We start from the raw sequence: 55304 nt of genomic DNA on the forward strand, positions 1-55304 counted from the left end.
AAAATCTCTGCAGGCCGAACGCCAAAAAAATGGCGCGGGGTGGAGCAGCCAGGTAGCTCGTCAGGCTCATAACCTGAAGGTCAGAGGTTCAAATCCTCTCCCCGCAACCAATATATCCTCGCAGAAACAAACGTTTAGCCTCGCATCACGCGGGGCTTTCGGCGTTCCGCCAACTCCCGTGGAAGTACTATGGAAGCAACAGGAGCGGTAAATGGGTGTGTGGCAATTCTGTGACAGGTAGCCCGTAGAACTTTCTTGGGGCTCTCCTGAACAAACGTGGTTTCAGCAAGAAAAGCGCCGAATAGTTTTCGTTGATCAGGTCAAGTCATTGGCAAGAGCCTTACGTGGACATGGACTGCCACGCTTTGATTCGGAAAATTCTTTGACACATATCATTTTGATATTTTTGCCAACGTGCAGAATTCTTTGCGTTTGCGCAAAACGGGGGAAGATTAGTGAATTTTTTTAGAAAAATGGTTTTGGCAAGTTTGGTTGTTCCGATATCGCAAACAGCATGGGCTCAATCCGAGTGTAGCGTGGATACGCTGCCACCACTTCCCGATGTGAAATATCTAACGGTGCAGCAACTGCCGGAACCGGTTGCTCATTGCAAGGTTGCAGGGGTGATCGGGACCGAGACCAATTTCGAGCTTTTGTTGCCGGACATGTGGAATGGAAAATTTGTCATGGGAGGTGGTGGTGGTTTCGTCGGTTCGGTCGTCAACGTGGCTTTGGCCTATGGTGCGTTGCAGAAAGGCTATGCCACGGTGGGTACCGACACTGGCCATCAAGGTCACCCAATCGACGCAAGCTGGGCCCTGAACAACCTTGAGCGAGTCGTAAGCTTTGGCCACCAAGCCGTGCATCGAACGGCAGTCACGGCCAAGGCGCTGACAGCGGAATATTACGGAAAGCCCAGTGCCCGCGACCTTTTCATTGGATGTTCGCGCGGCGGCGGGCAGGGAATGATGGAGTCACAGCGCTATCCGGACGATTTCGACGGTATCGTTGCAGGCGCGCCGGCCTATAACTGGACCCACGCGCTGGGTGCCGGTGCGGTGCTGATCAGCCAAGCCATGTTCCCTGACCCCAACGATCTCGGGCGCGCCGTGATTGGGCCTGAGGATCAGCAACTGATTGGGGAGGCCGTTCTGACCTAATGCGATGCGTTGGATGGCATTGAGGATGGCATCCTCATGGACCCGCGCCAATGCGACTTCGATGTATCCACATTGGCTTGTACCGAGGGTCAGAACAGCGGTTGTCTGTCTGAAGAGCAGATCGCCGCTGCCAATGCCATTTACGATGGTCCGAAGGACCCGCAAGGGCAGCTCTTTCCGGGGTTCCCTGTGGGCGGTGAGCTTAGCCCGTCAGGCTGGGGGAACTGGATGACTGGCGGTCTGGACGTGGGCATGGACCTGAGCCATTTCCAGGAGGGCGTAGAAACGGCGGGCGGATTTGAATTGCCGCCAATGCCAAACGCTTTGTTCGGGTTCGGCAATGGGGTTTTGCAATACCTTGTCTATCACGACCCTGACTGGAGTTATGCCGAACAGGACTGGGATACTTTCCGCGAAGATGTGAAGACGGCCGCGCAGACCTTGAATGCAACTGACCCCGACCTTGCGGCATTTCGAGACCACGGCGGCAAGTTGTTGCTTTTCAACTCGTGGAACGACATGGCAGCAACTGCCTATGGCACGATCCAGTATTATGAAGAAGTATTGGCAAATGACCCCAGTGCCTTGGATGACGTGCGGTTGTTCATCATGCCGGGTGTGGATCACTGTTCCGGCGGTATAGGCCCGGATTGGGTCGATTATCTCGACGTGATCGATGAGTGGGTGGAAACCGGAGTTGCGCCCAACAGCGTGTTGGCGGTCTGGCGCGAGACATTGGGTCACGGTACCGGCGCGCGTCCCGTATGTGCCTATCCAAAAGTGGCGCAGTATGACGGTGCGGGCGATCCTCGCGATCCGGCAAGCTTTACCTGCGCAGAGCCTTGAACCCGGTGATTTTGGTGAGAACGCGAACATGAAGAAACGTCCTATCGTTCATATTTGGGTCTTCGTGTTGCTGGCTGTGCTGCCGATTTGGCCGGATTGCGCGGCGGCAAAAGACTTACATGTTCTGGCCTCTCTGCTGGCTGAGAACCGCTTCCAAGGTGTCGTTGAGGCCCACGATGAACTAACAATCAAACCAGACCACCACGAAGTGGGCACGCCAGAAAACCCGTTTTTTGTCGGAAAAACGGACTTTGGATGTCGAACGTCAGCAGAATTAGTTAAGTGGCGCCCACGGGAGGACTCGAACCCCCAACAGCCCGATTAGAAGTCGGATATTCTATCCAGTTGAATTACGTGGGCGCAGGTGAGCTTTTATTGACAATGTCAGTAGACAAGTCAACTTGGTAATTTTGTGGTGATATTACCAGTTTTTAGCCATTTAATATCAATCAGGTACGTGAATTGGGCGCTATTGTAGCTCTATCCAGTTGAGCTAAGGAACCGGTGAGTCTTTCAGGGCCGGGTTTCAAGGGGCAATCGCAGGAAGAATGAGCCGGACCTCGTAAGCGCAGCGGACCATCCCGCATTAGGTGTAAGCGCCTTACTTTCAGCGACGCATTTCCAGCAAAAAATGCCGACTGTCAGAGTTCGGAGTAGCGTAGATCTCGAAAGACAGGCATACCTGCGCGCGTACATCATCACCAAGATTGGTCAACGCATCTGCAGTGAGAAACAAAAATTATGCAAGTGGAGCGTGTGTTGATCGACCGCGCGTCGGTCCGTCGACGAAAGCGGGCATGCTCCACTTCGCTGTCATATCCTGCTGGATGAAGCACACCCATTGATATGCGCGGTCCGTGTGAAGACCGGTTGTGCAGAGTGCTGGAGCTGGAAACAGCCCAACCTCCGGCGGGCCAAGATTTACGGCGGCGAAAGATTCCGCGCCCTATGAATATCCTTCGGGGTGCCCCTGTCATTGACCGGCACGCCGCTTCAGGCACTTGGCTTTCCTGTTCAGACGAACCGTTTTGCTCAAGGGCCCGCCCATCGGCTCGCGGCCAACCTTGATGCTTCGTGGAAGCGGGATATGCTGCTATAACGCCCAAAAATAAAACCAACAGGGACAGAACCACATGAACAACCGTTTGAGCAAAATCACCATCGTTGGTGGTGGCACGGCAGGCTGGATGACCGCGCTTATCCTTGAGATGGTGTTCTCACGCACATCGGCGCCAAAGGACCGGCCGCGTATCTGCTTGATCGAAAGCCCCAATATCGCAACCGTCGGCGTTGGCGAGGCTACCGTGCCGCGGATGCCGGTCACGCTGCGTCAGGCCGGCATTTCCGAGCGGGATTTCTTCCGCGAGACCAATGCGTCCTTCAAGCTGGGCGTCAAGTTCTGCAACTGGAACAAGGATGCCAAGGGCAATCGCATCGACTATGTGAACCCCTTTGCCCACGGCCAGATGATCGAGGGGCTGGACGCCGCCGAATATTTCCTGCGTTTCGGGAATGGTGATCGGGATTTTACCCAGTCGATCGCACCGCATGATGATCTGGGTCGCCTGTGCAAGGGCGCGCGGCCGCTGGGGCAGCCGGAGTTCGAGCAGCGGTTCGGGTATGCCTATCACCTGGATGCCGTCAAATTTGCCGGGATGCTGACCAAGGTCTGCACCAAGCGCGGCGTCGAGCACATCCAGGACGAGGTGCAGTCGGTCGAACTGGACGAGCAGGGAAATGTCAGCCACCTGATGCTCGAACGCAAGGGCCGTCATGACATCGAAATGGTCATCGACTGTACCGGGTTCCGCGGCCTGATCATCAACCAGGCGCTTGGCGAACCTTTCATGGACTATTCGGATTACCTGCCCAACGACCGCGCGATGGCGTTGCAGATCGAACACCCCGACCCGGACAAGATCGAAAGCCTGACGCGCGCCACTGCCCTTGGTGCCGGGTGGACATGGCGGGTGCCGCTGTTCAACCGCGTGGGCACCGGCTATGTGTTTTCCTCGGCGCATCGGACCGACGATCAGGCGGCGGATGAGTACCTGGAATGGTTGGGGGACAGCGGCAAAGGCGCGACTCCGCGCGTGATCCCGATGCGGATCGGACGCGTGCGCAACGCCTGGGTCAAGAACTGCGTGGCGATCGGTCTGGCGGGCGGGTTCATCGAACCGCTCGAGAGCACCGCGATCCACATGATCGATCACGCGGTGCGCTGGTTTGCCGAACATCTGCCGACCAAGGCCATCGAGCCCTCTTTGAGGACACGGTACAACCGGCAGATGAACAAGCTCTATGACGAGGTTCTGGAGTTCATCTGCCTGCATTATCGTCTGGGCAATCGCACGGATGACCAGTACTGGATCGACGCGCGCACTCAGTTGAAAGTGCCGGATCGGTTGGCCGAAAATCTCGACCTGTGGCAGAATCGTCTGCCCCTAGAGCGCGACATCGAATTCGCCACCCTGTTCGACTATCGTGTCTATCAAACGGTTCTGCTGGGCAAGCAGGTCTATGACACCGGATACGGCCCCGGCATTCGCGAACGTCTGCGGCCGCTGAAAAAGCCGATCTGGTTCCAGTGGTGGAAAGGGGCCAAGATGGATCTTGCAAAGATCCTCAAGACGATGCCCGACCACAAGACCTTGCTGCTGGATATACGCGGAGAGCTGGAACGCCCGGCCTTCGGCAAGGCAGTCGCGGCGAAACCGACCGTGGCGATGCCTGGAACAGTTCCGGCGCCGGTGGTCGTTCAGAACATGCCGAACCTCGCCGAGATCCGCAGCGGAGCAAAGGATCTTCAGCTGTTCTAGGGCACAAGGGTACGTGCCTGGCTGACGGGCGGCGGCTGGCAAGTCGCCGTCGGTCACGTTCTCAGGCCGCTTGGCGTAGGCCACACCACACCGGTTCCGAACGCGCCGGTCACGTCAGAACGGGCGTCGACCTTGGTAACCGCGTCCAAAAGCCCAAATGGGCTCATCGACGGTCGGATAGCGGGTTTTGCGGAAAAATTTGGTGGAGCCTAGGGGAGTCGAACCCCTGACCTCTTGCATGCCATGCAAGCGCTCTCCCAACTGAGCTAAGGCCCCATTCCGGTACCGCCGTGGCGGTGGACGGACGTTTATGAAACGGCGTCGGTGAGTGCAAGAGCAAAAATCGAAAATCTGTCAAAAAAGTCGATGTTCGATCCGATGCGCCGATCCGGGCGGGGCGGCACCGGGTGCCGCCCACGCCAATTCAGGAATCTTCATCTTCCGACGCGACGTCGGTGATGTCGTCCAACGAGACGTTGTCATCGTCATCGTCTTCCAGGATGTCGTCGTCCAGATCGACATCGACGGCGTCGTCATCGTCCAGTACCAGGTCGTCATCCGACGCGGCCTCGCGGGCCTTGACGGATGCGGCATCTTCGGCATCCGCCGCGATCATCCGGCTCTTGCCGGTTTCCAATTCAACGATCTCGCCGGTGTAGGGGCTGATGATCGGGTCCTTGTTCAGGTCGTAAAACCGCTTTCCGGTGGTCGGGCAAACGCGCTTTACGCCCCATTCTTCCTTGGGCATGTCAATTCCCCTTGATATCAGGTGAGTCGTATCAACGATTCAGGTCACCTGCCACATGCGGCGGGCACTGTCAAAGCCTTTGCGCCAAGGAGAATGCACCATGGGGCGACATTCACTGCCCGGCCACCCGCCTGTCGCCCTGACGCTTCGGAAATCGGCGCGCGCGCGCCGCATCAGCCTGCGAATCTCGCAATTGGACGGCCGGGTTACGCTGACCTACCCGCAGAGCGTTCCCGAATCCGAGGCGATCGGCTTTGCTCGCACGAAAGAAGACTGGATCCGCCAGCATCTTCGCGCCCGTCCCGAGCCGGCGGTCATTCAATTCGGCCAGACACTGCCGGTCGAGGGGGTGCCCCGGCGAATCGTGCCTGCGGAGAGGCGGCGCGTCGTCCTGGAGGCGGACCGGATTGCCGTGCCCGAGGGGGCCGAGGCCCGGCGGCTGGCCCGGTTCCTGAAAGAGCTGGCGCGGGATCGCCTGACCGGGGCCTGCGATGACTATGCCGCGATGCTGGGCCGGGCTTATTCCAGCCTCACCCTGCGCGATACGCGCTCGCGTTGGGGGTCGTGCAGTTCGGCGGGTGGCTTGATGTTTTCCTGGCGGCTGATTCTGGCCCCGCCCGAGGTTCTGCACTATGTCGCCGCGCACGAGGTGGCCCATCTGGCCGAGATGAACCATTCGCCGGCGTTCTGGACGCAGGTCGAGCGTCTGTTCGGCCCATATCAAGCACCGCGGCGCTGGCTGCGCGACAACGGGGCCGAACTGCACCGGTACCGGTTCGAGGCAGGCTCCGGTTGACCCCGTCGGGATTTGTGATCACATGGAGCCATGCAGACCGCCCGAAACCCCGACTCGCAATCCGCCACCCATGACCAGGTCTATCGCGCCTTGCGGTCGCGCATCATGCACGGCGAAATCGCGCCGGGGCAGGCCCTGACCCTGCGCGGCATCGGCAAGGAATTCGATGTTTCGATGACCCCCGCGCGCGAGGCGGTGCGCCGGCTGGTGGCCGAGGGAGCGTTGTTTCTGTCCAGTTCGGGGCGGGTGTCGACGCCCGAGCTCAGCAACGACCGGATCGAGGAGCTGGCCGCCCTGCGGGCGCTGCTCGAGGTCGAACTGGCCAGCCGCGCCCTGCCGCGGGCCCACATGGCCCTGATCGACCGGCTGCAGAGCATCAACATGTCGGTCGCGGAAATGGTGACCAAGCGTGATGCGGTGGGCTATATCCGCGCCAATCTCGAATTCCACCGCACGCTGTACTTGCGCGCACAAGCGCCGGCGATGCTGGCCATGGCGGAAACCGTCTGGCTGCAGCTGGGGCCGACCATGCGGGCGCTTTATGGCCGCTTGCGCCGGACCGAACCGCCGCATTATCACAAGCTGATCATCGCCGCGCTCAAGGCCGGGGACGAGCCTGGCCTGCGGCTGGCGGTACGCTCGGACGTCACTCAGGGTCTGCGTCTGCTGGTCAGCTGAGCAAAGACCTGCGCAGAGGCGCAAATCTGGCTGGCCGCACGGCGCCAAGCTGGCGTCGGAAGGGCGGTTGCGCTAGGCTGGCGGCAACAACGAACAAGAGCAGATGCCAGCCATGATCGATCGACGGATGTTTGCACTGGGGCTGGGCTTCGGCCTGCTGACGGCCTGCGCGGGCGGGACGACGCAGACCCACGCCACGGTCACGCGGATGCAGCCGGTGCCCAACGCCGGCTGGGACGCCTGGGTTGCCGGTTTCAAGGCCCGCGCGGCCGGTCAGGGGATCTCGCAGGCGACCATCGACCGGGCATTCCGAGGCGCGGGGTATCTGCCCGACGTGATCGAGCGCGACCGCAATCAGGTCGAGTTCAAGCGCTCGCTCGAGGACTATCTGGCCATCGCCGCTTCGGACGAGCGAATCAGCAAGGGCCGCCAGATGCTGCAGCGTCACAATGGCACGCTGACCCAGATCGAATCGCGCTATGGCGTGGACAAGGAAATCGTCGTGGCCATCTGGGGGTTGGAAAGCCGGTATGGCGAGCGGCGCGGTGACGTGCCGGTGATCTCGGCCCTGTCGACGCTGGCCTATGATGGCCGGCGGGGCGCGTTCTTTGAAAAGCAGCTGATCGCGGCGCTGAAGATCCTGCAGAACGGTGACACGACGCCCGACACGATGGCCGGCAGCTGGGCGGGCGCCATGGGGCATACGCAGTTCATCCCAACCTCGTACCTGGCCTATGCGGTCGATTTCACAGGTGACGGGCGGCGAGACATCTGGTCCGACGACCCGACGGATTCGCTGGCCTCGACGGCGGCCTACCTGTCGCGCGCGGGCTGGGTGCGGGGCCAGCCTTGGGGTGGCGAGGTCGGATCACCGCCCGCCAGTTCTGGTACGCCTGTCGCTATCCTGCAGCCGCAGAAACCCGGACCCCGCATTGCCGTGTTCCGCAATTTCCAGGTGATCAAGCGCTACAACAACTCCGACAGCTATGCGATCGGCGTCGGGCATCTGGCCGACCGGATAGCGGGCGGAGGGCCGTTCCAGGCGTCATTCGGACCGGATGAAAATGGTCTGACGCTCGAGGACCGCAAGACGCTGCAGCGCCGTTTGACGGCCGCGGGCTATGATACGCAGGGCGCGGACGGGGTGATCGGGAACAACACCAAGGCCGCCATCAGCGCCTATCAGCGCGCCAGCGGCCTGCCGGTGACGGGTGTACCCTCGGTCAGCCTTTTGCGGGCGCTGGGCGGCTGATGGCTCAGGCCGCCAGCCCCTTGGAGCCCAGATCCAGGAATTTCTGACGCCGGTCCTTGATCAGCACGGCGGCATCCTTGCCGTCCAGCTCTTTCAGCATGTCGGCAATTGCCTTGCCCACAGCCTTGATCGTGGCCGGACGATCGCGATGCGCACCGCCCTTGGGTTCGGGGATGATCCGGTCGCAGACGCCCAACTTGTGTAGGTCCTGCGCGGTCAGGCGCAGCGCCTCGGCGGCTTCACGCATCTTCTCGGCGTCTTTCCACAGGATCGACGCGCAGCCCTCGGGCGAGATCACCGAATAGATCGAGTGTTCCAGCATCGCGACCCGGTTGGCCGTGGCAAAGGCCACCGCACCGCCCGAGCCCCCTTCGCCGATGATTACCGACACCAGCGGTACTCCGATCTTCAGGCACATCTCGGTTGACCGGGCAATCGCCTCGGACTGGCCGCGCTCTTCTGCGCCCTTGCCGGGATAGGCGCCGGCCGTATCCACCAGCGTGATCACCGGCAGGCCGAACCGGTTGGCCAGGTCCATCAGGCGCACCGCCTTGCGATAGCCTTCGGGGCGGGCCATGCCGAAATTGCGCTCGATCCGCGATTTGGTGTCCGAGCCCTTCTCGTGTCCGATCACCATCACCGGCCGGTCGTTGAACCGCGCCAGCCCGCCGATCACCGCCAGGTCGTCGGCAAAGTTGCGGTCGCCGGCCAAGGGCGTGAACTCGGTGAACAGGGCCTCGACATAGTCCTTGCAATGGGGGCGTTCGGGGTGACGGGCCACCTGGCATTTCCGCCAGGGGGTCAGGTCCCGGTACAGCTCGTCCAGCAGCTTGGCCGCCTTGGCGTCCAGCGCAGCGGCTTCCTCGGTCACGTCCATCTCTTCGTTGGCGCGGGCCAGGGCGCGCAGCTCTTCGGCCTTGCCTTCGATCTCGGCCAGCGGTTTTTCGAAATCCAGATACTGGGTCATGACGCCTCTCAACGCGAAAGTTCCACGCTATATGACCCGAGGTCGCCCCGGATGCAACTCGGCTTGTCCCGCGCGGGCGGCAAATTCACGCAACCATCGCCAGGTGGATGGGCGCAGCGCCTTGCAGCAAAGTCCGGCCCGCCGTAGTCTGGGCGCAAAGCAGATCGCCGCAATCAACCTGGGCCTGGTTCAAGCGGCGCAGATCAGGGAGATGACGATGAACGTTTTTTGCAAGGGGGTGGCTGCCGCGGTCGTTGCACTTGTGGCAGGCGCGTCCTACGCCGCGCCGCTGAAGCTGCAGCCCGCCAATCCGCAACCTTCGGGACTGAAGTCCGGGTTGAACGTGAAATATGCGTGGGAGGGCAATCCGCCGCGCAAGATTCAAACAGTCACCAAGGCCAAGCAGATGATGAAGAAGGCCCAGCCGGGCGCGCCGCTGCGGGGACTTGATTATCGCGATACCGAGGAGGGCGACCCGGTTCTGACCTACAATCAAGCCTACAACGTGGCGGCAGAGATCACGGGCTACATCCGCTTTGACTCGCCGGGCATCTATGAATTGGAAACCTGGTCGAATGACGGGATCGATGCCTATGTCGGCGGCCAGCAGATCGGCTACTTCAACGGGCGCCAAGGGTGCGAGGCCAACCAACGCACCGAGGTCGAGGTGCCGCAAGCCGGGTGGTATCCGCTCAAGATCAATTATTTCCAGAAATACGGGACCTCTTGCCTGATGATGAAATGGGGCAAGCAGGGCGAGCGATTCACTTGGACGCCAAACGACGTTTTTGGCCGCTGAGGGTCTTTGAACCTTGCAAAAAAAGGCACCCGATCGGGTGCCTTTTTTCGTTTGGGCGCGATGGGTCGGTCAACCGTTCGCGGCGATCAGCTCGGCCTGTGCCACGATCACCTCGGCCTGCTTGATCGAGGCGATATCGACCAACCGCCCCTTGTAGACGGTGGCGCCTTCGCCATTGGCCTTGGCTTGCTCCATCGCGGCCAGGATTTCGCGCGCTTCGGCCACCGCCTCGTCCGACGGGGTGAAGACCTGATTGGCCAGCGCGATCTGCTTGGGGTGGATCGCCCATTTGCCGACCATGCCCAGCGTCGCCGAACGGCGCGCCTGCGCGATATAGCCTTCGTCGTCCGAGAAGTCGCCGAACGGCCCGTCGACCGGCAGCACCCCATGGGTGCGGCAGGCGGCCACAATGGCAGCCTGTGCCCAATGCCACGGGTCCGACCAGTATTTCTGGCCCTCGCGCAGCATGTAGTAGTTTTCCTGCGTGCCGCCGATTCCCGTGGTCTGCATCCCCATCGAGGCGGCGAAATCGGCCGCGCCCAGGCTCATGGCCTGCAGGCGTGGTGAGGAGGCCGCGATTTCCTCGACATGGGCGATACCGGCGGCGGATTCGATGATGACTTCAAAGCTGATCGGCTTGGTGCGGCCCTTTGCGCGTTCAATCGCAGTGACCAAGGCGTCAACCGCATAGACATCCTCTGCGCAGCCGACTTTGGGGATCATGATCTGATCCAGCCGGTCGCTGGCCTGTTCCAGCAGGTCCACCACGTCGCGGTACCAATAGGGCGTGTCCAGCCCGTTGATGCGCACCGACATGTACTTGTTGCCCCAATCCACGGTGTTCAGCGCCTCGATCACGTTGGCGCGGGCGGTGTCCTTGTCGGACGGGGCCACCGAATCTTCTAGGTCGAGGTTGATCACGTCCGCAGCCGAGGCGGCCATCTTGGGGAACAGCTTGGTGTTGGATCCGGGGCCGAACAGCTGACAGCGGTTTGGTCGCGCCGGGGCGGCGGGTTGGATACGAAAGCTCATCGGCACCTCGCTGGGTAATGAAATTACGATTTCAGTTGGCAATTGGGTATTAAATTGCGCGACCCTGCGCAAGCCTGATTGTGCAGTTGCGGCAATGCTGTTGCAGAAAGCTGTGCGTAGCCCCCGGAACGCGGCGGTCAAAGTTTCATCATTTTGAAAATTTCGAAGCTTTTTGCGCTATTCGGGGGAATCTTGCAAAATTCTCCGTTCGATGTGCGGCAGGTCGGAGGAAAATGAGAAACGCTCGTTGACGGCCTTCAATAGGTTGGGGCGGAAGAAAAGGAGAGCGCGCGATGATCGAGACACCGTACCTGCTGTTTTTGGGCGATGCCCCCGACCAATTGGCCGCCAAGGTCGCGATCGGCATTCGGGACTGGCGCCCGGAAAACGCCGTGGGTCAGCTGCGGATGGAGGGCTGCAAGGCCGATCTGGGCCTGACCGACATGACCCTGGCCGAAGGTAAGGCCGCCGGCGCCAAGACGTTGGTGATCGGTGTCGCGAACCGCGGTGGCGTCATCAGCCAGGCCTGGAAAGAGGTCCTGATCGCCGCGCTGGAAATGGGCTATGACCTGGCTTCGGGCCTGCACAACCTGCTGCGCGACGAAGGCGATCTGGTGGCCGCGGCCCAGACTCATGGCTGCACCCTGCATGACGTTCGCGTCCCTACCGTGGGCTATCCGATTGCCAACGGGCGCAAACGCAACGGCAAGCGCTGTCTGGCGGTGGGCACTGATTGTTCGGTGGGCAAGATGTACACGGCCATGTCGATGGATGCCGAGATGCGCAAGCGCGGCATGAAATCGACCTTCCGCGCCACCGGCCAGACCGGCATTCTGATCACCGGGCAGGGCGTTCCGCTTGACGCCGTGGTGGCCGATTTCATGGCCGGTTCCGTCGAATACCTGACACCCGAGAACGATCCCGATCACTGGGATCACATCGAGGGGCAGGGGTCGCTGTTCCATGTCTCGTATTCCGGCGTGACCATGGCGCTGATCCATGGCGGTCAGCCGGATGCTCTGGTCCTGTGCCACGAGCCGACCCGCACCCACATGCGCGGTCTGCCGGAATATTCCCTGCCGACGCTGGAGCAGCTGCGCGATACGGCCCTGCCTTTGGCGCGCGTCGCCAACCCTGCCTGCCAGGTCGCGGGTGTGTCGATCAACACACAGCACCTAAGCGAGGAGGACGCGAAAGCCTACATCGCCAAGGTCGAGGCCGAGATGGGCCTGCCGGCTACGGATCCGTACCGGTTCGGCGCGGGCAAGCTGGTGGACGCGCTGGCCGCGATGTGATCCAACCGGGGCGCCGATGGCGGGCGTACCCGCCTCCGGCGCTGGAAACTGCAATGACAAAGGAGTGGGCGCGTGCAGATCGACGTCTCTCGTGATGTGTTCCAGTTGGCGCAGGTGTTCACCATCTCGCGCGGGTCGCGGACCGAGGCAAAGGTATTGACGGTGCGCCTGACGGATGGGGCGCATCAAGGCTGGGGCGAATGTGTGCCTTATGCCCGGTATGACGAAACGCTGGAGTCGGTCCAGGCCGAGATCCGCGGTTTGCCCGACACGTTCACGCGCCAGTCGCTGATGGACCTGCTGCCCGCCGGTGCCGCGCGCAATGCGGTCGATTGCGCTCTGTGGGACCTTGAGGCCAAGCAGGCGGGAAAGCGCGCTTGGGAACTGGCCGGCCTGCCCGAACCCAAGCCCGAGATTACCGCCTATACCCTTTCGCTGGATACGCCCGACGCGATGCGGGCGCAGGCGGCGAAGAATGCGCATCGTCCGCTGTTGAAGATCAAGCTGGGCACGCCCGACGACATGCCGCGGCTTGAGGCCGTGCGAGCCGGGGCGCCCGATGCCCGGATCATCGTGGATGCCAACGAGGGCTGGTCGGCCGAGGTCTATGCAGATCTGGCGCCGCATCTGGTGCGTTTGGGCGTCGCGCTGGTCGAACAGCCGCTGCCCGCCGGCGATGACGAGGCGCTGATCGGGCTGGAGCGCCCGGTGCCGGTCTGCGCCGACGAGAGCTGCCACGATCGCGCCAGCCTGCCCGGCTTGAAGGGCAAATATGACGTGATCAACATCAAGCTGGACAAGACCGGCGGTCTGACCGAGGCGCTGGAATTGCGCCGCGCGGCGCAGGCCGAGGGTTATGGCATCATGGTGGGCTGCATGGTCGGCAGCTCTCTGGCGATGGCGCCTGCGACACTGGTGGCGCAGGGGGCGCTGGTGACGGACCTTGACGGCCCGCTTCTGTTGGCCGAAGACCGCGATACACCGCTGGTTTTCGACGAGGCCGGCGTACACCCGCCGCAGGCGGCGCTCTGGGGGTGACGCGCTGTGGCGAGGAATGGGCGCAGCCCAAGGACGAGAAGGATATGACATGACCCGCACCGTTTACGTGAACGGCGAATACCTGCCCGAGACCGAAGCCAAGGTCTCGATCTTCGACCGAGGCTTTCTGATGGCGGATGCCGTCTATGAGGTGACCAGCGTGCTGGATGGCAAGCTGATCGATTTCGAGGGTCACGCGGTGCGCCTGAAGCGGTCGCTGGACGAATTGCAGATGGCCGAACCCTGCAGCAAGGACGAACTGCTCGAAATCCATCGCAAGCTGGTCGAGCTGAACGGCATCAACGAGGGGCTGGTCTATCTGCAGGTCACCCGAGGCAGCGACGGCGACCGCGATTTCGTCTTCCCCTCGGCCGACACCAAGCCGACGCTGGTGCTGTTCACTCAGAACAAGCCCGGTCTGGCTGACAACCCCGCGGCCAGGAAAGGGGCCAAGATCATCTCGATCGAGGATATCCGCTGGGGCCGCCGCGACATTAAAACGGTGCAACTGTTGTACCCGTCTATGGGCAAGATGATGGCCAAGGCCGCTGGGTGTGACGATGCCTGGATGATCGAAGACGGGTATGTCACCGAAGGCACCAGCAACAACGCCTATATCGTCAAGAACGGCAAGATCGTCACCCGCCCGCTGTCGAACGACATCCTGCACGGGATTACCCGCAAGGCGGTGTTGCGCATGGCGGCCGAGGCGCAGATGGAAGTCGAGGAGCGCCTGTTCACCATCGACGAAGCAAAAGAGGCCGACGAGGCTTTTACCACTTCGGCCAGCGCTTTCGTAATGCCTGTGGTCGAGATCGACGGCGTAGCGCTGGGCGACGGTACACCCGGCCCGATCGCCACGCGGCTGCGCGAGATTTATCTGGACGAAAGCCGCAAAGCAGCGATCTGAACACCAAGGCCCGCCGATCTGGCGGGCCTTTTTTGTTTTGGCGTCAGTCTTTTTTGCCGACGTTTTCCTCGAACGCGACCTTGAAGGCGGCCTGTTTTTCGGGGCTGGCCTCGGTCTGGTATTTGGATTTCCACTCATCCATGGTCATGCCATAGAAAATCTTGCGGGCTTCGTCCTTGCCCATTTCGATGCCTTTTTCATTGGCGGCCTCCTGATACCACCGCGCCAGGCAGTTTCGGCAGAACCCGGCCAGGTTCATCATGTCGATGTTCTGAACGTCGGTGCGGTCCTGCATCAGGTGTTTTTGCAGGCGGCGGAAAGCGGCGGCCTGCAGTTCGATCTCGGTCTTGGGGTCCATGGTCGGGCTCCGGTTTGAGGGATTTGATCCAGACCTAGCAAGCCCGTGACCATTGCACAACGCGCCGGTTCAGACCAGCTTGAGGGCAATCCAGGGCATCAGGCAGAAGATCAGGGTCAGGATCTTGTAGTTCGCAAGATACTTGAAATAGGCCTTTCTGACCTCGGCCTTGTCCATCTGGAACATGCGGCTGTGAATGGCGGCAATGCGGTCCTGCAGGGCCACCACCATCAGGGTCGACAGCAGCAGGACCGCAAAGTTCAGAACGGTCATCCAGCCGAAAAAGGCTGTCAGGGTTTCAGGTGTCATGACGGCCTCCTTTCACCCCAAAAAATGGGGATTGCCCGCGCGCCGCGCAAGAGAGCGGGCGTCGTTTGGTCGCGGATTTTACGAGCGTTACAGACCGCTTGCGGCCAGCGCGTCCTGCAGGATCGGTGCCAGCCGCTCAGCCCAGGCGCGTTGCCCGGCATGATCGGCGATCAGGTCGTTGCGCAGCTCGATCAGTGCGTTGGGGCGGCCAAAGGCGGTGGCGTGCCGGTCGATCGCATCCCCCGGCAGCACGCCGGTATAGGGTTCGTTGACGCCGACGCACAGATCCCCCTCGGCCCGCAGCCGGTCGATCAGCGGGGCCGAGAACCGCTCGTCCGCGGTGTGCAGGATGCCGACATGCCACGGGCGCGGCGGGCGGCCCCGCAACTGGCGCGTGAAGGAATGCATCGAGACGATCACGTCGTGGGGCAGGGCGGCCATCTTGGCCAGCGCCTCGTGATAAGGACGATAGCACAGGTTCAGGCGCCGTTCGCGCTCGGCGGCGTCGGCATGACGGTTGGCCGGAATGATCGACCCGTCATACAGCTTCATCAACAGGGTCGGGTCGTCCTCGCCCCGGTTCGGGTCGATCACCAGCCGCGAGAAATTGGCCGCGATCACCGGCGCGTTCAGGATCTCGCCCAGATGTTTCGACACCTCGTAGGCGCCCACGTCATAGGCGATGTGGCGCTCCATGTCCTCACGCGGAAGGCCGAGGTCGCCGCCGTTGATCTGCGGTGGTACGGTGTTGGTGGCGTGGTCGCACGTGATCAGCCAGCGGGACGGGCGATCCGCCCCGTGCACGTAAAACGGAGTGTATGTCATGAGCCTGTCATCTTGTTTGTCGCAGGTGTAGGGCAGTTGCCTCGGAAAGGGAATTGCGCAATAAGCGACCCGAACACTGTTTGCGGTAACATTTGGCCATCAAGGAGAGCAAGCGCGATGCGACGCCTGAGAAATGTGAAAATCGTGGCGACGCTGGGCCCGGCGTCCAACGACTATGATACGATCCGCGCGCTGCACGAGGCCGGCGCCGACGTGTTCCGCCTGAACATGAGCCATGGCAGTCATGACGAGATTCGCGAACGCCACCGGATCATCCGGCAGGTGGAAAAGGACGTGGACCGCCCGATCGCCATTCTGGCCGACCTGCAGGGACCCAAGCTGCGCGTGGGCGTCTTTGCCAATAGCGCCGAGGAATTGGTCGAAGGTGCGCCGTTCCGCCTTGATCTGGATGATGCGCCGGGGGACGCCACCCGCGTCTGCCTACCGCATCCCGAGATCTTCCAGGCGCTCGAGCCCGGCGCGCATCTGCTGGTCAATGACGGCAAGATCCGCCTGATCGTCGAGAAATGCGGCGCCGATTTTGCCGACTGCAAGGTCGAGATCGGCGGCACGATCTCGAACCGCAAAGGCGTGAACGTGCCCGACGTGGTGCTGCCGCTGGCGGCCCTGTCGGAAAAGGACCGGGATGATCTGGAATTCGTCTGCCAACTGGGCGTCGACTGGCTGGCGCTCAGCTTCGTGCAGCGTGCCAAGGACGTGTTCGAGGCCCGCACCCTTGCCGATGGACGCGCCGCCATCCTGTCCAAGATTGAAAAGCCCGCCGCGGTCGAGGCCTTTGAGGAAATCCTGGATGCCTCGGACGGGATCATGGTGGCGCGCGGCGATCTGGGGGTCGAACTGCCGGTTTCGGCCGTGCCGCCGATCCAGAAGCGCCTGGTGCGCCGCTGCCGTGCGGCGGCCAAGCCGGTGATCGTGGCGACGCAGATGCTGGAAAGCATGATCGAAAGCCCGATGCCCACGCGCGCCGAAGTCTCCGACGTGGCGACCGCGATCTATGAGGGCGCCGACGCCATCATGCTCAGCGCCGAATCCGCCGCGGGCGCCTATCCGATCGAGGCGGTCAAGACCATGAACCAGGTCGCCATCGAGGTCGAAGCCGACCCGACCTATGCCGAGATCATCGCCGCCTCGCGCGCCACCAAGGGCACGACCGTGGCCGACGGCATCGTCGCCGCAGCGCGTGAGATCGCCGAGAAGACCGACATCAAGGCGATCTGCTGCTTTACCCAAAGCGGCACCACCGCCCTGCTGACCGCCCGCGAACGACCGCATGTGCCGATCATCGCCATGACCTCGCTGCGGGGCACGGCGCGGCGGCTGTGCCTGTCCTGGGGGTGCCACTGCGTGATGACGCCGGAACTGGAACGCTTCAAGGGGGCGGTGGTCAATGCCGCCCGCGCGGCGCGCGCCAGCGGCTTTGCCAGCCAGTCCGACCAGATCGTCGTGACCGCCGGCGTGCCGTTCAACGTACCCGGCTCGACCAACATCCTGCGCGTCGCGCCCTGTGACGAACGCCTGATCTACGCCACCGACCCGGAATGATGCGCCTTTAGGCGGTACGTGTCTTTGACCCGACGGGTTCCTTCACGGTCTCCATGACCGTGAAGGAACTTGTCTGGTGAATTCCCGGCAACTTGTTGATCTTGTCGCCCAGCACCATGCGGAAGTGGGCGATGTCGCGTGTACGCACCGTCAGAAGATAGTCGAATGAGCCCGCCACCATCAGGCAGGTCTCGATCTCGGGCACCCGGCGTACAGCGTCGTTGAACCGGTCCAGAGAGTGATCGGCCGTGGCGGCCAGTGACACCTGAACCACAGTCAGGTGCGCCAGCCCCAGCCTCTCTTTGTCGATCACCGCGCTGTAGCCAGTGATATAGCCGTTTTTCTCAAGCCGTTTCACCCGTTCAGAACAGGGCGTGTTGGTCAGGTTTACACGCGCTGCCAGTTCGACTATGGGCAGGCGGCCATTGGCCTCCAGCTCGGCCAATATGCGTTGGTCGATCTTGTCCAAATCCCTATCCATCAGTCAAATTCCCTGCAATTTTTAGGTGGAGCGGCATTTTTTCCTGAGATTAGACCAAAATCATCCCCTTTCCCTAGTGATTATTCCTGATACTTGACCACAGGGCAGTCTCGACGATGAGTTCCAGGATCCGGCTGCCCTGCCGGGGGCACGGGCCTCGGCCAAATCAACAAAAAACGGAGGAACGAGATGACAACGAAAATTGTCATAGGACTGGACGGGACAGAGACCGGCGAACGTGCTCTCGAATTTGCCAAGACCCTGGCAAAGCGGATCGGCGAGTGCGAGTTGATTGTCGCCTATGTCATCGAATGGTCGCCCTACACATTCCAGACGCCCGAGGAAAACGCCCTGCGGCACAAGCGGCGCGAGGAAGAGATCGCCCTTGCCAACAGCCGCGTGGTCGAACCCGCAGTGGCAGCGCTGAAGGCCGAAGGCTTCAACGCACACGGCGTCGTCCGGCATGGTGACGTGGCCGAAACGCTGAACGCGATCACCGTCAAGAACGGCGCATCGCAGATCGTTGTCGGCCGGTCATCCGCCGACGGGTTCAAGAAACGCATCTTCGGCAGCTCGACCCAGAATCTGGTCATGCATGCCGACGTCCCGGTCACGGTCGTAAACTGAGGGGAGGAGCAGACATGAAATCGATCAAAACTCTGGGCCTGTCCGGTGCGGCCGCGGCCCTGCTGGCCAACCCCGCACTTGCGCAGGAGGCCCCCGGTCTGGACGAAAAGATCAACCAGACCTTCTCAAATCTGACGGGCCCCTTCGTCAGCTTCATCTTCGCGCCGCTTCCGGGCACGAGCTTCCCGTGGATCGTGCTGTGGCTGGTCGTGGCCGCAACGGTGTTCACGCTGTACTTCGCCTTTGTGCAGATGCGGTTCTTCGGCCATGCGATCAGCCTTGTCAAAGGTGACTATTCCGACCCCAACGATGCGGGCGAGGTCAGTCACTTCCAGGCGCTGGCAACGGCGCTGTCGGGTACGGTCGGCTTGGGCAACATCGCGGGCGTCGCGGTGGCGATCGGCATCGGCGGACCCGGAGCGACCTTCTGGATGATCCTCGCCGGCCTTCTGGGCATGGCGTCGAAATTCACCGAATGTACGCTGGGCGTGAAGTACCGCAACGAGTACGAGGACGGCACCGTTTCGGGCGGCCCGATGTACTACATGTCCAAGGGCTTTGCCGAGCTGGGGCTGCCCGGGGGCAAGATCCTGGCGGTCCTGTTCTCGATCTTCTGTATCCTTGGCGCGCTGGGCGGGGGCAACATGTTCCAGGCCAACCAGGCGCACCAGCAGATCGCGGGTATCGTCGGCGATTATCCCGGCTGGATCACCGGCCTGGTCTTTGCGACCGTTGTCTTCATGGTCATCGTGGGCGGCCTGAAGTCGATCGCTCGCGTGACCGAGAAGGTCGTGCCGTTCATGGGCATTCTGTATGTTGTGACCGCGCTGGTCATCATCGGCATGAATGCCGACAAGATCGGCTGGGCCTTCGGTCAGATCTTCGCCGGTGCCTTCACTGGTCTGGGCGTGGCCGGCGGCATGGTCGGCGCCCTGATCCAAGGCTTCAAACGCGCCGCCTTCTCGAACGAGGCAGGAGTGGGTTCGGCGGCCATCGCGCACTCGGCCGTCCGCACCAAGGAGCCGATCACCGAAGGCTTCGTCTCGCTGCTCGAGCCGTTCATCGACACGGTGGTGATCTGTACCATGACCGCGTTGGTGATCATCATCACCCAGCAGCTGGTGATCGATCCGGCAACCGGCCTGTACATGCTGAACGAAGAGGGCACGGCGATCGCAACCGTGGATGGAAACGCGGGCGTCAGCCTGACCTCGGCCGCCTTCGGCAGCGCCTTCAGCTGGTTCCCCTACATCCTGGCCGTCGCGGTGATCCTGTTCGCCTTCTCGACCATGATCAGCTGGTCCTACTATGGCCTCAAGGCCTGGACCTATCTGTTCGGCGAAGGCCACACCAAGGAACTGGTGTTCAAGATCATCTTCTGCATCTTCGTAGTGATCGGGGCGGCGGCCAACCTGACGCCGGTCATCGACTTCTCGGATGCGGCGATCTTTGCAATGGCCGTGGTTAACGTCTTTGCACTCTACTTCCTGATGAAAGTGGTGCGCCAGGAACTGGCCTCGTACAGTGCGCGGCTGAAAAGCGGCGAAATCCGCAAGTTCGCCGACTGATGATACCAACCGGGGCGGCCCTGCCGCCCCGGTTCCCGACACCGGTGCGAAAAGAGAAAAACCGGGTCAAAAACCCCTTGCCAGCATGACCGAACTTGCGTAAACGGCGCATCTGATCGCGCGACCGGCCGATGTGGCATGCCGAGTCGCGTTTCGGACCGAACCCTGAAAGGAGACGGAAATGCCCAAGATGAAGACCAAATCGAGCGCCAAGAAGCGCTTCAAGGTGACCGCGACCGGTAAGGTCATGTCGGCTCAGGCCGGCAAGCGGCACGGCATGATCAAGCGGACCAAGAAGTTCATCCGCGACGCCCGTGGCACCACCACCCTGTCCGCCCCCGACGCCAAGATCGTCAAGGGCTACATGCCCTACGACCGCTAAGAGGAGATACCGATATGTCCCGCGTTAAAGGTGGAACCGTAACTCACGCCCGTCACAAGAAGGTCATCAAGGCCGCCAAAGGTTACTATGGCCGCCGCAAGAACACCTTCAAGGTTGCCCGTCAGGCCGTCGACAAGGCCAACCAGTACGCAACCCGCGACCGCAAGAACCGCAAGCGCAACTTCCGCGCTCTGTGGATCCAGCGCATCAACGCCGCTGTTCGTTCGCATGACGAAGCTCTGACCTATTCCCGCTTCATCAACGGCCTGAACCTGGCCGGCATCGAAGTGGACCGCAAAGTCCTGGCCGATCTGGCCGTGCACGAACCGGAAGCGTTCGGCGCGATCGTTGCCAAGGCACAGGCCGCTCTGGCTGCCTGATCTTCTTTCGAGAGACAGTGAAAGAAAGGCCGTCCCGCATGGGGCGGCCTTTTTTGGTTTGCGCAACTGGCCAGACTGCCGGCGTCAAAAACGGCCGGGCATGATTTCGAAAAAGTCGGAACAGGTATTAGATAAAGTCGCACATGTGACCGCATCAGATCGTGGCGCTTGAAAGGGTTCGGGCCCGCGTGCTTCATTTTTCATGCAGCGGTCCTTTGAATGGCCGTGCGCGAAAACAACCGAGATGCTGGCATGCGCGCGGCGGTCCCAACCGGGCTGGGGGCGTGATGCAAGACCAGCACCGTAGATGACCAACACGGAGAAATGCCATGAAGAAATTGACCATGCTGCTTGGGGGCGCATCGATGGCGATTGCCATGCCTGCGGTTGCCGCGGATATCGTGATCGGCGTACCGAACTGGGCGTCGGTGAATGCCACCGCGCACATTCTTGAAGTTGTCATCGAAGACAACCTCGGCCTCGATGTCGAATTGCAGAACGGCACCAACCCCATCGTGTTCGAAGCGATGGATTCGGGTGCGATGCACGTCCACCCCGAAGTCTGGATGCCAAACCAGCAGAACCTGCACGACACCTATGTCAAAGAAAAAGGCACCGTCGTGATGAACGAGAACCCGGTCCAGGCCGAGCAGGGTATGTGCGTTCCGACCTACATTGCCGAGGAATATGACATCAAATCCATCGACGACCTGAGCGATCCGGACAAGATGGCGATCTTTGACACTGACGGAAACGGCACTCCCGAGGTTTGGATCGGCGCGCCCGGCTGGGCGTCGACCGTGGTCGAGAAGATCCGCGCCAAATCCTACGGCTATGACCAGATCTTTGAGCTGACCGAGTACGAGGAAACCATCGCCTATGCCAACCTGGCAAACGCGACCAAGGTCGGTGATCCGTGGATCGGGTTCTGCTACAGCCCGCACTACATCTTTGTGACGCAGGAACTGACCGTGCTAGAAGAGCCACCGCATGATCCGGCCACCTGGACGATCGTTCAGCCCACCGATGACCCGGATTGGCTGGACAAGTCCGAGGCCTCGACCGCGTGGAACGGGGCAACTCTGCACCTGCACTACGCCAAAGAGCTTGAGGAAAGCCACCCCGAGGTCGCGGCCCTGTTCCGCAACTACCAGATGCAGGGTGACGATCTGAGCGCGATGGGAAAGGCGCTGGCCGTGGACAACGTGGAAGCAGCCGATTTCGCCCGCCAGTGGGTGGCTGAAAACGAAGACACCGTTATCGGCTGGCTGACGAACTAAATCAGAAACGCAGGGGGCCGTCGCGACTGATCGCGGCGGCCCTTTGCCTGTTTGCCGGGATGCAACCCCGTAGATGAGGGGCAAATGGACGAACCTGTCGTAAAACTAGAAAATGTCTGGAAAATTTTCGGCGCACGGGCCGAAGAAGCCATGGCCGCAGTCCGAAATGAAGGTATTGGAAAACCTGAAGTTCTTGAAAGATTCAATTGCGTGGTCGGCGTTCAAGGCGCCACGTTCGAAGTGCCACGTGGCGAGATTTTTTGCATCATGGGCCTGTCGGGTTCGGGCAAATCGACCCTTGTGCGCCATGTCAATCGCCTGATCGAGCCCACGGCCGGAAAGATCGAGATCATGGGGCAGGACGTGTCCAAGATCTCCGAGTCCGAACTGCGCCGCATCCGCGCCCAGCAGATCGGGATGGTGTTCCAGCACATGGCGCTGATGCCGCACCGCTCGGTGCGCGACAACGTGGCCTATCCGCTGGAGATCCGCAAAGTCTCGAAATCCAAGCGTTGGGCAGTGTCCGATCACGCGCTGGGCCTGGTGGATCTGACCGGCTATGAGGACCGGCTGCCCAAGGAACTGTCGGGCGGGATGCAGCAGCGCGTGGGCATCGCGCGCGCGCTGGCCTCGGACCCGGAAATCCTGCTGATGGACGAACCGTTCTCGGCACTGGACCCGCTGATCCGGCTGCAGTTGCAGGACCAGTTCAAGGCTCTGGTTGCGCAGCTGAAAAAGACCACGCTGTTCATCACCCATGACCTGGACGAGGCGATCCGTATCGGTCATCGCATCGCCATCATGAAGGACGGTGTGATCGTCCAGATCGGCACGCCCGAGGACATCGTGATGAACCCGGCCGATGACTATGTGCGCGAGTTCGTGCAGGGCATATCCAAGCTCAAACTGGTCAAGGCGCATTCGATCATGGAGTCGTTGGACAGTTACTCCGGCCCGCTGGATGGCGCGCCGCGCGCGGATGAGGGCGCAGACCTCGACCAACTGATCGATCTGGCCGTGAACACCGAGCTTCCGGTGGTGATCACCGACGGCGGTCAGGATGTGGGCGTCGTGACCAAACCACGCCTGCTGCGCGGAATTCAGGGGGGCAAAAATGACTGATGCAACCACGGAATTGAAAGTCACGGCCGCCTCCGACATCGAGGTGGACCGCGAGGCGCTGGATCGGTCGATCCACGAATTCGCAGGCCCTAATGGTGACTACTACGTCAAAGCCTTTCACAAGATCCATGATGCGACCAGTCCGATCCCGAACACGTTCAACTTGTGGGCGGCGGTGCTGGGGCCGTTCTGGTCCGCCTCGCGGGCGATCTGGGGGATGTTCTGGACCTTCCTGATCCTTGAGATCATCGCTTGGGTGCAGATCGGTCGCGGCGCTTGGGGCAACCCGGGGGCAGATCTGGCCGAACGCGCGGCCCGTCAGCAGGAACGCGCAAACGAGTTGATGGCTCGCGCGGCGGATGCAACCGAGAAGGCAGACATCGATCGGTTCAACAAACTGGCCGCAAATATCCAGAAAGCGGCGGACAGCAGCCTTGAGAAAGCGCAGCTGGCGCAGTCCGAAGCCTTGGGGATCATGGTCACCGGTCTTCTGATGCTGCTGGTTTTCAAGCTGGTTCAGGGGTTCTACGCTGACCGGGTGTACGAAAAACAGTATTCGAACTGGCGGATCGACCCCGAAAGCACCGAAAGCGGCCGCTCGACCCGGAACACGGTTCTAGGCGCGGTTTTGGTGGCAGCGATCGGTCCGCTGATCGTGTACAAATTCACTGTGAACGCATCGCTGCCTCTGTTGGACGCTTTCCCTGAAAAGGCAGTGTCGGAAATGATCCTCGGGCCTGATCAGGGCACGCTGTTCTCGGCCCTGGCCAGTTGGATGGAGGCCCGGATCGACGCTGCAGCTGCCGCAGGCGGAGACATTTTCGACGGGATCGTTGCCGGTGTACGCTCGGTTCTGGACGGGTTGACGGTGGCCCTGATCGGGTCGCCCTGGCCGGTGGTCATGCTGGTGATCTGCGTGACCGCGTGGCGCGCGGCGGGACCGCGCGTGGCGATCTTCACTGCCGCGTCGTTGGCCTATATCGCGCTGCTGGGCTATTGGGACGTGGCGATGGAGACGGTGGCTTTGGTGGGCGCGGCCGTGCTGCTGTGCGTCACCTTCGGTATTCCGCTGGGCATCTGGTTCGGCAAATCAAAACGCGCCTATCGCGCGGCCGAGCCGGTGCTGGACCTGATGCAGACCCTGCCGGCCTTCGTCTACCTGATCCCGATCATCGCCTTCTTTGGCACCGGCAACCCGCCAGGCATCTTGGCTACGATCATCTTTGGTATGCCGCCGGTGATCCGCCTGACGGCGCTGGGCATGCGCGGGGTGCCTGAAAGCATCAAAGAGGCCGCCGTGGCCTTTGGTGCCTCGAAATGGCAGTTGCTGAAGGACGTGGAAATCCCGCTGGCGCTGCCGTCGATCATGACCGGCGTGAACCAGACCATCCTGATGTGTCTGTCGATGGTCGTGATCATCTCGCTGATCGGCGGCGGGGGTCTGGGCAAGGAAATCCTTGAGGCGCTGCAATACGCGGCCAAGGGCCCGGGCCTGCTGGGCGGTTTTGCGATCCTGTTCCTGGCCATGGTCATGGACCGCATCGTTCAGGGCGCCTTCCGACGCGAAGACGAAAAGATCTGACGCGACAGCCGCCTCCCGGGTCACCCGTGGGGGCGGTTTCATTTCAGGGCGGGGAGACACGATGGCGGACCGCTACGAACAATCCATGATGGACAACCTGTACTGGTGGGGCGTGCCCACCCTGTTCCGGTGCCCCCATGTGGGGCCGCAGGATCAGGATATCGCTCTTGTGGGCGTGCCGCATTCCGCCGGTAACGGCACCACCGAGCGCGACCAGCATCTGGGCCCGCGTGCGCTGCGTCATGTCTCGGCCGTGCAGCGCCGGGTGCATTCGTTGTTCCAGATCGATCCGTGGTCAAGCGCGCGCATTGCCGATGTGGGCGACGTGCCGTTCCCGCGCGCCAACGACAACGAGGACTGCATCGAGCGCATCACCGCCTTCTACCGTGACATCGACGCCGCCGGGGCGCGGCCCGTTTCGGTGGGCGGCGATCACTCGATTGCGGGTGGGATCGTACAGGCGCTGGGCCGAGGCAAACTGGCGGGCGGGCAACCAGTCAGCTTTCTGCATCTGGACGCGCATACGGATGTGTTCACCAAAGTCGATCATTTCCTGGGGGCCAAGAAGTCGGCTGCGCATTGGGGAGCTTACCTGGCCGATCAGGGGCAGGTGGACCCGACCCGGTCGATGCAGATCGGATTGCGGGGGCATCCGCGCAGCCTGGACTGGCTACAACCCTCGTATGACTATGGCTACAACATCGTCACCATGCGCGAGTTCCGCCAGCGTGGCTTGGCCGATGTGGTGGCCCAAACGCGCGAGGTTCTGGGCGACCGGCCGGTTTACATTACCTTCGATCTCGACTGCCTGGATCCGACCATCGCGCCGGGGGTGTCGAACCTGGAACCCGGCGAAAAGGGTTTTGACATCGACGAGGCCGTGGGCATCCTGCATGCCGCGCGGGGGCTCAACATCGTCGGCGGCGATGTGGTCTGCATGATGCCGACCAAGGATAGCCCCAACAACATCACCGCGCTGACGGCGGCTGCGGTGATGTTCGAGATGATCTCGATGATCGCCGAGAACGTCGCCCGGGCCTAGCGCCGCGCGTCGATCGCCTGGGCCAGCACGCACAGCAGTTCGAACATCAACGAAATGCCCAGCCATGCGGTGCCGCCCGATGGGTCGAAGGGCGGCGAGACCTCGACCAGATCCGCGCCCACAAGGTTCACCCCTTCCAGCTTGCGGATGACCTGCTGGGCTTGAAAGCTGTTGGGGCCGCCGATCTCGGGCGTGCCGGTGCCGGGGGCATGGGTGGGATCCACGAAATCGATGTCATATGTGCAATAGCAGGGCGCGTCGCCGACGATGGAGCGGACCTCGGTCATGACATCGTCGATGCCGCGGTCGAACAGCTCTTCGATGCGGATGATGCGGATGCCCTGCGCCTCGCCCCATTCGATATCCTCGGTGTTGTAGGCGGTGCCGCGAATGCCCACCTGCACGAAGCGTTCGGGATCGACCAGCCCTTCCTCGACTGCGCGGCGGAACGGGGTGCCGTGGGTATATTTATGCCCGCCGAAATAGCTGTCGAAGAGGTCGGTATGGCTGTCGAACTGGATCAGTCCCAGCGGGCCCTCGCTGGCCAGCGCCCGCAGGACGGGCAGGGTGGTGAGGTGATCACCGCCCGCCGTCAGGGGTACTATGCCGCGCAGCATCAGGTCGGTGTAGAAGCGGGTGATGCGGTCCAACGTATCCTCGATATCCACTGGGTTGGGGGGCACGTCGCCCAGGTCGGCACAGTTGACCAGTTCGAACGGGGCAACCCCGGTCACCGGGTTCATGGCGCGGATCATGGTGGACTGGTCGCGTAACTGCCGTGGCCCGTGCCGCGCGCCGGGCCGGTTGGTGGTGCCCCCGTCCCAGGGGATGCCGACCAGCCCAAGCTCGACCAGATCCATCCGGTCGTCGTCCGGGGTCAGGGCCGGCAGGCGCATGAAAGTGGGGACACCGGCAAAGCGCGCCAGCTCCATCGCCGAGACGGGTTGAAAGAACGCATTTGCCATGGGGCCCCCTGTGTCGTCGTTTGCCCGAGCCTAGCGGCAAGCCCGCGCCAAAAACACCCGGTCCGCGACACAACGGCGTCGGATCAGGACAGAATCCGGAAATTGGTTCGGATCTCGGCCTCCTGTTCGGGGCTGAGGTATTGCGGGTGATGCGTGCGCAGGATTTCACGCGCGCGGTCGCGGGCGTTGGACCAGGCATCGCGTGCGCCGCTGTCCTGCCAGCTGCGCGGCTCGGCCCGATCGGCAAGGGCGGGGTAGAAATAGTCGCGCTCCATCGCTGCATGGGTGTGGGCACTGCCCAGGAAATGGCCCTCGCCTAGAACCGACTGGCAGATCGCGTCAAAGCCCAGGTTTTCTTCGGTCACCTCGATCCCGCGCAGGGCGCGATAGGTGTGCGAATGCATCTCGTCATCCAGCACGAACCCCTCGAAGCTGACCCCCAGCAGCGAGGCCGTCATGCCCGAGCTTTCGTAGATCAAATTGCCGCCGGCCAATGCGGCGGCCAGCGAGGTGATGCCTTTTTCGGCGCCGTATTGCGCGTCGATGGCCTTGGCATCGGTCATCGAACAGGCCACGCCCGAGGGCAGCCCCAGCCAGTTGGTGATCTGGGCCGAGGCCGCGTTCAACACGGCGGTTTCGCCACTGCCGCCCGAAAAAGCGCCGGTGCGCAGATCGATGATGAACGGCCAGTTCGAAAACACCATGGGAAAGCCCGGCCGGATCGCGTTGACCATGACCAGGCTGGCCAGGGTTTCGGCCAGCGACTGGGCCAGAAACCCGGCCATGGTGGCGGGCGCGGTCGCCCCGGCCTGGGCTGCTGTGATGCAGGACATGGGGATGTTGTGCGCGATGCATTCATAGACCACGTCCACCGCATCTTCGCCGTACCGCAAGGGCGAGATCACCGGGCTGATATGCGCCTTCAAAAACGGGCGTTCCGCAAAGGCGTCTTGGCCTCCGGCGGCGATGTCCAGCATCCGCACGATGGGCGCGACATGTTCGGCCAGCGTGAACGAGGTCGCTACCGGTTTGGTGGTATTCCGGATCAGCGCATAGGCGGTATTCACGTCCAGATCGAAATTGTCCGGCACGTCGGTGGCGACACAGCATCGGGTGAACCAGCTGACATTGGCCAGCGTGTCCTGAAGGCGGGTGAAATCATGCAGGTCGGCCAGGGTCGACGGGCGATAAAGCCCGCTGTCCAGGTCCAGCGTCTGGACCGCCGCTCCGCCGGTGCCGAAATGCACGCGGTCGCCGCCCACCTTGATCGACCGGGCCGGGTCGCGCCCGTGCAGGGTAAAGCGTTTGGCGGCCTGTCGGACCGCGCCTTCGACCATCGTGCGGGGAAAGACCAGCCGTCCCGGCGGGCCTGGCTGCGCACCTGCGGCGATCAGGTCTTGTGCCAGGCGGTCGGGCACCTCGCCCATGCCCAGCGTTTCCAACAGGCGCAGGGCGGTGTCGTGGATCGCCGCGATCTCGGGCAAGGTCAGGGGTTTGTACTGCCCGCCGATCTGGCCGGGCGCGCAGGGGTCAAAGGCCGGTTTGGCCGCCCGTTGCGCCAGCCTCGCCCGCCGCCCGCCGCGTTTGCCCTGTTCTGGCATCTCCGAAGGCTCCTGATCCGATCCTGCCCTGCAGATTACGCGGCAACGCGGGGTGCGGCCAAAGCGGAAATGCCGTTTTGAGAAATCTCAATCCCCGTTTCGATTTTTCGGGACCGGTGACTGCACCATTGCCCGCCCGCCGCGCCGTTCGGCAGGGTTTGGGGAACGTCAGAAGGAGCACACCCATGAAATCGCGCACCAAGGTCGTGGTGATCGGCGGCGGAATCGCCGGCTGTTCAACCCTGTATCACCTGACGCAAGAAGGCTGGAGCGACGTGGTTCTGGTGGAGCGAAACGAGCTGACATCCGGCACCACATGGCATTCGGCCGCACAGGTGACGAATTTCGGAATGAACCAGACGATGGTGGGGCTCAAGTCGCATTCGATCCGCCTGTACAAGGAACTGGCCGAGGACCCGGACTACCCGATCAACTACCACCATGGCGACGGCGGCATCCGGTTGGCCAACACCGAGGCGCAGATGCAGGGCTATCGCTATTTCGCTTCGATGGCGCGGGGGATGGACGTGCATTTCGAGGTGATCGACGCGCAGGAATGCGCCCGTCGCCACCCGCTCATTTCCACCGACAATCTGCTGGGCGGGTTGTGGGATCCGCTGGACGGGGACATCGACCCCGCCCAGCTGTGTCAGGCGCTGGCGCGGCGGGCGCGCAAGGCCGGGGCCGAAGTCTATCGCAACACGCCAGTCACGGCCCTGACCCAGCACAAAGACGACACCTGGACCGTTCATACCGAGCACGGCGACATCGACTGCGACATCGTGGTGAATGCCTGTGGCTACCGCGTGAACGAGGTTGGCGCGATGATGGGCGTGCACCATCCCGTGGCCTCGATGGAGCACCAGTATTTTTTGACCGAGGAAATCCCCGCGATCCGGGATGCCGGCCACCGCATGCCGCTGCTGCGCTGCCCGATCAGCGATTATTACTGCCGGCAGGAGAAGAACGGGCTGCTGCTGGGTTTCTACGAACAGGACTGCAAGACCTGGGGCATGGACGGGATCGACCCGAACTTCGTCAACGCGCTGTGCCCGGACGATCTGGATCGGGTGACCGATGTGCTGGAAGGCGCGTTTGCCCGCATGCCCGCCCTGATGGAGGCGGGGATCCACACGGTCGTCAACGGCCCGATCACCTACACGATCGACGGCGCTCCCCTAGTGGGACCGATCCCCGGCAAGCGTAACGCATTCTGCATCATCGGCCTGCGGGCCGGGCTAGGCGAGGGGGGCGGCCACGGCTGGCTGCTGGCCCAGCAGATCGTGCATGGCGAGGCCTGTTATGACACTTGGTGCCTCGACCCGCGCCGGTTCGCCGGGCACGCCAATGTCGAGCTGACCGCGCTGAAGGCGATCGAGGACTACCAGAACGAATTCCGCTTTCACTTTCCGCACGAACACCGTCCCGCCGGGCGGCCCGCCAAGACAACGCCGTTGACCCCGGTTCTGGCCGCCGAGGGCGCGGCGTTTACCGTGGTGAATGGTTGGGAGCGAGTCGAGTACATCAAGCCCACGCCCGATTTCACGCCGACGCTCAGTTTCGATTTTGACGAAACATTCGACGTGATCGCCGCCGAGGTCGCCAATGTGCAGCAGAATGTCGGGCTGGCCGAGGTCAACGGGTTCAACCGGATCGAGATTACCGGTGCCGACCGGCATGCGTTCCTCGACCGGATGATCTGCGGCGCGCTGCCCCGTCGACCAGGGCGGGTGGGATTGGCCTATCTGCTGAACCACAAGGGCATGGTCAAGGCCGAGGCGACCATTGCCAATCTGCCCGGAACCGACCGGGGGCCGGATCGGGTCTGGTACGGCTCGGCCGCAGCGGCCGAAGTGCATGACATGGATTGGCTGTCCCGGCACATCGCCCCCGACGAGGACGTGCAGTTGCGTAGCCTGACCAACGACCAGACCATCCTGGTTCTGGCCGGGCCACGGGCGCGTGACGTGCTGTCGGCCTGTTCGCGCGGGGATTGGTCGCGGGACGCCTTCCCGTGGCTCAGCGTTCGCGAGTGCTTTGTCGGGATCGCGCCCGCCACCGTGATGGGCGTCAGTTTCTCAGGTGAGCTGGCCTATGAGATCCATGTACCCAACGCCTCGCTCTACGCGGCCTATCTTGCGCTGCGACAGGCCGGACAGGCGTTTGGCCTGCAATTGTTTGGCGCGCGGGCGGTCGAGTCGATGCGGATGGAGAAGACTTTCCTGCATTGGAAGGCGGATCTGATCACGGAGTTCGACCCGTTTGAAACCGGGCTGAACCGCTTTGTCCGGCTGGACAAGCCGGAGTTCATCGGGCGCGCGGCGCTGATCGAACGGCAGGCCAACGGGCCGTCGCGCAAGTTGGTTGCGCTGCAAGTGCAGGCCACGCACGCGCCCGCGCATCCCGGCGCGTCGCTGATGGCCGGGGATCGGGTGGTTGGAACGGTGACCTCGGGCGACTGGGGGCATCGCACCGGGCTGAACCTGGCACATGCCTTTGTCGAGCCGCACCTGTCCACCGAAGGCAGCGAGATGATGCTGGACCTGTGTGGTGACAGGGTTCCGGTGCGGGTGATCCCTGCCTGCCCCTACGATCCCGACTTCACCCACATGCGCAGCTAAAGCGGGTGGCCAACATTCACCATTGCCCGAAAGCCAAAACTCTGTTTCGCTAGTTTCGATGAAATCGAAATTGCGGGAGGGTTTTGCCCCGTGTCCAAACCGCTGAGCCTGCGTTGGCTGGAGGTGTTTCGCCTGGTAGCCAAGTCTGGGTCGATTCAACAGGTGGCCTCGGAAACTGGCCTGTCGATCAGCACCGTGTCCAACCATCTGCGCAGTCTCGAAGACGCTTTGGGCGTCGGCCTCGTCGATCACGGTCGCCGTCCGATGAGCCTGACACCGGCTGGCGAGGTATTTTCGCGTTATGTACGGGATGGCCTGACCGTGTTGAAGCGGGGCGAGGCCGAGATCCGGTCTGGCAACTGGCGCCACGCCACCGATCTGCGGCTGGCCCTGGTGGATGATTTCGACAACCAGATCGCGCCCGAACTGATCCGGTTCCTAGCCCATGCGCTGCCGCGCTGCAATTTCCGGCATTTCACACGGCCCAGCCACGAGATCATCGAGAAATTGCAGGAACACAAGCTGGACGCAGGTGTGGCGACCCGACCGCCGGGCGGCACGCAGGGGCTGATCGAGTACCCACTTCTGCGTGATCCGTTCATCGTGATCGTGCCCGAGAAGTTCAAGGGAGACATTCAGGACCTGTTCTCGCCCCATTCCGACCTGCCGCTGCTGCGGTATTCGCGTGACTACACGATCGGCAAGCAGATCGAGATCCAGCTGACGCGCAACAAGTACAACCTGCCCAACCGGTTCGAGTTGGAATGCAACCAGTCGATCATGGGGCTGGTGGCAGAAGGCAGCGGATGGGCGATCACCACCGCTGGATGCTTCCACCGGGCGCATCGCTATCATGACTCGGTCCGGGCAACGCCTTTTCCGGGTCGAAACTTTGTCAGGATCGTTTCCCTGTTCACGACCGAGGTCTATCCGGACACCACCTCAAAACTGATCCACAAGGCCCTCAGCAGCTTGATCCGGCAGTATTTTACCGAGCCGATGTGCAAACGGCATTTGTGGCTGAAGGGTGATTTCCGGACGATGGAAGACCAGGCCGCCTGATCCAGTCACACGGATCACACCGAGTTGGCAGGACCCAGGGACTGCCGTTTGACGATATGCGTGTACAGGTGTTCACCGGCAGCGGGGGCCCTTTTTTCAACCATTTCGATCAATGCCTTGGCGGCCTTTCCACCCATTTCCCGATGCGGCACATGCACGGTCGTCAGCGCCGGGCGCAGGATCCGGGCCAGTTCGATGTCATCGAACCCGGTGATCGAGACATCCTGCGGCACTTTCAGCCCCATATCCTGAGCCCTGAGCATGGCGCCAGCGGCCAGAACATCGTTGCCGCACATGACAGCAGTCGGTGGCATGTCTTGCGACATGAGATCCGCGAACGCTTCGGCGCCGTTTTCGATCTCGTACGGGGTCTCGATGACCTGAAGCACCTGCGGGTCAAGCCCGTGCTGCCGAACAGCGTCGCGCACCCCGTCCAGTCGAAGGCGCGCGCGGTCGTTGCCGTGAGTGATGCCGGATATCACCGCAAGCCGAATGTGCCCGAGGTCGAGGACCCTTTTCGCCAGCTCGTACATGGCCGCCCGGTTGTCGAAACCGATGGAGGGCAGACGCCCGTCCGGGGAAAACGACCACGCAACCAGCGCCGGAATATCGCGGCGTTGAAGGAATTCGTAAATGTGCGGCGCCCGGTCGTGACCGATCAGCAGCAGGCCATCGGCGCCGCGGGCGACCAGAGTTCGGATCTGCTCTTCTTCGGTTGCCGGTTTGTAGGCCGAACTTGACACCAGAAGCGTGTATCCATGTTGGTGCAGCTCTTCCTGAAAGGCCTGCAGACCGCGCGCAAAGATGGCGTTTTCCATCGTCGGGATGATCGCGCCGATGGTAAACGTGCGCTTGGCTGCCATGACCCGAGCCGCGAAATTCGGTGTATAGCCTAGGGCCTCGATCGCCGACTGCACGCGTTTGCGGGTCGCTTCGACCACCCTGTCCGGGGTGTTGATGCAACGCGAAACCGTAGCCGTGGAAACGCCCGCCTTTCTGGCAACGTCATCCAATGTCGGGGCGGCTTTCTGCTTTGGCATTTCCGAACCTGATCTTCGTTTTATTCAATTCTATCCGGTTCCATTTGGGGTTGAAAGTCGAAATGTAAACGCTTGCATTTTTCATGTAAGCGCTTACAAATGTAGCCAGAGCCGATTCCATTCTAGGTCCCGAACATGTTTCTTGCCGCATCCGCCATCGTCTTCGTCGTCTATTTCGCGAACGTGGCGCTGGGTGCGTTTGCAGGCCGCGCGTTTCTTGGGGATGTGGGTGAGATGTTGGTTCTGTTCGCGGCGTCGATCCTGTTCGTTGTCGCAATTCTGAAAAAAGAGGCCGAACGCGAGGAGAACGGCGGCTGAATTTTTCCAATGGGAGGGCAATCAATGAACAAAGATCAAATGGAACTGGCGTCAGCTGAACGCCGCAATTTCCTGAAACTCAGTGCCAGTGGCGCGTTCACGGCCGCACTGGTGGCGGGCGCAAGCGGCGTGTTGTGGTCATCCGAGGCTGCGGCGCAGACCGCGAAGGAGGAAAAGGAGCGCGAACAAGCTGCCGAGCATGTGATGACGGTGGCCACGGCCTATGTTTTGGGCGCCTCGCGCAGCTATCCGATCATGCAGCTGGATCTGAAGGAGAACATCCAGAACGCAACCAACGGCAAAGTCTATGTCAAGCTGGCCCCGGGCGGGCAGCTGGGCGCGGGCGGCGCGTTGGTGCAGAAGGTGCAGGGCGGAACCATCCAGGCCGCGCAGCATTCGCTGTCGAACTTCGCACCCTTCGCTTCGACCGTGGACCTGATCAACATGCCGTATCTGTGCGGCTCGAATCAGCGGTTCACCAATCTGGTGCATTCCGACACCTGGAAGAACGAAGTGCACCCCAAGGTCGAGGCCGCAGGCTTTAAGGCGCTGTTCTATGTCGTGATCGACCCGCGCGTTGTGGCTGTACGCCAGGGCGGAAATGCCATCATTACCCCCTCGGACATGAGCGGCGTGAAATTCCGCGTGCCCGGGTCCAAGATGCTGCAGCAGTATTATCGCATGGTCGGTGCCAACCCGACGCCCGTTGCCTGGGGTGAGACCCCCTCGGCCATCAAGCAGGGTGTGGCGGATGCGCTCGACCCGTCGGTCGGTGCGCTTTATGTGTTTGGCTTCAAGGACATTCTGTCTCACGTCACCTTCACCCAGGCGGTGCCGGACAGCCAGGTCTATTCCTGCAACCTGGAATGGTTCAACTCGATGCCGGCCGATGTGCAAGAGGGCATCATGTGGGGCTCGGAGATGACCAGCCATCAGAACCTTGCCAAGGTGCCCTCGGCCCGCGCCTATGCCATGGCCGAGCTGAACAAGGCCGGGGTCGAGTTCCATTCTTTGACCGACGATCAACTGGCCGAGTGGCAGGAGGCCGGCGGTTATCAGCGGTCGGAATGGGACCCCTTCAAGACCGAGTTGGCCGGATCGATGGACGCCTTCGAAAAGCTGGTCGAAGCGGCCGGCACCCAAGGCAAATACTACGTCCACGACGCCTGATACGGACCGGGTGGGCGCCGGACGTGCGCCCGCCTTTTCCAGACCTGCACGGCCTGATCCTTCAGGCCCATCCCCCCCAGCCTTGCCGAGGGAAGCGATGTCGTTACTCAAAACCATAGACCGCAACGCCGAACGCTGGCTGCTGCTGGTGTTCTACGTGATGCTCGTCATCACGATGGCGATCGAGGTGCTGCGGCGCGAGATCTTCGCCTATTCCTCGATCTGGGGCGAGGAGATCGTCCGCTATTCCTTCATCTATCTGGCCTGGGTCGGCGCTGCGGCGGCGGTCAAGGAACGCGCCCATATCCGGATCGACGTGATCATGCATTACCTCGGCCCGCGGCCCAAGGCGGTGCTGTATATCTTCGGTGATCTGGTGATGTTCGCGGTGGCGGTCATCGCGCTCTACTGGTCCTACGAGGCGGTGCATGTCTCGGCCAAGTTCGGCTCGGTCACTGACGGGCTGCGGGTGTCGAAGGTTTGGTTCCTAATGGCGGTGCCTATGGGCTTTGCCCTGATGATCTGGCGCCTGATCCAATCGTTGATGAACGACATCAAAAGCCTTCGTGACGGCACGCCCGTCTTTGAAGGCGATAAGCTGTTTGACTGAGGAGAAACCGGATGCTGTGGAGTTCTCTCAACCAAACAGTCGAACTGGGCTGGGATTTCTACCTGCCCGTGATCCTGTTCGTCGGCCTGATCGCGCTGGCGGTTCCGGTCTGGGCCGCGATCGGCTCGGCCGCGATCGTGATGCTGATTATGTCGGGCGACCTGCCGCTGAGCCTTGTGGGCGAAAGCCTGTTCACGGGCATCGACGCCTTTGCCCTGACTGCGGTGCCGCTGTTCATCCTGACCGGTGACGTGCTGGTGCGCACTGGGCTGTCTCGCAAGTTTCTGGACGTGGCCGAGGCGCTGACCTGTTTTGCCAAGGGCGGGTTCGGTTCGGCCACGGTTCTGGTCTGCGGCATGTTCGCAGCCATTTCGGGGTCTGACGCGGCGGGGGCGGCGGCAGTGGGTCGGATGACGATCAACAGACTGGTCGAAAGCGGCTATCCGCGCCCCTATGCCTGTGCGCTGGTGGCGGCGGGGGCCTGTACCGGGATCCTGATCCCGCCCTCGATCGCCTATATCATCATCGGGCTCGTGCTGGGCATCTCGGCCTCGACCCTGTTCCTGGCCGCTCTGATCCCGGGGCTGGCGATCCTGATCTCGATCCTCGTGACCAACATCATCATGAACCGTCTCTATGGCTATGAGGGCGGCGGCATGATGACCATGGGCGAATGGCTGGCCAATCTGGGCAAGGCGTTGAAATCGGGCTGGTATGCCTTCATCGTGCCGGGCATCATCTTCTATGGCATCTTCTCGGGTCGCCTGACCCCGACCGAGGCGGGCGCGACTGCCGTTGTCGTCACCATCATCATGGGGTTCATCCTGCGGACGCTGACGCTGGCGGACTTCCCGTCGATGCTGGTCAGCTCGGCCAAGGTGAACGGGGTGATCCTGCCGATCATCGCTTTCTCGGCCCCGCTCGCCGAGGCGTTGGCGATCATGGGCGTGCCGCAGGGCTTCGTGGCCTCGGTGACCTCGCTGACCGAGGATCCCTTCCTGCTGATCCTGCTGATGATCGGCATTCTGATCGCGGCCGGCTGCGTCATGGAGACGACACCGAATATCGTCATCCTTGCCCCGATCCTGAAACCGCTGGCGGACAATATCGGCATGAACGAGATCCAGTTCTGCATCATGATGATCACCGCACTGGGCGTTGGCTTCATCACGCCGCCGCTGGGGCTGAACCTGTTCGTGGTGTCGGGGATCACGGGTGAATCCATCCTCAAGATCGCAGCCCGCGCCGTGCCCTTCGTGCTGACCATGCTGATCGTCGTCATCCTGATCGCCTACGTTCCGGCGCTGTCGACCACTTTGCTTCCTGAAATCTACCAATAGGATCTTCTGAACATGTCGCGTGAATACCTCAAGAAGGCCACCCTGACCGCACAATCCCACGCGTCCGAGGTGCATGACACGGTCAAGACCATCCTGGCCGACATCGAGGCCGGCGGAGACGCCAAGGCGCTGGAATACGCGGCCAAATTCGACAAGTTCGAGGGCAACGTGCTGATGACACCCGAGGAAATCGACGCCGCCTGCGCCCGGGTGCCGGAAAAGCTCAAGGCCGATATCCGCTTTGCCCAGGACAACGTGCGCCGCTTTGCCGAGGCGCAGAAGGCCACCGTGTCGGATGTGCAGCTGGAAATCGTGCCGGGCTTTATCGCGGGTCAAAAGGCCATCCCGGTCGATGCGGCGGGCTGCTATGTGCCCGGCGGGCGGTATAGCCACATCGCCAGCGCCATCATGACCGTGACCACCGCCAAAGTGGCGGGGTGCCGTCACATCACCGCCTGTTCGCCGCCCCGCCCGGGTGAGGGCGTGGCCCCGGCGATCGTCTACGCTGCCCATATCAGCGGCGCTGACAGCATCCTGGCCATGGGGGGCGTGCAAGGTGTGGCCGCCATGGCCTATGGCCTGTTCGGGCTGCCGCGCGCCAACATCCTTGTGGGGCCGGGCAACCAGTTCGTGGCCGAGGCCAAGCGCATTCTGTACGGCAAGGTCGGCATCGACATGATCGCCGGCCCGACCGACAGCCTGATCCTGGCGGATGCCACGGCCGATCCCTTCGTCGTCGCCACCGACCTGGTCAGCCAGGCCGAGCATGGCTACAACTCGCCCGTCTGGCTGGTGACCGATGACCGCGATCTGGCGACCCGGGTGATGGATCTGGTTCCGACCCTGATCGCCGATCTGCCCGAGCTGAACCGCGACAACGCTGCCGCCGCCTGGCGCGACTATGCCGAGGTGATCCTGTGCGCGGACCGCGAAGAGATGGCCGCGTGTTCAGACGACTACGCCCCCGAGCATCTGACCGTGCAGGCCGCGGATCTGGATTGGTGGCTGGATCGCCTGACCTGCTATGGCTCGTTGTTCCTGGGCGAAGAAACGACCGTGTCCTATGGCGACAAGGCCACCGGTACGAACCACGTCCTGCCCACCTCGGGCGCGGCCAGCTATACCGGCGGGCTGAGCGTGCACAAATACATGAAAATCGTCACCTGGCAGCGGGCCACGCGCGAGGGCTCGAAACCCATCGCCGAGGCGACCGCGCGGATCTCGCGGCTGGAAGGGATGGAGGGCCACGCCCGCGCCGCCGATGTGCGTCTGGCCAAGTATTTCCCGGACGAAAACTTTGACCTGACCGCAGATGAATGACCCCCGCGACCTGTTCAATCTGACCGGCCGGGTGGCCTGCGTCACGGGCGCCAGTTCGGGTCTGGGCCGGCGCGTTGCGCAGGTGCTGGCGGCTGCGGGCGCGCGGGTGGTGGGCGTTGCCCGCCGGGCCGAGGCACTGGCCGAGTTGCAGGCCGAGATCGGTTCAAGCGCTGCGGTGGTCGCAGGTGACGTAGCCGACCGAAGTGGCTTGCCATCGTTGGTCGAACAAATCTCGGCCCCGTTCGGCGCGCCGGATATCGTGGTTCATGCCGCCGGGGTGAACACGCGACAGGCCGCTGATGATGTCACGCCGGAAGGCTGGGACGCGACGCTGGGCCTGAACCTTGGTGCGCCGTTCTTCCTCAGCCAAGCCATGGTGCCCGCGATGAAGGCGCGCGGTTGGGGTCGGATCGTGAATTTCGCCTCGCTGCAGACGACGCGGGCTTTTCCCGGCGGGATCGCCTACGGGGCCAGCAAGGGCGGGATCGCCCAGCTGACCCGCGCCATGGCCGAAGCCTGGTCGCCGCACGGGATCACCGCCAACGCCATCGGCCCGGGCTTCTTTCCGACCGAGCTGACGAAGGCGGTGTTCGATGACACCGCCCGCGCGGCCCGCAACGCGGCGCAGACCTGCATCGGTCGCAATGGCCGCATGGACGACATCGACGGGCCGATCCTTTTTCTGTGCGCGCAGGCATCTGACTATGTCACCGGGCAGATCCTGATGGTTGACGGGGGGTTCACGGCGAAATGAAGGCTCTGGTCTATGAAGGCGTCGAACACCTGGCCTACCGTGACGTACCGGACGCTGCGCCGCAACCCGGCGAGCAACTGATCCGGGTCGAGGCCGTCGGGATCTGCGGGTCCGACATGCATGCATATCTGGGCCATGATGCGCGCCGCCCGGCGCCCTTGATCCTGGGGCACGAGGCGGCGGGAACAGTGATCGGCGGTCCCAAGGCCGGAACGCGGGTCACGATCAATCCTCTGTTGACTTGCGGGCAGTGTCCGGCCTGCAAGGCAGAGCGCGAAAACCTGTGCCCCGACCGTCAGATCATCTCGATGCCCCCGCGCGAAGGTGCCTTTGCCCAATATGTTTCGATGCCTTGGGGCAACCTGGTTGAGGTGCCGGATCACGTTCCCTTTGCCAAGGCCGCCCTGGCCGAGCCGCTGGCCGTCAGCTGGCACGCCGCACGCCTCGCGCTCGAGGCGCTGCACCCGGCAATGCAGCGTCGTGCGCTGGTGATCGGGGGTGGGGCGATTGGCCTTGCGGCGGCGCTGGCTTTGCGAGCGATGAATGTCGTGGATGTGACCGTGGTCGAACCCAACGACCTGCGGCGGACGTTCTTGCAAGGGCTGGATTGCGCCAAGGTCGTGCCCGAAGCGCAAGGCGATTTCCCGATCGTGGTCGACGCCGTGGGCTTTGCCGCCACCCGTGCGGTGGCATCGGAACGAGCCCGACCCGGCGGGGTGATCGCGCATGTGGGCCTGGGCGAGGACACCGGTGGGCTGGACGTGCGGCGCATGACCCTGCAAGAGATCACCTTCATCGGAACCTATACCTATACCGCGCAGGATTTCCGTCAGACCGCCCAGGCCATTTTTGACGGCGCACTGGGTCCTCTGGACTGGATCGAAGAACGCGATCTGGCCGATGGCGCCCGCGCCTTTGCCCAGCTACGCTCGGGCGAGGTCGCGGTTCCGAAAATCGTGCTGTCCCCGTGGGCCTGACCGCCCGGAACTGGAGGTAAACATGTATAAAAAAATTCTTGTCCCCATGGCGCTTGATCACGGCATTTCGCCGCAAACGCTCGAGATCGCCCGTGCCTTGGGCGGCGGATCCGCCGAGATCGTGGCTCTGCATGTCTATGAGATGCCTCAGGGCTCGGTCAGCGTCTATCTGGACAAGGATGCCGTGGCCGAAGGCTTTGCCCGGGCCCGCGAAGTCCTGATGGAAAAGCTGAAAGGCCTGCCGGATGTAAAGCCCGAACTGGTCAAGGGCCACACCGCGCGCACGATCATCGACTATGCCAATGACCACGGGTTCGATTGCGTCGTCATCGGCTCGCACCGGCCCGGCCTGACCGACTATTTCCTTGGCTCCACCGCGTCGCGCGTGGTGCGGCATGCAAAATGTGCCGTCCACGTCCACCGCAGGGCCTGACCCGTCCATCGCGCCCTCGGCGCCCCAACCCAGGAACAGAAGATTGGACATGAACATAGACAAGAAGATCACCGAAGATCTGGTGGCCAACGACATCTCGTTCGTCACCACGGTGCCGTGCAAGCAACTGGCCGGCGTCATCGCCGAGATCGACGCCCATGACGCCATCTACCACATCCCCTCGAACAAAGAGGACGAGGGCATGGGCCTGTGCGCCGGGGCCTGGATGGGCGGCAAGCGACCCGCGATCATCATGCAGAACACCGCGATCGGGGTCACGATCAACACGTTGGCGACGCTGATCCAGTATTACCGGATGCCGCTGCCGATGCTGATCTCGTATCGGGGCGAACTGCGCGAGCCCATCGCCTGCCAGGTCGAGATGGCCGTTCACACCAAGGCCCTGCTGGCGCAGATGCACATCCCGACCTACCATTTCCACCATCAGGAAGACGTGGCCGAGCTGGATGCGATCCTGAAATACACCTTCATGTGCAACAAGCCCGTCGCGATCCTGACCGACGCCAATTTCTGGGGAGGCTATGGCGACCAATGATCCGTTCTGAAATCCTGAAGGAAATCGCCCCGATCCTGCGCGACCAACTAGTCGTGTGCAACATCGGCATCCCCAGCCAGGAACTGCATGCCATCGACGATCAGCCCACCAATTTCTACATGCTGGGCACGATGGGGCTGGCCTCGAGCATCGGTCTGGGGCTGGCGCTGGCCCAGCCAAAACCGGTGATCGTCATCGACGGCGACGGCTCGATCCTGACCAATCTGGGGACCCTGCCGACTATCGCCAACAACGTGGCCGACAACTATATCCTGCTGATCATCGACAACGGCTCCTACGGCTCGACCGGTGATCAGCCGACCTATGCGGGGCAGAAGACCTCGCTGGCCAAGATGGCCGAAGCGGCGGGCTGCGAGCGCGTGATCGAATGCCAGGCCGAAGAGACCGGCCGCGTGCTGCAAGAGGCGCTGGACACCCGCCAGATGACCATCATCGTCAGCAAATGTGAAAGCGGAAACGCCAAGATGCCGCCGATCACGATGGACCCGGTCGTCATCCGCGACCGCTTCATGAAGGCCGTTCAGGCCTGATGGGCGCAAGCGCCATCCACAGCGCCGAAGATGCCCGACGGTTGGCCCGGCGGCGTCTGCCGTGGATGGTGTTCGACTATATCGACGGGGCCGCCGGGTCCGAGGCCGGCGCCCGGCGCACCCGAGCGGCGCTGGACGCGATGACCCTGCGGCCCCGAATCCTGCGCGATGTCAGTACCCGGTCTCTGGCGACCCGCGTGTTCGGGCAACCGGCCAACAGGCCCTTCGGCATTGCGCCCATGGGCATGTGCAACCTGTCCGCACCGGGCGCCGACCTGATGCTGGCGCGGCTGGCGGCGCAATACCGGGTGCCGTTGGGCGTTTCCACGGTGGCCTCGACACCGATGGAGGTGCTGATCGAAGAGGCCCGGGGCCATGCCTGGTTTCAGCTGTATTTCAGCGGCGATGGCAGCGGCACGTTCAAGCTGGTCGATCGGGCAAAGGCCGCGGGCTACAAGACCCTGATCCTTACGGTTGACGTGCCCGAAGTCGGCCGCCGCCCGCGCGAACTGCGCCACGGCTTCCGCATGCCGTTCCGGATCGGGCCACGGCAGTTTCTGGATTTTGCGCTGCATCCGCGCTGGTCGATCTCGACCCTGCTGCAGGGCAAGCCGCAGATGGCGAATTTCCTGATGGAGGGGTTCGCGTTCGACCGCACCGAAAGCCGTGCAAAGGCCGATTGGGACACGCTGGCGCGGTTGCGGGACCGGTGGCCGGGCAAGCTGGTGGTCAAGGGCGTACTGGATGTTGAAGACGCGGTTGCGCTGAAGGCTGCCGGTGTCGACGCCATTCAGGTCTCGAGCCACGGCGCCCGTCAGTTGGAGAGCGCGCCCGCGCCGATCTCGGTCCTGCCGCAAATACGGGCGGCGGTCGGCGAAGACTATCCGCTGTTCTACGACAGCGGCCTGCGGTCGGGTGAAGATGCGCTCAAGGCGCTGATGGCTGGTGCCGATTTCCTGTTCTTTGGGCGTGTCCTGCAATTCGCCATCGCGGCGGGCGGCGAGGCCGCCCTGCACCGTTTGTGGGAGGTACTGTCCGAGGAGATGGACATCGCCATGGCCCAGATCGGTGTCACCTCGCTGCGCGGGCTTCGAGGTGGCCGGGGCCAGTGAAAGACCGGCGCGCCGAACGCGCCGGTCGGCCGTCAAACGCCGTCAGCCGAAGACGCGACCCAACGCGCCATCCACGGCGTCGGTGATCTGGTCAATGTCGTCTGCCGTTGCGATCAGCGCGGGCGAGAAGCACAGCGTGTTGTTCTTGCCCGGCACCGAGCGGTTGGTGACGCCGATGATCACGCCCTGCGCCATGCAGTCGGCCACGACCGCCTGGGCCAGTTTCTCGTTCACCGGTTCCTTGGTCGCACGATCCGCCACCAGTTCGGCCCCCAGGAACAGGCCCTTGCCGCGCACGTCGCCGATGACCTTGTGCTTGTCCATCAGCGCCCGCAGGTTGCCCATCATGCGATCTCCCATGGCGGCGCAATTGGCCAACAGGTTCTCGTCTTCGATGATGCGCATGTTCTCGATCGCCGCCGCCGGCCCTGCGGTGCAGCCGCCAAAGGTCGAGATGTCGCGGAAGTAGTTCATCGGATCGTCGGCATTGTCCTTGAACATGTCAAAGACTTCTTCGGTGGTCACCATGCAGGCAATCGCCGCATAGCCCGAGGCCACGCCTTTGGCCATGGTCACGAAATCGGGTTTCACGCCATATTGCTGGTACCCAAACCAGGTGCCGGTGCGGCCCACGCCGCAGACGACCTCGTCGATATGCAGCAGGATGTCGTATTTCTTGCAGATCTCCTGCACGCGCTGCCAATAGCCCTCGGGCGCTTCGATCACGCCGCCGCCGGCGGTTACCGGCTCAAGGCACAGCGCGCCCACGGTGTCGGGGCCTTCGCGCAGGATTACGGCTTCGATCTGATCGGCGGCCCATTCGCCAAAGTTCTCGTCAGGTGCGCCGTCCAGTTCGTGCTTGCGGTATTCCATGCAGTGCGGAACGCGTACGAAATCTGGCGCGAAGGGGCCGTATTGCGCATTGCGCTCGTCCTGGCCGCCCGCCGACATCGCGGCCAAGGTCGAGCCGTGATAGTCGCGGTCGCGATACAGGATCTTGGTCTTCTTGCCGCCGTATTTCTTGTGCGCGATCTGGCGGACCATCTTGAAGGCCTTCTCGTTCGCCTCGGACCCCGAATTGGTGTAGTAGACCCGGCTCATGCCCGGCATCTTCTCGATCAGCTTCTCGGCAAAGATCGCGCCAGGGATCGAGCCCGCCGACTGGGCGAAATAGCACAGCTTCATCAACTGGTCGTAGACGGCCTTGCAGATGGATTCGCGGCCATAGCCAACGTTCACTGTCCAGACACCGCCCGAGACGGCATCCAGGTGTTCCTTGCCCTTTTGATCCCAGACGCGCATGCCCTTGCCTTCGACGATAATGCGCGGATCGTTCGTCTCAAACGGCTTGTGCTGGATCAGGTGGTGCCAGATATGGGCGCGGTCGGCCTCGACCACGCGGGAAAGATCGTTTTCGTTGAACGTGCCGTCCATGACATGTCCTTTCACTAAGATGCGACGCGCAGGAATCACGAGACCCGGCGGGCGCGGATGAACCAGATACCGCAGATCAGCCCGAAAGCCCGGTACGCAGTAGGGCCAGATTACCCGATCGCGTAGCTCCAGTATATTCGCCGCACGTAGTTTTACGGGTTTGTTTTGCGGCAACCTTTGTGCTCAATACGAAAAATCCGACGATTTGGGGAGGAGAGGCGGATGGCGACCCACAACATCTATCAGCGCGATCTGGACAAGTGCCGGGCCAATTTCACGGCCCTGTCCCCGCTCAGCTATATCGAGCGGACGGCAGCCGTTTACCCTGACTATCCGGCCGTGGTTTATGGCGACCGACGCTACAGCTGGGCGCAGACCTATGCGCGTTGCCGCCGGTTGGCCAGCGCGCTGGCCGCGGGTGGGGTGGGCACGGGCGATACGGTATCGATCATCGCCGCCAACATCCCCGAAATGTACGAGGCCCATTTCGGCGTGCCAATGGCAGGCGCGGTGTTGAACGCGATCAACACAAGGCTGGACGCACCGATCATCGCCTTCATCCTGAACCACGCCGAATCCAAGGTGCTGCTGGTCGATCCCGAATTCTCGGGCGTGGTGAAGCAGGCGCTGGAGCAGGTTGATCACGACATTCTGGTCATCGACATCGAGGATCCGAGTTTCGATGGTGGTGAAAAACTGGGCGCGCTGACCTATGACGCCCTACTGGCCGAGGGCGACCCGGAATTCGACTGGTCGCTGCCGCAGGACGAGTGGGACGCTATCACGCTGAACTATACCTCGGGCACCACTGGCAACCCCAAGGGTGTCGTATATCACCACCGTGGCGCGGCGCTGAATGCCACGTCGAACATCCTGACATGGGGTATGCCGCAGCATTCGGTCTATCTGTGGACGCTGCCGATGTTCCACTGCAACGGCTGGTGTTTCCCCTGGACCATGGCCGCGAATGCGGGCACGTCCGTGTGCCTACGTGCCGTGCGGGATGAGCCGATCTACAAGGCCTTCCGGGACGAGAAGGTCACGCACTTCTGCGGCGCGCCCATCGTTCTGAACATGCTGGCCAACGCGCCCGATCACCTCAAGGACTTCGATCATGAGATCAAGGTGATGACCGCAGGCGCCCCGCCCCCCGCCGCGGTGATCGCCGCGATGGAGGGGATGGGCATCGAGGTCACCCATGTCTATGGCCTGACCGAGACCTACGGGCCGTCGGTCGTCTGCGCGTGGAAGGACGAATGGAATGACAAGCCCGCCGAGGAACGCGCCGCGCTCAAGGTGCGGCAGGGGGTGAAATACGTCGCCCTGTCCGGGCTGATGGTGGCCGATCCGGAAACGCTCGAACCGGTGCCGGCCGATGGCGAGACCATGGGCGAGATCTTCATGCAGGGCAACATCGTGATGAAAGGGTATCTCAAGAACCCCGAGGCCACGCAGAAAGCCTTTCGCGGCGGCTGGTTCGCCTCGGGCGATCTGGGGGTGATGCATCCCGACGGCTATATCGCGCTGAAGGACCGGTCAAAGGACATCATCATTTCGGGGGGCGAAAACATCTCGTCGGTCGAGGTCGAGGATATCCTCTACAAGCACCCCGCCGTGATGGAGGCCGCCGTGGTCGCCAAACCGGACGAGAAATGGGGCGAGACGCCTTGCGCTTTTGTCGAACTGAAGCCGGACGCCGAGGCGACCGAGGCCGATCTGATCGCGTTTTGCCGCGACCACATGGCCCATTTCAAGGCACCCAAGACGGTGGTGTTCGGCGCCTTGCCAAAGACATCGACGGGCAAGATCCAGAAATTCAAGCTCAGGGAACAGGCGCGGGCGCTTGGCTAGGCGCCCAGCCGGTCAAAGATCGACAGGTCCAGGTCCAGCATCTCGCCCATCCAGATCGCCCGGTCGCGATGGTCGGGCAGGTGCTCGCCGGTTTCGGGGTGGGTGAACACGGTCAGCCCCTGCCGGTTCAGCATCAGCCACGGGATCACCTTGTCGAAGGAATCGGCGGCAAAGCTCAACTGGCAGCTCCAGCGCGGGTGGGGGCCGACATTGCGGCTGTGCATGTGGCCCATCTGGGCGGGGAACAGGCGTGCAGCCTCCTCGCAGACACGGCGGGCGGTGTCCTGCGTTTCGGCGTCGAAATAGACATGGGCGTGATAGCCGGTGATCTGTGGCATCGGGGGTCTCGTGCGGTGATTTCCGGCACAAGGCTAGGCCCGATCGGCGCCGGTGCACAGACGCATCGGCACACAGACCCTGTGCGCGGCTCAGCCTGGCGCGTGGGCGTCCGGGTGGGCCGCTGCAAAGGCGGGGTGGTCGGCACAGGTCGCCTCGACCGCCAGAATGCGCGGCATGTCCGACAGATCGACCTGCCAGCGCCGGGCGTTGTACATCTGCGGGATCAGGCACAGATCGGCCAGCCCGGGCGCCGGTCCCGTGCAATAGGGGGCTTGTTCGAACTCGGCCAGCATCGCCTCAAAGGCCATCAGGCCGGGGCGGATGAAATGGCGCATCCAGTCGCCGGGCATGTCGCCCCGTCCGCCGCTCAACTGCGTGGCGTGGCGGGCGACCTTCAGGTTGCAGACCGGGTGCAGATCCACCGCAATGGCATGGGCCAGCGCCTGCGCCTTGGCCCGCGCAACCGGTTTGTCCGGCAGCAGGTTCAAGGCCCGCGTCCGGTCGAGATAGTCCAGAATGGCCAGCGACTGGGTCAGCTGCACGCCGTCGATTTCGAGCACCGGCACAAAGCCCTGCGGGTTTCGGGCCAGATGCGCGGGCGCGGTCTGCTCGCCCTTGACCAGATCGACGGTCTGCGCGCGATAGGCGATCCCGGCCAGGTTCAACGCGATGCGCACCCGGTAGCTGGCCGAGGACCGCCAGTAGTCATACAGGACGACGTCGCTCATCGGGCTTTGGCCGCGTTGATTGCCTGTTTCAGGATGGTCCGGTCACCGATGTGATTGGCCAGCACCAGCACCAGCCGCGCATTCAGCGCATCGCTTTCGGCCTTGTCCAGACCGTCGTGCGCGGCCAGCAGATCGGCATAGAAATCATCCGCGCCGTCGATATTCGGGGTGAGGATCAGTTCATCCATTGTGCCTACTCCTTGCCGATGGCCCGGCGGATCGCCTGCCGGAACGCGTTTTCTTCATAGCTGTCGCGCCGCGCCGCCACATGCTGGTCGGGCCGGATCAGATAGACCGCGCCTGCCGCGTCGCCCAGATACCGCCGCTTCAGCGCCAGCGTCCGGTCATCCTTGACCGACAGCGCCAGCCGCTCGACCATCACGCCCTCTTCCTCGATCCTGTCTGGGGCGTCGGCGTCGATGGTCAACAGGGTGAACTTGCCCGCCAGCTTGGGCAACAGGAACGCATCCCCCAGCGGAGCATCGGGGCAGGGCGAGCCGGGGCGCGTTTCGGCCGGACCATTCAGCGCATCGGCCGAATTCAGCGGCGAGCCGTCATAAGTGCAGGGCACGCTCAGCCGGCCGGAATTCACCAGCGGGCGGGCGAACTCGTAATGTTCGCTCAGGTCCAGAACTGCGTCGCGCAGGATGCGCGACATTTCCGATTTCGGCGTGATGAAATCGGTCGAGCGGGTCGAGTTCAGGATGTTCTCGTCCGCGCCATGGATGCGCTCGACATCATAGCTATCCAGCAGTCTGTCGGGCGCGGTGCCGTCAAGGACCATCTTCAGCTTCCAACACAGGTTGTCGGTGTCCTGCAGGCCCGAATTGGCCCCACGCGCGCCGAAGGGGCTGACCTGATGGGCGCTGTCGCCAGCAAACAGGACGCGGCCGTGGCGGAATTTCTCCATCCGGCGGCACTGGAAGGTATAGATGCTGACCCATTCCAGCTCGAACTGGACGTCCTCGCCCAGCATCGCCTTGAGGCGCGGGATCACGTTTTCGGGGCGCTTTTCCCGTTCCTTGTCGATGTCCCAGCCCAGTTGCAGGTCGATGCGCCAGACGTTGTCGGGCTGTTTGTGCAGCAGCGCCGACTGGCCGCGGTTGAAGGGCGGGTCGAACCAGAACCAGCGCTCGGACGGGAAATCGGCCTCCATGACCACATCGGCGATCAGGAAGTTGTCCTCGAACACGCGGCCCACGAAATCCAGCCCCAGCATCCGGCGGGTGGGTGAGTTTGCCCCGTCACAGGCGATCAGCCAGTCCGCCTCGACGGTGTACGACCCCTCGGGCGTTTCCACCTCGAGCTTGACGTGGTCGTCATGGGTGCCGATCGCCTCGACCTTGTTGCGGCCACGGATCTCGATCGGTACGCCCTGGGCCTGTAACTCGCGGACCCGTTCGACCATGAACTGCTCAAAGTAGTATTGCTGAAGGTTGATGAAGGCCGGATGGGCATAGCCCTCATCGGGCTGCAGGTTGAATTCATAGACCTTGCGGTCGTCGAAAAACACCCTGCCCGTGTTCCACAGCACGCCCTTGTCCACCATCGGGCGGGCGCAACCCAGCCGGTCGGCGATTTCCAGCGTGCGCTGGGCGAAACAGATTGCGCGGCTGCCGAAACTGACCTTGTCGTTGTCGTCCAGCACCACCACCTCGACGCCCTGCTGGGCCAGATCGATGGCGGCAGCCAGCCCGACCGGGCCCGCGCCGATCACGATCACCTGATGCCGCACCGGGGTGGGGGCATCCTGATCGGGGCTGCGGGCATAGGCATAGAGCGGCTGTTCAAAAATCTTGTTCATGGGCTCTCTCCCCAAGTTCTGTGCGCCGGGCGCACAACCTCCGCCCACCGGCGCGGGGCGCCGATGGCTCTCCTCCATGGTTGCATCGTTTTCAGGCCGGCGACACGATCTGGATCAAGTCGCCGGGCCATTTCTTAGCCCTGCAGGGCCTCCCACATCTCCAGATCGCGCTGGGCGGTCCAGATGCGCGGGGTGTCGATGCCGCGCGCCTCGTCATAGGCACGGGCCACGTTGAAGGGCAGGCAGTGCTCGTAGATGGCATAGTCCGAGAATTTCGGATCGCACTCCGCCCGCACTGCGTCCCAGGCCTCTTTCAGGCTGCCGCCGCGCGCGGCCACCTTTGCCGCCGGGCGATAGGTGCTTTCGACGAAGTCGCGGGTGTTCTCGATGGCGGCATTCACCATTTCCTTGCCGACCAGCGCATCGCCGCGCCCCGGCGCGATGGCATCCACGTCGAACCACTGGATCTGATCCAGCGTGTCGCCCCAGTCGCCGAAATGCCCGTCGCCGCAATAGCAGGCCGAGTGATATTCGACGATGTCGCCGGTGAACATCACGTTCTGGTCGGGCACGTGGATCACGATGTCGCCGGCCGTATGCGCCCGCCCCAGATGCATCAGATCGACCCGGCGGTTGCCCAGATAGACCGTCATCGTATCGCTGAACGTGGTGGTGGGCCAGGTCAGGCCGGGGATGCTTTCATGCCCTTCGAACAGGCGCGGAAAGCGCTGGAACTCGCTGTCCCAGTCCTCTTGACCGCGCTCGACGACCATGGCGCGGGCCATGTCCGACATGATGATCTGTTGCGCGCCGAAGGCGCTGGCGCCCAGCACGCGGACCGCGTGGTAATGGGTCAGCGCCACATGGGTGATCGGCTTGTCGGTTACGGACCGGATGCAGTCGATCACCTTCTGCGCCAGGCGCGGCGTGGCCTGGGCCTCGACCACCATCACGCTGTCATCGCCGATGATCACGCCCGAGTTCGGGTCGCCCTCGGCGGTGAAGGCGTACAGACCTTCACCCACCTCGGTGAACGAGATTTTCTTTTCGGTCATGTCCCCCTGGGACGCGAATGCCTTGGCCATGTGGCGCTCCTTATCGTGCGTATGGGTCTTCAAGGGCGGGCAGCACCGTGCCGGTGCAGTCGCCGAAGCCGATCGTGTAGCCGTCGCCCCGGGCGGCGCCTTTGAGGGTCAGCGTGTCGCCGTCCTCGATGAAGCTGCGGGTTTCTCCGGTCTCCAGCGTGATCGGCTCCTTGCCGCCCCAGCTGAGTTCCAGCAATGAGCCGCGGCTGTCCTTCGTCGGCCCCGAGATGGTGCCCGAGCCGAGCAGGTCGCCCACGTTCATCGGGCAGCCCGAAGTGGTGTGGTGCGCCAGTTGCTGCGCCGAGGAATAATACATTTCCTTGTAGTTGGTGCGGGCGATGGTGGTCGCCGGTTTGCCCTCGGGCGCCATCGTCACCTCCAGCTCGATGTCATAGAGCATCGGGCCACAATCCTTGAGGTGATCCAGCAGTTCGACCTCGCGTGCGGGCGTGTCGCAGCGGAAGGGGTCCAGCGCGGCCTTGGTCACGATCCAGGGCGAAATCGAGGTGGCGGTGGCCTTGGCCTGGAACGGGCCAAGCGGCTGGTACTCCCACGCTTGGATGTCGCGCGCCGACCAGTCGTTCAGCAGGACATAGCCGAAGATGTGATCGTCGGCCTCCTGCACCGTGATAGGCCCGTCGGACGGGGTGCCGACGATGGCGCCCATCTCCAGCTCGATGTCGAAACGACGGCTGGGCAGGAAGGCGGGGCGGTCGTGATCGGGCGATTTCAGCTGTCCCCACGGGCGGCGGATATCGGTGCCCGAGACCACCACCGACGAGGCCCGGCCGTTGTAGCCGATGGGGATGTGCAGCCAGTTGGGCGGCAGCGCGTTTTCCGGGCCGCGGAACATGGTGCCGACGTTGGTGGCGTGGTGCTTGCCCGCGTAGAAATCGGTGTATTCGCTGACGGCAAAGGGCATGTGCAGTTGGGCCTCGGCTTGCGGAGCCAGCAGCGGTTCGACCTTGTCCTGTTCTTTCGACCCCTTCGCCAGCATGGCAGTCAGCCGCTCGCGCAGCGCGGCCCAGACGGCCGGCCCCTGTTCCATTAGCGGGTTCCAGAAGGGCAGGTCGAACAGCGGCTCGTCGCCCAGCGTAATCAGCCCTTCGGCCTCGGCGGCGGACACGTCAAGGATCATGTCCCCGATGGCCACACCGCAGCGCGGCTCGGACCCTGCGGTCGAAAAGACGCCATAAGGCAGGTTGTTCAGCGGAAAAGGGTGGTTCGCGTCATTGGCCGAGGCCACCCAAGATTTCATCAAAGGCATTGCGTTTCCTTGTGCGGTGCGGTGGCCGTGGGGCCACCGGTGTCATTTCTTGCCGGGCGTGCCGTCGAATTTCTTTTCCAGGTCCGTCCAGCAATCGATGTAGTCATCCTGCAGCGGCGCCTCGTTCGCGGCAAAGGCGGTCAGGTGCTGCGGGAAGCGGGTCTCGAACATGAAGGACATGGTGTTGTCCAACTTGTCCGGCCCCAGATTGGCGTTGGACGCCTTTTCAAAGGCTTCCTTGTCGGGCCCATGCGGGATCATCATGTTGTGCAGGCTCATGCCGCCCGGCACGAAGCCCTGCGGCTTGGCGTCGTACTGGCCATAGATATTGCCCATCAGCTCGGACATGATGTTCTTGTGGTACCACGGCGGGCGGAACGTGTCCTCCATCACCATCCAGCGTTCGCGGAACAGGACGAAATCGATATTGGCCGTGCCCGGTACGCCCGAAGGCGCGGTCAGCACGGTAAAGATTGACGGATCGGGGTGGTCGAACAGGATGGCTCCGACCGGGCAATAGGTGCGCAGGTCGTATTTGTACGGCGCGTAGTTGCCGTGCCAAGCCACCACGTCCAGCGGGCTGTGGCCGATCTTGGTGGTGTGGAACTGGCCGCACCACTTGATCGTCACGGTCGAGGGCACTTCGCGGTCTTCGAACGCGGCCACGGGTGCCTTGAAGTCACGCGGATTGGCCATGCAGTTGGCGCCGATCGGGCCGCGGCCCGGCAGCTCGAATTTCTGGCCGTAGTTCTCGCAGACGAAGCCTCGGCAGGGGCCTTCCAGCACCTCGACCCGGTACACCAGTCCGCGCGGGATGATGGCGATCTCCTTGGGTTCCAGGTCGATGATGCCCAACTCGGTCGCAAAGCGCAGGCGGCCTTCCTGCGGCACCACCAGCAGCTCGGAATCGGCCGAGAAGAAATAGTCGTCCACCATCGATTCGGTGACCAGATAGATATGGCTGGCCATGCCGACCTGGGTGTTCACGTCCCCGGCGGTGGTCATGGTGCGCATGCCAGTCAGCCAGGTCAGCGGTTGGTCGGAATGGGGCACCGCGTCCCAGCGGTACTGGCCCAGGCTGATCACGTCCGGATCGACATTCGGGGCGCTTTTCCAATACGGCAGGTCGATCTTTTCATAGCGGTGCGAATGCTTGACCGACGGCCGGATGCGATAGCACCAGGTGCGCTCGGGCGGGTTGGCGGTGAAGGCGGTGCCGCTGAGCTGTTCGCCGTAAAGGCCATAGTTGCATTTCTGCGGGCTGTTCATGCCCTGCGGTAGTGCGCCCGGCAGCGCCTCGGTTTCAAAGTCATTTCCAAAGCCGGGCATATAGCCTGCGTGGGTGCCAACGGGCGTGCTGGCTTGGGTCAGAGCGTGCGGGTCAGTCGGACGATTCATCGGGGTTCCTCCGTTTGCTGCTTGTCGGATAATAGTTGATTTTGTAACTAACAACCATGACACAGCCAGATTCCTCCGAAAAAGATGACTTCGACCTGCGAAATTTCCTGCCCTTCCTGCTCAACCAGGCGGCCGAGGAAAGCTCGTTGGATTTCCAGAAGGTCTACAAGAACCGCTATGGGATGCTGCGCACCGAATGGCGCGTGTTGTTCCACCTGGGCAATTACGGAGAGATGACCGCCAAGCAGATCGGGGAACGTGCCAAGATGCACAAGACCAAGATCAGCCGCGCGGTGCATAAGCTGGAACAGCGCCGATACCTGCGGCGCACCCGCGACGAAAACGACCGCCGGATGGAGCGGCTGACCCTGACCCCCGCCGGTCTGGCGGTGTACCGCGAATTGCGCGACATCGCCCGCGACTATGACGCCCGGCTAGCGGGCATGTTCACCACGGGCGAGGCGGCGCTGTTGCGGATGATGCTGCGGCGGCTGGCCGGGATGGACTGACCTCTGGTATTCTGGCCCCGCAACCCCCAAGTGAGGGGTCAGACCAGACGGAGCCCCAAGATGCCATCCACCGACCCCAAAGCCCGCGCCGATGACCTGATTGGATGGTTGCTGGACCGGGGGCTGGAAGGGGCCGAACAGTCGGAAATACTCGAAGGCTATTGCCTGCGGCTTGTGGATGCGGGCGTTCCCCTTATGCGGTTTCACGCCGCCCAGAGCGCCTATCACCCCATTTATGGCGGCACCGGCTTCAACTGGTACCGTGACGAAGGGGGCAGCGTCGAGAATTACGAGCACCGCGAGGAATTGCCTGATCAGTGGGTTTCAAGCCCACTCTACGCGATGCTGCAGAGCGGGGCGAAGGAGCTGCGTGAAAGGTTGAAAGATCAAAACGAACCCAGCCGATTTCCGTTTTTGAACGAGTTGCATCAGAAAGGCGCCACCGATTACTTTGCATCCGGTCTGGTTCTGCAGAAGGTCGAGCCCGAAAACCGGATCGCCCTGGACCAGATGCCCGAGGGCGTTCTGATGTCCTGGACGACGGACCATGCCGAGGGGTTCGAGGAAATTCACCTGGATCTGATCCGATATGCCCTGCCGCATCTGGGGCTGGCCTTGAAATCGGCCTCGAACCGTAAAATGGCGCAGGATCTGCTGCGCGTCTATTTGGGGGGGGATGCGGGTCGGCGCGTGTTGTCGGGGGAAATCCGGCGCGGATCGTTGCAGCAGATCGACGCCGTGATCTGGAATTTCGACCTCGAGGGCTTTACCGGCCTCGCCGAACGCCTTCCCGGCTCGGACATCATCGCAATGCTGAACGACTATCTGGCCGTGGCGGTCGAGGTCGTTCAGGGCTGTGGCGGCAATATCCTGAAATTCATGGGCGACGGTCTGATGGCCATGTTCGACGTGGGCGAGATTGACGAGGACGCCCGCGCCGCGCTGGCCGCTGTGACTGTTCTGCAAGAGCGCATTGCGGTGCTCAACGCGGAACGGGCTGCCGCCGGCTTACCGATCGCCAATTTCACCCTTGCCCTGCATTCGGGCGAAATCCTGTATGGCAATATCGGCGCTGAAAGCCGGCTGGATTTCACCGTGATCGGACCAGCAGTGAACCAGGCTGCGCGCATCGCAGGCATGCACCGGTCGCTAGACCGGCGTATCTTGATCTCGGATGACGTTGCCCGCGCCGCTCAGCCCTGCGAACAGGAACTGATCTCGGTCGGGCGCTACATGCTGCGCGGCGTTCCCGAGCCCAAAGAGCTGTTCACGATCTACGCGCCGACGGCTTAGAAATCGATCTCGACCCCTGGCAAATTCAGTTCGCGCATCATGTCGCGCAGCTCCTGCCGGGCGGCGATATTCGAGATGTTGAGCTGTTTCACCCCGACATCCTTGAGGTCCAGCAGAGTCAGCCCACGCGGGAACAGTTCGCGAAAGATCACACGCTCGGAAAAGCCCGAGGCAACGCGGAAGCCGATCCGTTTCGACAGCATCTCGATGGCGCGCTGCATCTTTTCCTTGTTGACCATGCGCTGGGTGCCCACGCGGTTGCGCACCACGACCCAGTCTATGGGCTTCAGCCCTGCCTGCGCCCGAAGTTGCCGGGCGTTCCACACCATCTCGGAATAGACCGAGGGGCCGAGGATCTTTTCGCCCTTCGAGTCGATCCGCGCCAGAAGGTCGAAATCAATGAAACTGTCGTTCAGCGGCGTGATCAGCGTGTCGGCCAGCGAATGGGCCACCTGGCTAAGCCTTGTGTGTGACCCGGGGCAGTCGATCAGGATAAAATCGCTGTCGCTTTCCAGCTCGGCCACGGCGGCGGACAGGCGGTGGTCATAGATATTCTCGCCGGGTTTGAGCTTGCTTGCGTCGATCTCGGGCAGGTCGTGGTGGCGCGGGCTGGGCAGGTCCAGATGCTCGTTGGCCATGAAATTGCGCCGGTTCTCGAAATACCGGCCCAGGCTGCGCTGCCGCAGATCCAGATCCAGCGTGCTGACCTTGTGTCCCAGCCGCGCCAGCGCGGTGGCAACATGCATGGAGACGGTCGATTTGCCTGCGCCGCCCTTTTCGTTCCCCACCACGATGATATGTGCCATGCCAGTGTTCCCCGGTTCCGTCGTGTTTGACTACACGTTGTTTGCAGCCACTATATGTTGTGTGTGCGCCAAAGGAAAGCGGTCGAATCGGCTTCCTGCGTCAAGATCAGGCACTGTCATTTGGGGGCGGACGCCTTGGACCACCGAAGACGACCCGACCACCCGCGCGTCAGAGAAAGGGACGGCCGATGATCCTGCACTGCGTTTTCTTCACCTTTCGCGCCGACGCGCCGCAGCAGGCCCGGCGGGATGTGGTGCAAGGGCTCTCGGATTTGTGCGCCGAATTGGAGGGCGCACTTGGGTTCGAACATGGCCCCAACCGCGATTTTGAGGGAAAGTCGCAGGCCTGGCGCGACGGCTTCGTGATCCGGTTTGCCGATGCCGAGGCGCTGCGTGTCTATGCAGAACATCCGGTGCATCGGCAATTGGGCGGCCAACTGTGTGCATTGTGCGAGAATGGAGCCGAGGGGATCATCGTGTTCGATCTGGACGTGCCCGACA

53 protein-coding genes, 3 tRNA genes and 1 pseudogene (1 of these 57 running past the window's edge) are annotated in these 55304 nt (G+C 62.5%); 36 read left to right on the forward strand and 21 right to left on the reverse strand.

All coding sequences use genetic code 11. The features are described 5' to 3' along the window. The first annotated feature begins 33 nt into the window (after positions 1–33). Both AC2FNS_RS10575 and AC2FNS_RS10580 read left to right on the forward strand, forming a co-directional pair. A tRNA-Met gene (locus tag AC2FNS_RS10575) sits at positions 34–110 on the forward strand. Positions 111–578: 468 nt separating this feature from the next. Further along, positions 579–2006 (forward strand): annotated as a pseudogene (locus AC2FNS_RS10580) (tannase/feruloyl esterase family alpha/beta hydrolase). Between the two features lie 283 nt (positions 2007–2289). Here AC2FNS_RS10580 and AC2FNS_RS10585 read toward each other — a convergent pair. Then, positions 2290–2366 (reverse strand) — tRNA-Arg (locus tag AC2FNS_RS10585). Between the two features lie 773 nt (positions 2367–3139). Between AC2FNS_RS10585 and AC2FNS_RS10590 the strand changes: the two genes are divergently transcribed. Next, positions 3140–4825, forward strand: a complete 1686-nt coding sequence (locus tag AC2FNS_RS10590) for a tryptophan halogenase family protein (RefSeq protein ID WP_496711174.1) — start codon at positions 3140–3142, stop codon at positions 4823–4825. Between the two features lie 200 nt (positions 4826–5025). Here the strand turns inward: AC2FNS_RS10590 and AC2FNS_RS10595 are convergent. After that, positions 5026–5101, reverse strand: a tRNA-Ala gene (locus AC2FNS_RS10595). 148 nt (positions 5102–5249) lie between these two features. Beyond that, positions 5250–5573, reverse strand: a complete 324-nt coding sequence (locus AC2FNS_RS10600) for a TIGR02300 family protein (RefSeq protein WP_496679461.1) — start codon at positions 5571–5573, stop codon at positions 5250–5252. Positions 5574–5673: 100 nt separating this feature from the next. Between AC2FNS_RS10600 and AC2FNS_RS10605 the strand changes: the two genes are divergently transcribed. The 3 genes from AC2FNS_RS10605 (at position 5674) to AC2FNS_RS10615 (ending at position 8299) form a co-directional block, all read left to right on the forward strand. Continuing rightward, complete coding sequence (locus AC2FNS_RS10605; protein WP_496688693.1) at positions 5674–6369, forward strand: M48 family metallopeptidase; 696 nt, start codon at positions 5674–5676, stop codon at positions 6367–6369. Between the two features lie 30 nt (positions 6370–6399). Further along, positions 6400–7047, forward strand: a complete 648-nt coding sequence (locus AC2FNS_RS10610) for an FCD domain-containing protein (RefSeq protein ID WP_490361228.1) — start codon at positions 6400–6402, stop codon at positions 7045–7047. 112 nt (positions 7048–7159) lie between these two features. Beyond that, entirely contained in the window at positions 7160–8299 is a 1140-nt protein-coding gene (locus AC2FNS_RS10615) for a lytic murein transglycosylase (protein ID WP_496711175.1), read from the forward strand. Positions 8300–8303: 4 nt separating this feature from the next. Here AC2FNS_RS10615 and AC2FNS_RS10620 read toward each other — a convergent pair whose 3' ends face one another. Further along, entirely contained in the window at positions 8304–9266 is a 963-nt protein-coding gene (locus AC2FNS_RS10620) for an acetyl-CoA carboxylase carboxyltransferase subunit alpha (RefSeq protein WP_496679454.1), read from the reverse strand. Between the two features lie 217 nt (positions 9267–9483). Between AC2FNS_RS10620 and AC2FNS_RS10625 the strand changes: the two genes are divergently transcribed. Beyond that, positions 9484–10065 carry a PA14 domain-containing protein gene (locus AC2FNS_RS10625; protein ID WP_496711176.1) on the forward strand — a complete coding sequence of 194 codons (582 nt, stop codon included), beginning with the start codon at positions 9484–9486 and terminating at the stop codon, positions 10063–10065. A 69-nt stretch (positions 10066–10134) separates the two neighbouring features. Here AC2FNS_RS10625 and AC2FNS_RS10630 read toward each other — a convergent pair whose 3' ends face one another. After that, positions 10135–11097 carry an L-malyl-CoA/beta-methylmalyl-CoA lyase gene (locus AC2FNS_RS10630; RefSeq protein ID WP_170453006.1) on the reverse strand — a complete coding sequence of 321 codons (963 nt, stop codon included), beginning with the start codon at positions 11095–11097 and terminating at the stop codon, positions 10135–10137. Between the two features lie 293 nt (positions 11098–11390). On the opposite strand from AC2FNS_RS10630, the gene dgcN reads away from it, so the two are divergent. The 3 genes from dgcN to AC2FNS_RS10645 all read left to right on the forward strand — a co-directional run bounded on the left by dgcN (position 11391) and on the right by AC2FNS_RS10645 (position 14340). Beyond that, positions 11391–12392 carry an N-acetyltransferase DgcN gene (gene dgcN / locus AC2FNS_RS10635; protein WP_496679450.1) on the forward strand — a complete coding sequence of 334 codons (1002 nt, stop codon included), beginning with the start codon at positions 11391–11393 and terminating at the stop codon, positions 12390–12392. A gap of 72 nt (positions 12393–12464) precedes the next feature. Then, positions 12465–13430, forward strand: a complete 966-nt coding sequence (dgcA, locus tag AC2FNS_RS10640) for an N-acetyl-D-Glu racemase DgcA (RefSeq protein WP_496711178.1) — start codon at positions 12465–12467, stop codon at positions 13428–13430. A gap of 49 nt (positions 13431–13479) precedes the next feature. After that, positions 13480–14340, forward strand: coding sequence for a D-amino-acid transaminase (locus AC2FNS_RS10645; RefSeq protein ID WP_496679448.1), 861 nt, complete (start codon positions 13480–13482; stop codon positions 14338–14340). A gap of 43 nt (positions 14341–14383) precedes the next feature. Here the strand turns inward: AC2FNS_RS10645 and AC2FNS_RS10650 are convergent, their stop codons facing one another. The 3 genes from AC2FNS_RS10650 to AC2FNS_RS10660 form a co-directional block, all read right to left on the reverse strand. Beyond that, positions 14384–14698, reverse strand: coding sequence for a DUF1244 domain-containing protein (locus AC2FNS_RS10650; protein ID WP_496679446.1), 315 nt, complete (start codon positions 14696–14698; stop codon positions 14384–14386). A 69-nt stretch (positions 14699–14767) separates the two neighbouring features. Beyond that, positions 14768–15007: a DUF6868 family protein gene (locus tag AC2FNS_RS10655; RefSeq protein WP_496679444.1), complete on the reverse strand. Its 240-nt coding sequence runs from the start codon at positions 15005–15007 to the stop codon at positions 14768–14770. Positions 15008–15094: 87 nt separating this feature from the next. Next, positions 15095–15832, reverse strand: coding sequence for an N-formylglutamate amidohydrolase (locus tag AC2FNS_RS10660; RefSeq protein ID WP_496797744.1), 738 nt, complete (start codon positions 15830–15832; stop codon positions 15095–15097). Between the two features lie 117 nt (positions 15833–15949). On the opposite strand from AC2FNS_RS10660, the gene pyk reads away from it, so the two are divergent. After that, complete coding sequence (pyk, locus tag AC2FNS_RS10665) at positions 15950–17395, forward strand: pyruvate kinase (protein ID WP_496688701.1); 1446 nt, start codon at positions 15950–15952, stop codon at positions 17393–17395. Positions 17396–17402: 7 nt separating this feature from the next. Here the strand turns inward: pyk and AC2FNS_RS10670 are convergent, their stop codons facing one another. Beyond that, a complete protein-coding gene (locus tag AC2FNS_RS10670) occupies positions 17403–17876 on the reverse strand; it encodes an Lrp/AsnC family transcriptional regulator (RefSeq protein ID WP_496679437.1) in 474 nt (157 codons plus the stop codon). Positions 17877–18065: 189 nt separating this feature from the next. Between AC2FNS_RS10670 and AC2FNS_RS10675 the strand changes: the two genes are divergently transcribed. The 8 genes from AC2FNS_RS10675 (at position 18066) to AC2FNS_RS10710 (ending at position 25859) form a co-directional block, all read left to right on the forward strand. Then, complete coding sequence (locus tag AC2FNS_RS10675; RefSeq protein ID WP_496679434.1) at positions 18066–18503, forward strand: universal stress protein; 438 nt, start codon at positions 18066–18068, stop codon at positions 18501–18503. A 14-nt stretch (positions 18504–18517) separates the two neighbouring features. Beyond that, complete coding sequence (locus AC2FNS_RS10680) at positions 18518–20071, forward strand: alanine/glycine:cation symporter family protein (protein WP_496679432.1); 1554 nt, start codon at positions 18518–18520, stop codon at positions 20069–20071. Positions 20072–20252: 181 nt separating this feature from the next. Further along, complete coding sequence (gene rpmI, locus AC2FNS_RS10685) at positions 20253–20453, forward strand: 50S ribosomal protein L35 (protein ID WP_039523697.1); 201 nt, start codon at positions 20253–20255, stop codon at positions 20451–20453. Between the two features lie 14 nt (positions 20454–20467). After that, positions 20468–20833, forward strand: coding sequence for a 50S ribosomal protein L20 (gene rplT / locus AC2FNS_RS10690; protein WP_093965154.1), 366 nt, complete (start codon positions 20468–20470; stop codon positions 20831–20833). Between the two features lie 329 nt (positions 20834–21162). After that, positions 21163–22113 carry an ABC transporter substrate-binding protein gene (locus AC2FNS_RS10695; RefSeq protein ID WP_496711179.1) on the forward strand — a complete coding sequence of 317 codons (951 nt, stop codon included), beginning with the start codon at positions 21163–21165 and terminating at the stop codon, positions 22111–22113. 84 nt (positions 22114–22197) lie between these two features. Next, positions 22198–23235, forward strand: a complete 1038-nt coding sequence (locus AC2FNS_RS10700; RefSeq protein WP_496679427.1) for a quaternary amine ABC transporter ATP-binding protein — start codon at positions 22198–22200, stop codon at positions 23233–23235. Next, on the forward strand, positions 23228–24817 hold the full coding sequence (locus tag AC2FNS_RS10705; RefSeq protein WP_496711180.1) for an ABC transporter permease: 1590 nt from the start codon (positions 23228–23230) through the stop codon (positions 24815–24817). Before AC2FNS_RS10700 ends, AC2FNS_RS10705 begins: the two co-directional genes overlap by 8 nt. A gap of 61 nt (positions 24818–24878) precedes the next feature. Further along, a complete protein-coding gene (locus tag AC2FNS_RS10710; RefSeq protein WP_496711181.1) occupies positions 24879–25859 on the forward strand; it encodes an arginase family protein in 981 nt (326 codons plus the stop codon). On the opposite strand, the gene AC2FNS_RS10715 is transcribed toward AC2FNS_RS10710, so the two are convergent. Further along, the gene (locus AC2FNS_RS10715; protein WP_496711182.1) at positions 25856–26824 is read right to left on the reverse strand and encodes an agmatinase; all 969 of its coding nucleotides are present in this window, start codon (positions 26822–26824) and stop codon (positions 25856–25858) included. The genes AC2FNS_RS10710 and AC2FNS_RS10715 overlap by 4 nt on opposite strands. A gap of 83 nt (positions 26825–26907) precedes the next feature. Continuing rightward, positions 26908–28425, reverse strand: a complete 1518-nt coding sequence (locus AC2FNS_RS10720) for a trimethylamine methyltransferase family protein (protein WP_496711183.1) — start codon at positions 28423–28425, stop codon at positions 26908–26910. 185 nt (positions 28426–28610) lie between these two features. On the opposite strand from AC2FNS_RS10720, the gene AC2FNS_RS10725 reads away from it, so the two are divergent. Together AC2FNS_RS10725 and AC2FNS_RS10730 are read left to right on the forward strand one after the other, a co-directional pair. Then, positions 28611–31046, forward strand: a complete 2436-nt coding sequence (locus tag AC2FNS_RS10725) for a GcvT family protein (RefSeq protein ID WP_496711184.1) — start codon at positions 28611–28613, stop codon at positions 31044–31046. A 90-nt stretch (positions 31047–31136) separates the two neighbouring features. Continuing rightward, the gene (locus AC2FNS_RS10730) at positions 31137–32108 is read left to right on the forward strand and encodes a LysR family transcriptional regulator (protein ID WP_496679415.1); all 972 of its coding nucleotides are present in this window, start codon (positions 31137–31139) and stop codon (positions 32106–32108) included. Between the two features lie 14 nt (positions 32109–32122). Here the strand turns inward: AC2FNS_RS10730 and AC2FNS_RS10735 are convergent, their stop codons facing one another. Further along, positions 32123–33148, reverse strand: a complete 1026-nt coding sequence (locus AC2FNS_RS10735; RefSeq protein WP_496679413.1) for a LacI family DNA-binding transcriptional regulator — start codon at positions 33146–33148, stop codon at positions 32123–32125. Positions 33149–33283: 135 nt separating this feature from the next. On the opposite strand from AC2FNS_RS10735, the gene AC2FNS_RS10740 reads away from it, so the two are divergent. From AC2FNS_RS10740 to AC2FNS_RS10790, 11 genes are all read left to right on the forward strand, one after another. Continuing rightward, on the forward strand, positions 33284–33466 hold the full coding sequence (locus AC2FNS_RS10740) for a hypothetical protein (RefSeq protein ID WP_170365134.1): 183 nt from the start codon (positions 33284–33286) through the stop codon (positions 33464–33466). 24 nt (positions 33467–33490) lie between these two features. Then, positions 33491–34636, forward strand: coding sequence for a TRAP transporter substrate-binding protein (locus tag AC2FNS_RS10745; protein ID WP_170444244.1), 1146 nt, complete (start codon positions 33491–33493; stop codon positions 34634–34636). 97 nt (positions 34637–34733) lie between these two features. Next, complete coding sequence (locus tag AC2FNS_RS10750; protein ID WP_496679409.1) at positions 34734–35246, forward strand: TRAP transporter small permease; 513 nt, start codon at positions 34734–34736, stop codon at positions 35244–35246. Between the two features lie 11 nt (positions 35247–35257). Continuing rightward, positions 35258–36586 (forward strand): TRAP transporter large permease, encoded by a 1329-nt coding sequence (locus AC2FNS_RS10755; RefSeq protein ID WP_496679407.1) that lies wholly within the window; start codon positions 35258–35260, stop codon positions 36584–36586. Positions 36587–36598: 12 nt separating this feature from the next. Beyond that, positions 36599–37906: a histidinol dehydrogenase gene (gene hisD, locus AC2FNS_RS10760; protein WP_496803841.1), complete on the forward strand. Its 1308-nt coding sequence runs from the start codon at positions 36599–36601 to the stop codon at positions 37904–37906. Beyond that, on the forward strand, positions 37899–38660 hold the full coding sequence (locus AC2FNS_RS10765) for an SDR family NAD(P)-dependent oxidoreductase (RefSeq protein ID WP_496679401.1): 762 nt from the start codon (positions 37899–37901) through the stop codon (positions 38658–38660). The genes hisD and AC2FNS_RS10765 overlap by 8 nt, the downstream gene beginning before the upstream one ends. Next, the gene (locus AC2FNS_RS10770) at positions 38657–39637 is read left to right on the forward strand and encodes a zinc-dependent alcohol dehydrogenase (protein ID WP_496803842.1); all 981 of its coding nucleotides are present in this window, start codon (positions 38657–38659) and stop codon (positions 39635–39637) included. Before AC2FNS_RS10765 ends, AC2FNS_RS10770 begins: the two co-directional genes overlap by 4 nt. Positions 39638–39659: 22 nt before the next feature. Beyond that, on the forward strand, positions 39660–40070 hold the full coding sequence (locus AC2FNS_RS10775; protein WP_149776325.1) for a universal stress protein: 411 nt from the start codon (positions 39660–39662) through the stop codon (positions 40068–40070). Positions 40071–40119: 49 nt separating this feature from the next. Further along, a complete protein-coding gene (gene comD, locus AC2FNS_RS10780; protein ID WP_496679396.1) occupies positions 40120–40626 on the forward strand; it encodes a sulfopyruvate decarboxylase subunit alpha in 507 nt (168 codons plus the stop codon). Continuing rightward, positions 40623–41177: a sulfopyruvate decarboxylase subunit beta gene (comE, locus tag AC2FNS_RS10785; protein ID WP_496803843.1), complete on the forward strand. Its 555-nt coding sequence runs from the start codon at positions 40623–40625 to the stop codon at positions 41175–41177. Before comD ends, comE begins: the two co-directional genes overlap by 4 nt. Further along, a complete protein-coding gene (locus tag AC2FNS_RS10790) occupies positions 41177–42289 on the forward strand; it encodes an alpha-hydroxy acid oxidase (protein WP_496803844.1) in 1113 nt (370 codons plus the stop codon). The genes comE and AC2FNS_RS10790 overlap by 1 nt, the downstream gene beginning before the upstream one ends. Positions 42290–42331: 42 nt before the next feature. Here the strand turns inward: AC2FNS_RS10790 and AC2FNS_RS10795 are convergent, their stop codons facing one another. Then, on the reverse strand, positions 42332–43723 hold the full coding sequence (locus AC2FNS_RS10795; RefSeq protein WP_496688722.1) for an aminotransferase family protein: 1392 nt from the start codon (positions 43721–43723) through the stop codon (positions 42332–42334). A 222-nt stretch (positions 43724–43945) separates the two neighbouring features. On the opposite strand from AC2FNS_RS10795, the gene AC2FNS_RS10800 reads away from it, so the two are divergent. After that, entirely contained in the window at positions 43946–45574 is a 1629-nt protein-coding gene (locus AC2FNS_RS10800) for an acyl-CoA synthetase (RefSeq protein ID WP_496711191.1), read from the forward strand. Here the strand turns inward: AC2FNS_RS10800 and AC2FNS_RS10805 are convergent. The 7 genes from AC2FNS_RS10805 to hmgA all read right to left on the reverse strand — a co-directional run bounded on the left by AC2FNS_RS10805 (position 45571) and on the right by hmgA (position 52195). Then, positions 45571–45912: a DOPA 4,5-dioxygenase family protein gene (locus tag AC2FNS_RS10805; protein ID WP_496711192.1), complete on the reverse strand. Its 342-nt coding sequence runs from the start codon at positions 45910–45912 to the stop codon at positions 45571–45573. The genes AC2FNS_RS10800 and AC2FNS_RS10805 overlap by 4 nt on opposite strands. Before the next feature lie 90 nt (positions 45913–46002). Continuing rightward, positions 46003–46641 carry a maleylacetoacetate isomerase gene (maiA, locus tag AC2FNS_RS10810; RefSeq protein WP_496711193.1) on the reverse strand — a complete coding sequence of 213 codons (639 nt, stop codon included), beginning with the start codon at positions 46639–46641 and terminating at the stop codon, positions 46003–46005. Next, entirely contained in the window at positions 46638–46829 is a 192-nt protein-coding gene (locus tag AC2FNS_RS10815; protein WP_496711194.1) for a DUF2783 domain-containing protein, read from the reverse strand. The genes maiA and AC2FNS_RS10815 overlap by 4 nt, the downstream gene beginning before the upstream one ends. A gap of 5 nt (positions 46830–46834) precedes the next feature. Further along, a complete protein-coding gene (locus tag AC2FNS_RS10820) occupies positions 46835–48445 on the reverse strand; it encodes an FAD-dependent oxidoreductase (RefSeq protein WP_496711195.1) in 1611 nt (536 codons plus the stop codon). Between the two features lie 134 nt (positions 48446–48579). Then, on the reverse strand, positions 48580–49530 hold the full coding sequence (locus AC2FNS_RS10825; protein WP_496688732.1) for an MBL fold metallo-hydrolase: 951 nt from the start codon (positions 49528–49530) through the stop codon (positions 48580–48582). Between the two features lie 10 nt (positions 49531–49540). Beyond that, the gene (gene fahA, locus AC2FNS_RS10830; RefSeq protein ID WP_496711196.1) at positions 49541–50797 is read right to left on the reverse strand and encodes a fumarylacetoacetase; all 1257 of its coding nucleotides are present in this window, start codon (positions 50795–50797) and stop codon (positions 49541–49543) included. 42 nt (positions 50798–50839) lie between these two features. Beyond that, the gene (gene hmgA, locus AC2FNS_RS10835) at positions 50840–52195 is read right to left on the reverse strand and encodes a homogentisate 1,2-dioxygenase (RefSeq protein ID WP_149776335.1); all 1356 of its coding nucleotides are present in this window, start codon (positions 52193–52195) and stop codon (positions 50840–50842) included. A 56-nt stretch (positions 52196–52251) separates the two neighbouring features. Between hmgA and AC2FNS_RS10840 the strand changes: the two genes are divergently transcribed. After that, positions 52252–52704 (forward strand): MarR family winged helix-turn-helix transcriptional regulator, encoded by a 453-nt coding sequence (locus AC2FNS_RS10840; RefSeq protein ID WP_496711197.1) that lies wholly within the window; start codon positions 52252–52254, stop codon positions 52702–52704. A 60-nt stretch (positions 52705–52764) separates the two neighbouring features. Next, positions 52765–53997: an adenylate/guanylate cyclase domain-containing protein gene (locus tag AC2FNS_RS10845; protein WP_496688736.1), complete on the forward strand. Its 1233-nt coding sequence runs from the start codon at positions 52765–52767 to the stop codon at positions 53995–53997. Here AC2FNS_RS10845 and AC2FNS_RS10850 read toward each other — a convergent pair. Further along, positions 53994–54803: a division plane positioning ATPase MipZ gene (locus AC2FNS_RS10850; protein ID WP_496679377.1), complete on the reverse strand. Its 810-nt coding sequence runs from the start codon at positions 54801–54803 to the stop codon at positions 53994–53996. The genes AC2FNS_RS10845 and AC2FNS_RS10850 overlap by 4 nt on opposite strands. A gap of 188 nt (positions 54804–54991) precedes the next feature. Here AC2FNS_RS10850 and AC2FNS_RS10855 point away from each other — a divergent pair, with 188 nt between their 5' ends. Further along, positions 54992–55304: the 5' portion of a Dabb family protein gene (locus tag AC2FNS_RS10855; RefSeq protein ID WP_496711198.1), read on the forward strand. It continues 5 nt past the right edge of the window; the window shows 313 of its 318 coding nt (coding positions 1–313); the start codon lies at positions 54992–54994; its stop codon lies beyond the right edge, outside the window.

Source organism: Ruegeria sp. BHSA191 (assembly GCF_059613325.1).

Coding starts and splice junctions, on each gene's coding strand:
- AC2FNS_RS10590 (WP_496711174.1), top strand. CDS start 3,140: ATGAACAACCGTTTGAGCAAAATCACCATCGTTGGTGGTGGCACGGCA.
- AC2FNS_RS10600 (WP_496679461.1), bottom strand. CDS start 5,573: ATGCCCAAGGAAGAATGGGGCGTAAAGCGCGTTTGCCCGACCACCGGA.
- AC2FNS_RS10605 (WP_496688693.1), top strand. CDS start 5,674: ATGGGGCGACATTCACTGCCCGGCCACCCGCCTGTCGCCCTGACGCTT.
- AC2FNS_RS10610 (WP_490361228.1), top strand. CDS start 6,400: ATGCAGACCGCCCGAAACCCCGACTCGCAATCCGCCACCCATGACCAG.
- AC2FNS_RS10615 (WP_496711175.1), top strand. CDS start 7,160: ATGATCGATCGACGGATGTTTGCACTGGGGCTGGGCTTCGGCCTGCTG.
- AC2FNS_RS10620 (WP_496679454.1), bottom strand. CDS start 9,266: ATGACCCAGTATCTGGATTTCGAAAAACCGCTGGCCGAGATCGAAGGC.
- AC2FNS_RS10625 (WP_496711176.1), top strand. CDS start 9,484: ATGAACGTTTTTTGCAAGGGGGTGGCTGCCGCGGTCGTTGCACTTGTG.
- AC2FNS_RS10630 (WP_170453006.1), bottom strand. CDS start 11,097: ATGAGCTTTCGTATCCAACCCGCCGCCCCGGCGCGACCAAACCGCTGT.
- dgcN (WP_496679450.1), top strand. CDS start 11,391: ATGATCGAGACACCGTACCTGCTGTTTTTGGGCGATGCCCCCGACCAA.
- AC2FNS_RS10645 (WP_496679448.1), top strand. CDS start 13,480: ATGACCCGCACCGTTTACGTGAACGGCGAATACCTGCCCGAGACCGAA.
- AC2FNS_RS10650 (WP_496679446.1), bottom strand. CDS start 14,698: ATGGACCCCAAGACCGAGATCGAACTGCAGGCCGCCGCTTTCCGCCGC.
- AC2FNS_RS10655 (WP_496679444.1), bottom strand. CDS start 15,007: ATGACACCTGAAACCCTGACAGCCTTTTTCGGCTGGATGACCGTTCTG.
- AC2FNS_RS10660 (WP_496797744.1), bottom strand. CDS start 15,832: ATGACATACACTCCGTTTTACGTGCACGGGGCGGATCGCCCGTCCCGC.
- pyk (WP_496688701.1), top strand. CDS start 15,950: ATGCGACGCCTGAGAAATGTGAAAATCGTGGCGACGCTGGGCCCGGCG.
- AC2FNS_RS10670 (WP_496679437.1), bottom strand. CDS start 17,876: ATGGATAGGGATTTGGACAAGATCGACCAACGCATATTGGCCGAGCTG.
- AC2FNS_RS10675 (WP_496679434.1), top strand. CDS start 18,066: ATGACAACGAAAATTGTCATAGGACTGGACGGGACAGAGACCGGCGAA.
- AC2FNS_RS10680 (WP_496679432.1), top strand. CDS start 18,518: ATGAAATCGATCAAAACTCTGGGCCTGTCCGGTGCGGCCGCGGCCCTG.
- rpmI (WP_039523697.1), top strand. CDS start 20,253: ATGCCCAAGATGAAGACCAAATCGAGCGCCAAGAAGCGCTTCAAGGTG.
- rplT (WP_093965154.1), top strand. CDS start 20,468: ATGTCCCGCGTTAAAGGTGGAACCGTAACTCACGCCCGTCACAAGAAG.
- AC2FNS_RS10695 (WP_496711179.1), top strand. CDS start 21,163: ATGAAGAAATTGACCATGCTGCTTGGGGGCGCATCGATGGCGATTGCC.
- AC2FNS_RS10700 (WP_496679427.1), top strand. CDS start 22,198: ATGGACGAACCTGTCGTAAAACTAGAAAATGTCTGGAAAATTTTCGGC.
- AC2FNS_RS10705 (WP_496711180.1), top strand. CDS start 23,228: ATGACTGATGCAACCACGGAATTGAAAGTCACGGCCGCCTCCGACATC.
- AC2FNS_RS10710 (WP_496711181.1), top strand. CDS start 24,879: ATGGCGGACCGCTACGAACAATCCATGATGGACAACCTGTACTGGTGG.
- AC2FNS_RS10715 (WP_496711182.1), bottom strand. CDS start 26,824: ATGGCAAATGCGTTCTTTCAACCCGTCTCGGCGATGGAGCTGGCGCGC.
- AC2FNS_RS10720 (WP_496711183.1), bottom strand. CDS start 28,425: ATGCCAGAACAGGGCAAACGCGGCGGGCGGCGGGCGAGGCTGGCGCAA.
- AC2FNS_RS10725 (WP_496711184.1), top strand. CDS start 28,611: ATGAAATCGCGCACCAAGGTCGTGGTGATCGGCGGCGGAATCGCCGGC.
- AC2FNS_RS10735 (WP_496679413.1), bottom strand. CDS start 33,148: ATGCCAAAGCAGAAAGCCGCCCCGACATTGGATGACGTTGCCAGAAAG.
- AC2FNS_RS10740 (WP_170365134.1), top strand. CDS start 33,284: ATGTTTCTTGCCGCATCCGCCATCGTCTTCGTCGTCTATTTCGCGAAC.
- AC2FNS_RS10745 (WP_170444244.1), top strand. CDS start 33,491: ATGAACAAAGATCAAATGGAACTGGCGTCAGCTGAACGCCGCAATTTC.
- AC2FNS_RS10750 (WP_496679409.1), top strand. CDS start 34,734: ATGTCGTTACTCAAAACCATAGACCGCAACGCCGAACGCTGGCTGCTG.
- AC2FNS_RS10755 (WP_496679407.1), top strand. CDS start 35,258: ATGCTGTGGAGTTCTCTCAACCAAACAGTCGAACTGGGCTGGGATTTC.
- hisD (WP_496803841.1), top strand. CDS start 36,599: ATGTCGCGTGAATACCTCAAGAAGGCCACCCTGACCGCACAATCCCAC.
- AC2FNS_RS10765 (WP_496679401.1), top strand. CDS start 37,899: ATGAATGACCCCCGCGACCTGTTCAATCTGACCGGCCGGGTGGCCTGC.
- AC2FNS_RS10770 (WP_496803842.1), top strand. CDS start 38,657: ATGAAGGCTCTGGTCTATGAAGGCGTCGAACACCTGGCCTACCGTGAC.
- AC2FNS_RS10775 (WP_149776325.1), top strand. CDS start 39,660: ATGTATAAAAAAATTCTTGTCCCCATGGCGCTTGATCACGGCATTTCG.
- comD (WP_496679396.1), top strand. CDS start 40,120: ATGAACATAGACAAGAAGATCACCGAAGATCTGGTGGCCAACGACATC.
- comE (WP_496803843.1), top strand. CDS start 40,623: ATGATCCGTTCTGAAATCCTGAAGGAAATCGCCCCGATCCTGCGCGAC.
- AC2FNS_RS10790 (WP_496803844.1), top strand. CDS start 41,177: ATGGGCGCAAGCGCCATCCACAGCGCCGAAGATGCCCGACGGTTGGCC.
- AC2FNS_RS10795 (WP_496688722.1), bottom strand. CDS start 43,723: ATGGACGGCACGTTCAACGAAAACGATCTTTCCCGCGTGGTCGAGGCC.
- AC2FNS_RS10800 (WP_496711191.1), top strand. CDS start 43,946: ATGGCGACCCACAACATCTATCAGCGCGATCTGGACAAGTGCCGGGCC.
- AC2FNS_RS10805 (WP_496711192.1), bottom strand. CDS start 45,912: ATGCCACAGATCACCGGCTATCACGCCCATGTCTATTTCGACGCCGAA.
- maiA (WP_496711193.1), bottom strand. CDS start 46,641: ATGAGCGACGTCGTCCTGTATGACTACTGGCGGTCCTCGGCCAGCTAC.
- AC2FNS_RS10815 (WP_496711194.1), bottom strand. CDS start 46,829: ATGGATGAACTGATCCTCACCCCGAATATCGACGGCGCGGATGATTTC.
- AC2FNS_RS10820 (WP_496711195.1), bottom strand. CDS start 48,445: ATGAACAAGATTTTTGAACAGCCGCTCTATGCCTATGCCCGCAGCCCC.
- AC2FNS_RS10825 (WP_496688732.1), bottom strand. CDS start 49,530: ATGGCCAAGGCATTCGCGTCCCAGGGGGACATGACCGAAAAGAAAATC.
- fahA (WP_496711196.1), bottom strand. CDS start 50,797: ATGCCTTTGATGAAATCTTGGGTGGCCTCGGCCAATGACGCGAACCAC.
- hmgA (WP_149776335.1), bottom strand. CDS start 52,195: ATGAATCGTCCGACTGACCCGCACGCTCTGACCCAAGCCAGCACGCCC.
- AC2FNS_RS10840 (WP_496711197.1), top strand. CDS start 52,252: ATGACACAGCCAGATTCCTCCGAAAAAGATGACTTCGACCTGCGAAAT.
- AC2FNS_RS10845 (WP_496688736.1), top strand. CDS start 52,765: ATGCCATCCACCGACCCCAAAGCCCGCGCCGATGACCTGATTGGATGG.
- AC2FNS_RS10850 (WP_496679377.1), bottom strand. CDS start 54,803: ATGGCACATATCATCGTGGTGGGGAACGAAAAGGGCGGCGCAGGCAAA.